Raw genomic sequence first — 54,986 nt, 5'->3', positions numbered from 1 at the left:
GGCGTCCCCGAGACGAATAGGGCCGCCACGCCGTGCCTTGGCGCACGGCGGGAAGCAGGCTTGCCCTACTTGTCCAAGCCCGCCATCAGCACATATTTGACCTCGACGTATTCTTCGATCCCGTAATAGCTGCCCTCGCGGCCGTAGCCTGAGTGCTTGATGCCGCCAAACGGAATCGATGCGGTGCCGACGGAGCCGGAGTTCAGGATCACCATCCCGGCCTCGATGTTCCTGGATAACCGGAAGGACCGCGCCAGATCACGCGTGAAGACGTACGCCACCAATCCATATTCGGAATGGTTCGCGCGCGTGACGACCTCGTCTTCGGTGTGGAACCGATACACCGCAAACACCGGCCCGAAGATCTCGGTGTGCGCCATGCGCATGTCGTCGGTCAGGCCGGCCAGTACCGTGGGCTCGTAGAACAGCCCGCCCTTCGCATGGGGTTTACCTCCCAGCACCACCTGCGCGCCGGCGCGTTTGGCGTCATCGACCAATTCGGCCACCTTGTCGATGCCCGCCTGGTTGATCAGCGGCCCCACTACGAACGCTTCCTGCATGCCTTGGTCCACCCGGATCCGGGCGACTTTCTCGGCTACCGCCGCCACAAAGCGGTCGTGGATCGCATCCTGCACGTAGATGCGGTTGGGCGAAATGCACACTTGGCCCGAATTGCGCAGCTTCGCGGCAACCAGGCTTGTGGCCGCATCGTCGATGCTGGCGTCGTCGAAGACGATGAATGGCGCATTGCCGCCCAGTTCCAGCGTCATCTTCTTCAGATCGTTGCCGCAGGCGGCAGCCAGCATTTTGCCGACAGCCGTGGAGCCGGTGAACGAGATCTTGCGGATGCGCGAGTCGCCGGTAAACAGTTCCCCGATCTCTTTCGGATTGCCGGTCACCATCTCGAACACGCCTTCCGGGATGCCGGCCTTGCGGGCGTACTCAAGCATCTTGTACGCGGTCAAGGGGGTCAGTTCGGACGGCTTGATGATCATGGTGCACCCCGCCGCCAACGCGGTGGCGATCTTGCGGGCGATCATCATGAACGGGAAGTTCCACGGCGTGATGGCTGCGGTGGGGCCGGCAGGCTCCTTGAACACCAGGATTTCGGCGCCGGCGGCGTGCGACGGAATGGTGTCGCCATAAACGCGCTTGGCTTCTTCGGCATACCACTCGATGAAACCCAGTCCGTAATCGATTTCGCCCAAGGCTTCGGACAGGCATTTGCCGTTTTCCTTGACCATGATCTCGGCGAACACGCGCTTGTCCGCGCGAATCAGTTCAAACCAGCGGCGCAGCAGGTCACCGCGCTCCTTGGCGAGTTTGCGGGACCACTGCGGGAAGGCGCTGCAGGTTCGATCGATGGCGGCCTGGATGTCGGATGCGCCCAGTTCGGGCGCTTCGCCGACGATCGAGCCGTCGGCGGGATTGAATACGTTGATCATGATGGTGTTCCTGTCGGGTTGAGGAATGCCTGAGGCACGGATGTAATGCTAGGATTTCCCACACGATCGTTCTATGGCCCACGGTCTTTGTTTATTGCCTAAAACTATTGAGCTGGATATTTTTGGCACTTCCATGGCAAGCTGTTAACCCACCACCCGATCCTGTCCCGAACCATGCCCGGCAACCCCCAACCCGACGACTTGCTGGCCCCCGTGCGCCAGCGGATGGCCCGTCTGCTAGACGTGCTGGCGCCCACCGAGGGCTACAACCTGACGGTCCTGGAAGACGTGCGGCTACTGCGTTCCAACCGCCCGCTGAAGTCCGTTCCCGTGCTGTACGACCCCGGCATCGTGATCGTGTGCCAGGGCAAGAAGCGAGGCTTTTTCGGTGGGCAGACCTACTTGTACGACGCGCATCAATGCCTGGTCGTCTCGGTGCCGGTGCCCTTCACGATGGAGACGGACGCCAGCGAAGCCGAGCCCTTGCTGGCCCTCTACATGCATCTGGACTTCAAGCTGGCGGCCGACCTGATGTTGCAGATCGACCAGTTGGGCGGTTTTGTGGCGGCCGAGCCGAAAGGCATGATGTCCAGCCCCATGGATCCGCCGCTGACGGATTCCGTGCTGCGTCTGCTGCAAGCGCTGGGCGACCCCATGGAGGCGCAGGTCCTGGGGCCGGCGCTTGTGCGCGAAATCTACTTCCGCATCCTGACCGGTGCGCAGGGGCCGGCCATGCGGGCGGCACTAGCCATGCAGGGCCAGTTCGGCAAAGTCGTCCGGGCATTGCGCAGGATCCACGCCGCTTTCAAGGACGACCTGACCGTAGACCAACTGGCGCGGGAGGCGGGCATGAGCGTGCCGGCGTTCCACGTGCATTTCAAGGCGGTGACCAGCACCTCGCCGATGCAGTACCTGAAATCCACGCGCCTGCACCACGCGCGGCTGCTGATGGTGCGCAATTCCATCACGGCGGCCGCCGCCAGCGCCGCAGTCGGCTATGAAAGCCCGTCGCAGTTCAGCCGGGAGTTCAAGCGCCTGTTCGGACGCAGCCCGGTCGAAGAGGTGAACCGGATGCGGGCGGATTTTGCCGTGCCGCCGGCCTTTGCCGCGTCGGCTTACGTCTCGTCCCATTGAAGGGGCAAGGGAATCCAGGGCGCGATAGGCTACAGTGCGAAGGGTCGAGCGACATTTCGCGCTCCCAAGCAGCGCCCTGCCCGCTGAATGATTGCATCGGCCTGATGGGCCATCGCAACAGTCGAGGTCAGCCGCAGCGCCGCGCGCACACGAATCCAGGAGAAGTACAGCAGTGAACGACACCCGCACAACGGATACTGATACATCGGAAGACCGCAAGGAACAAGAACCCCGGCTTTGGCGTGATGACGGCTGGACCGCCCGGATCATCAAGAACGAGGACGACGACGGCTGGGCCGTTGAGATGACCCTGGACGGCCAGGCCGAGCCGGCCCTGGTAGGCCCGTGGACCATGGGCCGCGACAAGAAGAACCCCAAACCGCTCGACTCCCCCGCCTTCTTCACCCTGGTCAAGACGGCCAACGAAGTCCTGCGCCGTCACGAACAGCAATTGCATGCGACGCTGCACAAGAGCGTGAAGATCGATGCCGCCGCCGGCCGCCTGACCGTCAAGCTGGACATCGTTCCCGACGAAGATGAACCCTACGCCGTCCTGAGCGCCTACGACGAACTGGGCGAACAACTGGCCCAGGTCAACGTTGCGCCGACGTACAAGCTGAACGTGCAACGCGCATCAGAGTGGGTCAGCAACGGCTTTCCCAAGCACGGCTGACCCCGCCCGCGGTCATTGCGCCAGCGGCCCCACCGCAATCGCGATTTTTCCTTGAACGCCGTGGTTGGGGCTTTCAAGCCGGGCATGCGCCAGCGGAATATCGGCAAGCGAATAAACAGCGCCTACGTGTGGCCGCAGCTGACCGCGCGTGACCAAGGCGCTCAGCTCGTCAAGCTTGCCGCGGTGCTGTCTGGTGAACACGAAGTGGTAGCTCGCGTTCTTGCCCCAGGCCTGAACCAGGTTTTGGGGCTGTGCAATATCCACGATCGTCACCACGCGGCCAAGTTGCGCAAGCGCGTCGGGGCTGCGCGACAACGTGTTGCCGCCAATGGTGTCGAACACGACATCGACGCCGCGCCCGCCCGTTTCCCGCATGATGGCGTCGACGTAGTCTTCCTTTTCATAGTCGATCACCACATCGGCGCCCATACGCCGGGCGAACTCGAAGCTTGTTTCACGCACGGTCGTGAACACCCGCGCACCGATCGCTTTTGCCAGCTGGATCGCCACGTGCCCCACGCCCCCTGCTCCGCCGTGCACCAGAATGCTCTCGCCCACCCTGAGCCCCGCACGCACGGTCAGCGCTTCCCATGCCGTCCCGCCCACCAAGGTCAGGCTTGCCGCCTCAAGATGGCTTAGCGACGCCGGCTTCTTTCCGACGATGCTTTCCGCGGCAACGTGGTATTCGGCATAACTTCCCGGCCCGTCAAATATTTGCGGGGTGTACCAGACTTCGTCCCCGGGCGAGAACGCCGTCACACCTGGCCCGACGGCTTCGACAACGCCTGATACGTCGTGGCCGGTGATGGCCGGCAACGGCACCAGGTCGGGATAGTCGCCACGCCGAACCTGGTAATCCAGGGGATTGATCGAGGTCGCCTGTACTCGAACCAGGACCTGCCCCGTGTGCGGCACGGGCGTGGGCAGGTCGCGAAGTTCGAAAGCGTCCGGGCCGCCAAAAGAGTTGAGTGTTATCGCTTTCATTGCAATCCTTCGTTTCGGTAAAAAGGGATATCGGGAATTATCGATATCATGGAGTAAAAAATTACAGCTCTTTCCCGATCACCTGGGCCAGAGCACGGATGGTTGCTTCGTTTCGCTTGTAATAGGTCCACTGCCCGATGCGCCTGGCTTCGACCAGGCCAGCACGTTGCAGCGTCGCAAGATAATCAGACACGGTGGATTGCGACAGCCCAACGCCTTCTTGAATACTGCTGACGCAGACGCCGACCGTATGCACGTCACCTTCATCCTGCGGAGGAAAGTTCTTGGCCGGATCCTTCAGCCCTTTCACGATGTCCAGGCGGGTGCGGTTCGAGAGCGCTTTGAATATTTCGAGCAAATCCATAACCGGATTGTATCGGTATTTCCCGATATGTCAATATGATAGTCAAAGCAGGCGCAACTCATCGGCTTTTTGCAATCACGCCACTCATGTACTGATTCAGATCGCGGAAATCCTGCACCGTCCAGGAGTGCGACGCCAGCTTCACGCCGTTCTCCCGCAAGGTGCGGGGAATCAGGTCTCCATTGGGCCGAAGAATTACCGACGAAACGATGACGCCCGGATAATCATGGAGTCGTTTCTTGAAAGCGGCGGTAGTCAGATCAGGGGTGGGAGGATTGCTTTTCTTGGCCAAAGGCCCGGTCCCCTTGATATCCGCGCCATGGCACATGGCGCATCTCTGGGTAAAGAGATTCTTTCCATTGACATTTTGCGCGAAGGACACTGATGCTTGAGTCAGCAGCACAGCCCCTAGCGAAGCAATGCAGAATGCGCGTACTTTCATTTGGCCTTGTTGTATAAACCTGAGCACTATCAAGAGCAAACTCCGGGGTGTACATTCCGGAGTGCCTGGCACGGCCGGCGGGCCGTGGCTCATTGTCGGCCGCCGCGCGGGCCGCATTATCGCAGACGGCAGCAGCGTACACGAACAAAATAGGCATACCCCGCCTATTGCCCTTCTATGCGCTGACTTCGCGATGGCTCCCCTATCAACATGACACCCCCGGCCAGCACAAACTGCCTGCTGCCGGCGAGCAGACTCCGCATGCAACGACATTTTTCAAGTGCCCTGTTCTTTGCCCTCATTGCCAGCGTCGGTGTTTTTAGTCCTCCGACGCACGCCCAGCCCCCATCGACACCAAAGGTACAAGCCGGCGAGGGGCGCCCATACGAAATCGCGGACAGCGAGGTCTGGGACGTGCCCGACCCGGTATCGGGGCGCGGCTACCAGGTCTTCGTTGCCTTGCCGCCGTCCTATGCAAAGCAGCCGCAGCGGCGCTACCCGGTGCTGTATGTGACCGACGCCGATTACGCTTTTCCGATCATCCGGCAATTGGGACGCCGCCTGAACGTCGAAGGGCCCAAGATAGAGGAATTCATCCTGGTCGGCTTGTCTTATGGCAAGGGGGAAGATGGCGGGCCGAGCCGCCAACGTGACTACACGCCGACGCCCAATGGCCCAAGCTCCGCCCCCGCCAACGCCGTCCATGGACAATCGCGCGCCTATCAAGCGTATCTGCGCGATCAGGTCAAACCATTCATCGCGGCTCGCTATCGGGCCGACACTGCCCGCGCAATCTTTCTGGGGCACTCCTACGGCGCCCTGCTTGGGACGCAGATCCTTTTCACCGAGCCCAGCCTGTTCAGCGGCTATATCCTGGGCAGCCCGTCTCTCTGGTATGACAAGCGGTATGCCTTCACGCTCGAAGCGCAATACGCCAAGCGGAATCAGGACCTCGCGGCAAATGTCTATCTGTATGTCGGCGCCTTTGAGGCCCTGCGCAAAGGGGATCGGCGCTACAACCAGACGGTGGACATGGTCGCCGACAACCGGGCGCTGGAAACGGCCTTGCAGGGCCGCAAGTACCCGGGCTTGAAACTGAAATCAGCGGTCCTGAACGACGAAGACCATCTCAGCGTCGCCCCGCGTGGATTCACGCAGGGCCTGAAATATCTGTTGCCTATCCGCTGACCCGCTACAAAGATGGGTACGTCTCAGTGGGCGCTGCCTTCGGTCCGCGGGACGATGACTGCATCAAGCGCGATGCAACCCCTGCCCTCAGGAAGAACAACAAGGGGATTCACATCGACGGACAGCAGGCAGTCCCGATTCGCGCTGGCAAATTCCGACAACGCGGCGATTGCGCGGCAAAGCGCCGGGACGTCGGACGGCTCCGTTCCGCGCACCCCGGCCAGGAGCGCCGCCCCTCGGATTTCGGCCACCATGCTGCGCGCCTCGTCCTCATCTATCGGCGCCAGGCGGAAGCTGACATCCTTCAGGACCTCGACGAATACGCCTCCCAGGCCGAACATCACTACCGGGCCGAACACCGGATCGATGTGGGCGCCCAGAATGCACTCCACGCCGCCGCGCACCATCGGCGCCACCAGGACGCCATCCAATTGCGCCGCTGGCGTATTGGCGGCCACGGTGGCCATGATCTCGCCAAATGCCGACTGGACGCTCGCGTCGTCGGCGATGGCGAGCCGGACTCCACCCACATCGGTCTTGTGCACAATGTCTGCCGACGCGATTTTCATGACTACGGGATAACCTGCCCGCCGCGCGGCCGCGACGGCCTCATCGGCGTTTGTGCAAACTGTCGCGGATACCGTCGGTAAGCCGGCAGCTTCCAGCAACGCCAACGAGGCCGCTTCGCCCAAATTCTCCGGTAGTACAACGGCTGCGGTGGCCGCTTGGCCCCGCAAATTGCGCGGGGGTTTGCCGTCGCGGCGGAAACATAAGGCGCGAACCATGTGGATGGCGGTGCTGGGGTCGGAAAACACAAGGCACCCCAAGGACTCCAGTTCCTGTTTGTTGGCCGGCGCGATCGCGCAACTGAGCACAAGCGGCGTGTCGGGATAAGCACCTCGGATATCGCGGACAAACTCGCGAACGTGAGGCCAAAGTGCCGGAGAGGCGGCCACTGCGCCCACGAAGACCACCAGCGATCCATATCCCCCTTCATCCAGCATCAGCCGCGCCGTATACGACAACAGGTCCATCTCGGACGTGGCCTGCCCGGTGATATCCACGGGATTATTCACACCCGCGAACGGCACTCGTCGCAAGATCGGCTGCCGGGCAGCGTCGGGCAATGGCGACATGGTCAGGCCTGCGATGTGCGCATCGTCGGCCATCAGCGCGCCAACACCGCCCGACATTGTCAGCAATCCGATGTCCCGATTCGACGGCAACGCGTCCGCGACGGAAAAGGCATAGCCCAGATTGAAAAATTCTTCGACTGTGAAGGCGCGAACGACCCCATATTGCTTGAACAACGCGGAATAGACGGCGTCATCGCCCGCCAAGGCTGCCGTATGCGATGCGGCCGCCTGGGCCCCGGACGACGTCCGCCCGACTTTGCAGGCCACGACGGGCTTGCCGGCAGCATATGCCTTGGCCAGCGCATCCTTGAGCTTCGCGCCGTTTGAGCAACCCTCCATATAGACCATGATGACTCGCGTTTGCGGGTCGCTGGCCAGCCAGGCGATGCAGTCGGCGACATCAATACTGCACTGGTTGCCGGTGGTGATCCAATGCGACAGGCCCAGACCGCGCTCGCGCGCCAGGGTGTAGGCGTAGCCCGCGAACGCCCCGCTTTGCGAAACGATCGCCACATTACCCGGCTGCACCAGCCCTCCCGCCGGCCCGGTGCAGAACGTGGCGAAAACCCGCTCCCGTATGTTCATAAAGCCCAGGCAGTTCGGCCCAAGAATGTTGGCCCCATGGGTCTGCGCCAACTCGGTCAACCGCTCTTGCTGGTGCCGCCCTGCTTCGCCGGCTTCGGCAAAGCCCGACGAAAACAGCACAAAGTTCTTCGTGCCCAGCTCCAGCGCCTCATGCAGCACGGGCAACACCTGCGCGGCCGGTACCGAAATAATCGCCAGATCGACCGGCGCCTTCACCGCACTCAGCGACTTGAACGCAGGTATCCCCTGCACGTGCTCGACAGTCGGATTGACGGGATAGAGCTTGCCGCCGTACCCGTGTTGCGCCAGCAACGATACGGGTACCGCGCCGATCTTGGCCGGCGACGAGGACGCGCCCACGATGGCGACGCTTTCGGGATAGAACAGCCGGGTCAGCAAAGGGGTATCAGTCACGTCGTCATTCCCCCCGCTTTGGCGCCAAGCGCAAAGTTTTCGATCATCGAATTTATCCGTTCAGGCATTTCGTGCACAATCCAGTGCGACGCATCGTCATAGGTATGCAGTTGCATCTGCGGCGCTAATTGCGCCAGTCCATCCAGGCAGCCCGCAAGCAAATAGCTGTCTTGCATCCCCCAGAGCACGAGCGTCGGCATCCGCAAGACGAATGCGTCGACGTTGGCGTCTGCAACCTCGGCCAACTGAGCCTCGTTGCCCGGGTACAGCGTGGTCGCCTTGTAATAGTTGAGGCCCGACGCCACGGCGCCCGCACGCGACCATGCTGCGCGATACTCCGCCAGCGCCGTGTCGTCCAGCCAATCCGGCCTGCGGCCATCCGTCGAGAACATCGCCGTCAGGTAGGCGAAATCGTCGCGCTGTACCGTGTCCGCAAAATTCTCGCTGCGAAAATCCAGCATGTACTGGCTGGCAGCCTGCTGCGCGGGATTACGCAGCAGTTGGCGCGCAAACAAGACCGGGTGCACCGCATTGATCAGAACAAGCCGACGCACCCGATGCGGGGCCCCCAGTGCCACCGCGCAGGCAATCGCACCGCCCCAGTCGTGCCCCACCAGGATGCAGTCGTCATGGCCAAGCGCCTCGATCAAGGCGACGATGTCCTTGACCAAAGGCTTGATGCGATAGGCTGCGACCTCGCCCGGCTTGTCGGACTCGTTGATGCCCCGGGTGTCGACGGCAACCACGTGATAGCGGTCACTGAAATAGCCCATCTGCGCGCGCCATGCGAACCAAGCCTCTGGGAAGCCGTGGATGAACAGCATCAGCGGGCGCGTCGGATCCCCGCATTCCGCGTAATGCAGGGATACCCCATTGACGACCCTGCGCCCATGACGGATTTCCTGATGGTCAGGTTTCTTTTCCATCACCTAGTTCCAAGAGAATTCGAAGGCAGGGTCGTCGGCTCGCCGCGCCCCGATGGGCAGGCCAAGCACGTCCTCTGCGCTGCTGAGCAGGATGTTGCGCGATACGATCGAAGCCATTTGCGTAGCGCGTTCCACGCACAGTTCCGCCTTGAGTTCGCGAGCCTGCACAGTTTGCGGATCGTCGTCCCGACTCGATGCCACCAGGTCCACAACGTGCAAAGCCAGTTGCGTTTTCCCCTGGCGCTGCAAGGTGCGCGCATGGTCCAGCACCGACTGGACATCGCCCAATGCCGCGCGTAGGGCCGTGGCAACGGCCTGTGGATGGGCCGGATGCAGCGACGTCGGGTTGCGGTCCCACCAGCCGTTTTCCGAACGCCAGATATCCCGCACGATGTACTCCGGGCACCCGTAGATCGGCCGCAGGAACGGATGGCCGAAGATCTCGTCCGGATAGGACATATCCGCGAGGATGTCCCGCTCGTCCATGCCTTGGTTCATCCGTGCCACGACCTCTGCGCGCAAGTAGCGCAATGCCCGCACAGTGACCGAAAACGCGGCCTGTATCTCGTCGGGGCGCGTCACGGGATCACCGAACTCCGGCATCAGGACGGCAGGGTCAAGCGCCTGAAGGCGCTCCAGCGATTCCGCCCAACGCATCGGGTCCCGGAAAGTGCGCAGCGGCGTGCCGGCGTTCGGGATGCTGCGGATGAAAGCCGGCCCCGAGTACAGGAATCGATCCTCGGGGAGCCATACGGCGATACTGTCATCGGTTTCCGATGGCGCATGGATCAACTCCACGCGACGGTCTTCGCAGTCCAGCGAAAGAAAGTCCTGGAATTGAACGTCGGGCGGCGGGAAGGCCTCAGCCGCGTACGGTTTGAACTCCCTGCGGAACTGCCGGCTGTTCAGCCATTGCTGCAAGCCGGCAGTCTCCACGTAGCGGGTGTAGCGCCGCGCGACGCCACAGTGTCCGATCAACACGGGTCCGGCTTCCCCGCGCGACTCGGCATGCCCGCGCCAGGCCGAAACGCCCGAGTTGTAACCGTTGTGCCCATGGCTGTAAACGATGGCATGGACGGGCGCTTGGGTGATGGCGCGCAGATTCGCAATCATCGCCGCGGTGATCTTTCCACCCGGGCCGGCGTCCACCACCACGACACCACGCGCTGTCTCGACCGCCAGTGAATTCCCCTGCCCGCCTATCGTGTGCACACCTTTGACGATATCCCTGCGGACCGGGTTGTCGAACAGCACGACGCCTTCCGTCCCCTTCCTGACTGCGTTAGCTCCTTGCATCTCGCTCCTCCTCAATCCAGCTTGATATTGTTTTCTTTCATGACGTCGCCCCACTTGCGGACCTCGTCGTTCACAAACTGCTTGAACTGTTCCGGCGTTTGGGGCGCAATTTCCACACCGGTGGACAACAGCCGTTCCCTGAAGGCCGCATCCGACGCCAATTCGTTGATTCGCTGATTCACCAGTTGCACCACGGCGGTTGGCGTCTCCTTCGGCGCCAGCAGGCCAAACCAGCCGAACCCGACCACGTCGGGATAGCCGGCTTCCTTGAACGTGGGCGCGTCCGGATAGATCCTGGAGCGCTCCGGTGACGCGACAGCCAGCACACGTAAACGCCCTTCCTGGATGAACGGCAAGGCGCTGGTCAGAGAGGTCAACGTTGCGTCCACACGCCCAGCCAACAGTTCGATGTAGGAAGCGGAGTCGCCCTTCATCTGAATCGGCAGCAACTTGAACCCAGCCTTCATCGAGAAAAGTTCGGCAGTCAGGTGCGGTGACGCCCCATAACCGGAGTTCGCAAACGTGACGCCGTCCGCGCGGCTGCGTGCGGCGCTGACAAAATCGGCAACGCTGCGATAGGGGCTGTCCGCCTTGACCACCAGGAACAGCGGCGTGACGACAACCGGGCCAATGAACGCGAAGTCCTTCTGGAGGTCGTAATTCGTCTTCACTTTGGCGGCCGCGAAATTCGCGATCGGCGCCGCCGCGTACAGCCAGGTATGGCCGTCAGGCTTGGCCCGCGCCACGTACTGGTTGGCGATGCGGGTCGTAGCCCCGGGCTTGTTTTCGACCACGTAGTCTCCGCCAAACTTGGCAGCCATCCCCTGCAGGATGACGCGCAGCGACGTGTCGTTCGGTCCGCCGGCGGTGAACGGGGATACCGCCGCCACAGCGTGCGTCGGGAAGGTGCCCTGGGCCCATGCTGGCGAGCAAGCCACCGCCATCAAGCCCAGCCTTGCCAGGTGCTTCGCAAATATGAACATGCTTGTCTCCGTGGATTTCTCGTTATGTCGCACCCTGCCCGGCGGCTATGCCCAGGTGTCGATGCGTGGAGAAAATTCTAGGGACTTCGGCACCTGCCGCGCAGATTGTTCCAAAGAGTGGAACGTTGATCGCCGTCCGCAAAACGATCCCTAGAATTTCCCCGGATACGCGACGAATACCGTCCATCTCAAAGGAGACAACAACCATGACACGCACCGACGTTCTGATGCGCAGCCACGGGCTGATCCAACATGCCCCCCATGTGTATACGCTGGGCGGCCAGGGGAATTCCCTGGTCGTCGATCTGGGCGACGGCCTGTTGTTGGTGGACAGCGGACCTGGCGGCGACATCACCCAGCGCATGATTCAAGAGATCCGCCAGCGCCTGGGCAAGCCCGTCGCCTACATTGTCTATAGCCACGGCCATATGGGCTACAACAACGGCGTCGACGCCTGGCGGCAGGCGGCCGAAGCAGATGGGTATGCGCCGCCGCAGTTGATCGCCCATGAGAACGTCGCGCGCCGGTTCCGCCGCTATCGGGAAACCGCCGGCTTGCAAAGCCATACCAATACCCGCCAGTTCCGTACGGCCTACCCGGAAGACCCTCCCCCACACTGGTTCACTCCGGCCGATACGACATACCGGCACACCATGCTTGTCCATGGCACCGACCGGTGCGTGCAACTGCTACACGCACCGGGCGAAACCGACGATGGCACCGCCGTCTGGATCCCCGAATCCAAAGTGCTCTATGGTTCGAACGCATTTATCAAGACGTGCCCCAATAGCGGCTCCCCTTACCGCATCTTGCGCGACCCCTGCGTATGGGCCGATACCCTGGAACGCTTTCTTGCCCTGGACCCGGACGTATTGATCCCCGAGTTCGGCAAACCCTTGACCGCGAAGGAGGAAATCGCCGAAGCCCTATCCGTTCCTGCGCAAGCGCTCCGGCATCTGCGGCACGAGGTGGTGCGCCACATGAATGCCGGCATGACGGTCGAAGAGATCATCCACACCGTGGACCTGCCGGCCGAACTGTTCGGAAATTCGTACATGAAGCCTTCCTACGGCTGCGCGGAATTCGTGATCCGCGATGTCTGGCGTTCCGAGAACGGATGGTGGAATCGCAACCCCACTGACCTGCATCCCAGTCCGGTGCGGGAGGCGGCCAGCGCGGTCTTGGCCGCCGTCAAGCGTCCGGAACACGTGCTGCAGCAGGCCCTGTCCTTGCAGAAAGCAGGTGAAACGCAGCTAGCGCTGCATGTCGTCGACCTGTTGGCGCTGGCGGATTCGGACACGCCTGCCGTCTTGCAGGCCCGACGCCTGAAGGCGGAACTGTGTGAGCAACGTGCGCAGGAGCTGCCCTCATTTGTTTCGCGCAGCTTGCTGCTCAGCGCAGCCGACAGCCTGCGCGGCCAGCCGATCGGGCAGACGCAAGGTCAGAAGGTCGGGTTCGAATGGGTATGACCGCAACGGACGCCCCCCACAGGACGGAATCGATATGCCCCACTTGACTGACAACACCCTCGCTGCCTACGGCGTCGCGACTGGTTGGCGATTCGGACTGGAATTCGACGTGCGCTGGAGCGAACTGGATGCGTTCCGGCACGTGAACCACCGGACACACCTTGGCTGGTTCGAGGAAGTTCGAAACGCGATGTTCCTGGAATTGGACTATCCGCCGTTCACGCTGGAGGGCGCCGGTCCGGTCATCCGGGAATTGACCGTCGGGTATGACAAGCCTATCGGCATCGCGACCCGAGTCTTGACCACTGGAAAATTCGCCTGGTTGAAGAACTCCAGCTTCCGCATGGAGTTCGCGGTATGGCATCAAGGTCAAGCGGCGTCCAGCCATGCGATCTGCGTATGGCTGTGCAATGCTTCCGGGGAGAAGGTCGTCTTGCCGGACGGCCTGCGCGACCGCATCCATCACCTGTACGCGGCAGAGGATTTACGCTGACTGCCTGTCCGATGCACGGGAACGTGCGGGCTTCCTGAGTTCGTCGTTGACGGTTTCCGCCACACTGGCCAACAGTCTGGGCACGGCGCTCATGGCATCGCGCCCGGCCGGGGTGCGCGTGGAGATCGCACACGACAGAATCAACAGGTCTTCGCCTGGCCGGCGGTACAGGCTCTTGGCGAAAACCGCCGTGTCCTGGTGCACGCGGTTTTCCGTCATCACATAGCCTTCCCGCCGGTGGAAGGCCGCCGCAGTGCGGTACAGGTCCAGGTACTGGGCGACAGCTTCTTCACCCGCGGCATAGTGCAGCTCCCGTATCGCCCTTCCCCGTTCGTCTTCGGTTGCGCCGATCAGCCAGGCCAGGCCGGCGGTGCTTCCACAGAACGGCAAAGACAGCCCGACCCCGGGCCGGCGACGGAGCACATCGTTGGCACTTTCCGATTGAAGCGACACGATGCGCAAGTGGTCTCGCATGCTGATCGTGGCGGTCCCGTCGATCTGTTGTGCAAGGCGCGTCAGGTGCTGGGACGTGGAGGGACTCAGGAAGTTTCCTGACATCAACGGGTAGCCCAGACACAGCACACCAATGCCCAGGATGAACTGCCCATTGTCCGGGCTGACCTTCAGGTACCCCAGTTGAACCAGGGTATGCGTCAGTCGCGAGACCGTAGCCTTGGGAAGCCCGGTTCGCTTGGTTATCTCGCCGTTGCTGAGCACGGCGTCGCGGCTGTCGAAACACTGCAGCACACGCAGCCCTCGCTCAAGCGTTGTCGTCAGGCGGCCCGCTTGTCCGGGGTTCTTTTTCGGGAGTGCGGGGCTCATGCGGATAACGGGCGATTGTGAACAGCTGGGTATTGTCCTCTGCACTTGCCCGGCCGTAAACGGATAGAACCCCTAATGGATCGCCCCAATCCATATCCCGCCCGCGGCCAGTATGAATACCTGAACTCGATATACGGGCTTACATGCTATAAAAAACCTTGGCCGTGCGAGGTGTTACCCGTCGGCCACTACCCCTCTTATCGAGAGTCGGCTCTTCAACGATTGTGTGCAAGGCAGAGGCATATGATTGCAAGATTCCGTGGGCATCACAGAGGATTGGCCGTCTCGGCGCTGTTCCTCGCATTTCAGGCGTTTCCCCTACTCAGTTCCGCGGCTGACACCGCTTCAGCCAAGTCGCTATTGCCCACCCCTCCTGTGGCACTACCCCTAGCGGAACCGCGCTTTACCGGGGATGTGGGACGCACCTTTCAAGAGTCCGACCCGCCCCAGTTCCCGCAACCGGCTCGACCCGGAAAAAATGCGCCGAACGTGGTGATTATTTTGTTGGACGATGCCGGCTTCGGGCAGTTCAGTACCTTCGGCGGGGGTACCCCCAGCCCCACCATGGACAAACTGGCGAACGACGGGGTGCGATACAACCGATTTCACACCACGGCGCTTTGTTCACCCACGCGCGCAGCCTTGCTAACCGGGCGCAACCATCATTCTTCCGGATTTGGCGTCATTAGCGAACTTTCCGCAGGCTACGATGGCTATACCGGCATCATCCCGAAAAGCACTGCGACGGTCGCTGAAATACTGCGCCAGCATGGTTATGCGACGGCGTGGATGGGGAAAAACCACAATACGCCGCCGTGGGAACAAAACCCCTCCGGGCCGTTTGACCATTGGCCAACCTCGCTGGGCTTTGAACATTTTTATGGCTTTCATGGCGGCAACGCGAGCCAATGGGAACCTGTGCTTTACGAGAACACCACGCCCGTTCCCCGATCCACCGATCCGAACTACCACTTGACTGTCGACCTGGCCAATCATTCCATCAACTGGGTAAAGCAGGTCAAGTCCATAGACCCCCAAAGGCCATTTTTCCTGTATCTGGCGCCCGGCGCCACCCACTCCCCCCATCACGCGCCGCCGGACTGGATTGCCAAATTCAAGGGCAAGTTCGACATGGGCTGGGATGTCTACCGGGAACAGACATTGGAGCGCCAGAAGAAATTGGGCGTGGTCCCGCAGAATACTGAACTCACGCCACGGCCGGCTGGCATTCCAGCATGGTCGTCATTGAAGCCCGAGCAGCAAAAACTCTATGCCCACATGATGGAGGTGTTCGCCGCCTATGGCGCGCATGTGGACTACGAGATGGGCCGAGTCGTGGACGCCGTGCGCAACATGCCTGGCGGGGACAACACACTGATTTTCTATATTGCCGGGGATAACGGCGCTTCCGCCGAAGGCGGCCTCGAAGGCACCTTGAACGAAATCGCGGCTTACAGCAGAGTTCCACAGACGTGGGAATACATGGCGCAGCACATCGACGAGATCGGTTCGCGCAAGTTCGACAATCACATCCCGGTGGGCTGGGCTCATGCCGTCAATACGCCGTTCCAATGGACCAAACAGGTGGCCTCGCACTTCGGCGGTACGCGCAATCCGCTGATCGTCTCCTGGCCCGCGCGCGTGACCGACAAGGGCGACTTGCACGGCCAATTCCATCACATCATCGACATCGCGCCCACCATACTCGAAGCGGCCGGCGTTCAGGAACCGCAAGCCGTCAATGGCGTGGCGCAAAAGCCGATGGAAGGCGTCAGCATGGCTTACAGCTTCAACGACGCCAAGGCAAAGGATCAGCGCCGCACGCAGTATTTCGAAATGCAGGGCTACCGGGGCATCTACCACGATGGCTGGATGGCGTCATCGATCACGTTCGAACCGTGGAATCTGGTGCGTCCAGAATTCGACATCGACAAGGCGAAATGGGAACTCTACGACCTGACCAACGATTTCTCACAAGCCCATGACCTGGCCGGCCAGCATCCCGACAAGGTCAAGATGATGGAAGCCCTGTTTTGGACCGAGGCAGCACGCTACAACGTCCTGCCGTTGGATTGGCGTTCGCTGGAACGTGTATCCGACATAGCGATGGGCCGACCAAATCCGACATTGGGTCGTTCGCACTTCGAATACCCCGGCCTCCTGACGAACTTGGCGCTGGGAAGCGCGCCCGTGCTGGGCAACCGGTCCTTCAGCGTCTGCGCTGATGTCGATATTCCGGAGGGCGGCGCTGATGGAATGCTATTCACACAGGGTGGATTCACTGCAGGCTGGGGCTTCTACGTGCAGGACAAGAAGTTGGTGGCGGTGCATAACTTCCTGGGCATGCAGCGCTATCGCATTGTCTCCGCCGCCCCCGTCCCAACGGGCAAGAGCACCCTGAAAATCGACTTCCTCTATGACGGCAACGGGCTGGGCAAAGGCGGAACGATCAAACTGTCCGCCAACGACAAGCCGCTGGGTGAAGGCCGGGTCGATCGTACCGTGCAGGGCCAGTATTCAGCATTTGAGGGGCAGGATATTGGAATGGATACAGGTTCGCCGGTGGACGACAGCTACGTCCCGCCCTATCGGTTCAAAGGAACCATAGACAGAGTCGTCGTGGAGTTGAAGTAAATCCCCAGACTGTGCAAGGGGCCCCGCGAGCGTAGATCCAGCTCGCGGGAAACTCCCCGTTCAATTCAGCGAGGGTTTATGGCTACAGCGTGGAAGCACCCTCAGGTGCACGCCGTCAAGCCGTGCGTGGCCGACGGTAATTCGCTGGCCACGATCAAGGCCGGTAGGGGCAGGTCCGATCAAACCAATGCCGTCCCCAGGTGGCTATCAGCGCCGGGACCCGCCCCCCCCAACATGAATGTTTCCTGCCGCATAGCGATGTTTCTGATACATTGACGCCCAAAATCAATACAAGCGCGGCCATTTTGCGGCCCCGCTTGCGCCGGGCATGACGGCGGCGCGCAGAAGGTCTTTTCCCAGGCATGCCGCGCTGAAGGGCTCAACTCTCAACAGTAGAACTTTGGGGTAACGGTCAAAATGAGAAAATTGGCACTGCTTGTTGTCTTGCCATCGCTGCTTGTGGGGTGCACTCCAGGCCAGATGAACATGCTGAATGGCACGCGCTATAAAACCTATAACGACGTCAATTCAATCTGGGTCGGCAGTACAGAAGAACAACTGATCTCGAAGTGGGGTCCCCCAAAAAAGAGCTATACGCTTGAAAGCGGTGCAAAAATCGTTTCATACGAAGAAATCTGGGGCCCTATGTCCGCGTATCACGTATGCATCGAAAAGTTCATGATCGACAAAGGCGTGGTGACCAAGTGGGGAATTTCGGATTGCCCATCGCGCATTTCGGGCACCCTGCCGAAAGACAGCCCTATTCCGCAACCTACCATGTAGGAAAAAGCTTCCTTGCGCGACACGCGCAAGGATTAGCCGGGTTGCGTCAGGCCTGCAAATAGATTCACACCCCTGCCCACCCTTGGGCTGTTTGCTGCGCCCGCCGCGCCTGTTTGTCCGCATACATAAGCCGGTCAGCTTCCTTGAGCGCGGCTTGTAGCGAACTGACAGCGGGATCCACGCTGACAATGCCAAAGCTTGCGCCTCGATAGTCGAAACTGCACTCATCTGAGGTATAGGTACCGATCAGCGGCAACGCCAGCCGGCTGCGCATCTCGTCGACGACCCTTTGCGGATCGTCGGACGCGGACTGGGTCACGAGTCCAACCACAACGAACTCGTCGCCACCCCAGCGCCCCAGCATATCGCTTGCCCGCAGAGCGGCCGACATGCGCCGGCCAACTTCGATCAAGAATCTGTCGCCGGCCTCATGCCCATAGGTGTCGTTGATGGGTTTGAATCCATCCAGATCGATAAAGGCCACCAGCACCCATTGCTGCGTGCGCTTCGCCAGAGCGAACAACCGCTCCAACTCGGCCAATACTGCGCGTCGATTCGGCAGGCCGGTCAGCGCGTCATAGTTGGCCGCATACCGTTCATCCTGTCGGCGCATCACGATTTGGCGGGCCACATGGCCAGATAGCAGGATCACGATCAAGCCAAACACCGCAACCAGCCCCGCCATCCAGACATGCTGTCTGCGCATGGGAGCAAGATGCTCCAAACTCGCCAACGTGAGCAACTGATATTGGGTACCCGACAACGGCTGTTGCCGCAGCAGATAGGGCCTGCCATCGATGAGCCACTGGTCGGCACTGTCTGACCCGTCTGCCGCGCGCACATCCATGAGCTCGCCTGGCTCTTCTTCGCCATCCGGCGGAAGAACCGTGCCTGGCGGGAGAAGCGCCGCGACGTTGCGTAGCATGAACGGCTCCGACGAAGCCGTGATCACGCGCCCCTGGCGATTCACGATCAGCGCAACATGGCGCCCTGTCAGATAAAGCGCCACCTCTGGCGCGTCGAACTTGACCGTGACTGAGCCCAACGGCACGTCGTTCGAGTCCTCGATGCGACTGGCCACGAAATAGGATGGCGATTTATTCAGACGAGCAATACCGAACGAATGGCCATTGCCGGTGCGCAACGCATCAATGAGGTAGGGCCGGCCCGAGTAGATCATGCCCACGATGCTGTCCGGTTCGGCCCAATTGCTGGCCGTCACCGTATCGTCCGACATATTGTTCATGTAAATGCGCGCGTAACGCAGATCACTGGCCAGTGCGTTCATGACGTCGCCCACCCTGCGCACCAAGGGGTCTCGCGCAAACTGAGCAGCGCGCTCCTGCCGGCTCAGCTCGGCGACGCCTGGCGGGTCTGTGCGATAGCGAATTGCGAGCTCAATCACCAGACTCTGCCGCGCCACCATATTGGCCACGCTCACCATCTCGGTAAACAAGCGGTCCATCACGCGCACGGTCGTCTTAGACTCGTACTCGGCGCTAGCTGCCAGTCTAGCCAGCTGCGCAGTCACGATTCTCTGCGAAACCCACCACCCCAGGCCCGCTACCAGCGCTAACCAGACGACGGCCAACCACAGTGTGACCCGGCGCACGGTGGGCCGCATCTGTTGTTCACGCCTGCCTTGCTGCAGCAACACGTCGTTCCCCTCACGAAACAAGCGTCCAAAACAACTTTCTGTATCGTTCGTGGCCCTCTTGCTCCTGGCTGGAGTATAAGCGTCGACTCTCTGGCGATCCTATGAAAATCCACTATTCAATCGCCCAATATCCCCCTGGCCTTAATAATCTTCACGTGGCAGCTATGCCTGGCAACACAATATCGTGAGAAAAGCTCTCCGGCCTTATTGTTGACAATCCTTGACGGTGAATTCCGGCGATACACGCCACACACGGTCCCCTGGGGATGATCGGGGGGTAAACGCCTATAAAGTTGAGCACCCCACGTGCCGTATTAACTGCGTGGTTTGCATCTACTGACAGAGGAATGGTCGTGTCCAACAAGAATAGCAATCGGCCGGGATGGTCAAAATGGATAATCCTGGCCGCATCCGCGGCCAACTTCACGAACCCGACGTACGCGCAGTCAGTCGTCGGTACCGGCGAGGTATTGCCCGGCCCGGTCCAGACGCCGGATTGGGCTGTCGGAGGTGACCTGACTGTTGGCGATTCCCTCACCGGGACGTTGACCATCACCGATGGCGGTTCCGTAACCAATGACGGTGCGTACATTGGAAACCTGAACGGCGCCGTGGGAGCGCTGACGGTGTCGGGCCGCAACGCCGGTGGCACGGCGTCCACCTGGACCAGCCTCGGCTCCGTGCTCATCGGGGTGGAAGCTGGCAGCAGCGGCACACTGACGATCCTGGACGCAGGCATGGCCCAAAGCGACTCGGGCACCATCGGCAGCAATAACGGCAGCGTCGGGAGCGTTCTCGTTTCCGGGCCGGGGTCAACGTGGAATCTCTCGGCGAGCAGAGGATTCATGATCGGCGAAAGCGGCCGGGGCACGCTGCGGATCGACGACGGCGGCGCCGTGCACAGCGGCCAGGGCATTATCGGCTGGCTCGCCGGCAGCGATGGCAGCGCTATCGTGTCGGGCCGGACAACAGTCTGGGATCCCTTCAACAATATCTACGTAGGCTTCGAGGGTCTTGGCGACCTGCGCGTCCTGGAAGGCGCCACCGTGCGCACGGTCGGATCATCCGCGCCGGGCGCCGCCGCAACGATCTACATCGGCAACCAGGCGGGCGGCGTGGGCACGGTGACCGTTTCGAGCACAACGGCCGATATCTCTACGCTTGCCGCGAGCGACCGAATCGAAATCGGCTCGGCCGGCACGGGAATATTGACTATCGACAAGGGCGGGCTGGCGGTCGCCGGTAGCGATACGTGGCTGACCGACGTCGGCACCGCCACCGGTACGCTGAACCTCATCGGCGACGCCAGCGGCCGCGGCGTGCTGGAGACCGGCTCGGTCGTCAAGGGCGCCGGCAACGCCACTTTCAACCTGAATGGGGGTGTCCTGCGCGCCAACCGTGACGAGGCTGACTTCTTGAATCGCTTCTCGACGCAGGCGATTGGAAGCGAAGGTGCTTGGTTCGATACCAACGGCTACGAGGTGGGAGTATTGACCGCGTTCTCGGGAACCTCCAACCTCAACAAGCTGGGCGCCGGCAGGCTGACCTTGTCGGGCAACAGCGCCGCGTTTACGGGAACCACTGATATTCAGGCCGGCACATTGCAGGTCGATGGCGTCCTCGGCGGCCCGGTGAACGTTTTATCGGGAGCACGGCTGACCGGCACGGGACGCGTCGGTGCGACGGCCAACCGAGGCACCATCGCCCCGGGGCCGCGCAGTGGCTTCGGCACCCTGACGGTCGCCGGTGACTACACGGCACAGGGCGGCAATCTGGAAATCCGCACCCAGCTTGGCGGGGATAACTCGCCAACCGATAAGTTGGTCGTCACGGGCGACACCGCGGGCGCGACACCGGTCACCGTGACGAACATGGCAGGCGCTGGCGGGTTGACCCAACGGGGCATACAGATCGTGCAGGTCAACGGGGTCTCGGCGGGACAGTTCGACCTGGCCAACGGCGACTACGTCATCGCGGGGCGTCCAGCCCTGGTGGCCGGCGCCTACGGCTATGTCCTGCAGCAGGACTCCGCAGACGGCGGCTGGTATCTGCGATCGTCCCTAACCGATCCCGGCACACCGCCAACCTATCCAGGCACGCCCCCAATCGGCCCCGGCACACCTCCGACCGGTGGCGTTTCGCCGGGCGTCGAACCGCCCTTGCTGTATCAGCCCGGTGTGCCGGTCTATGAAGCCTACGCCAACACGCTCCTTAACTTGAGCCGGCTACCCACCCTGCGCCAGCGCGTCGGCAACCGCCTATATGACTCGGCGGACGTCGGTCGCAACGGCGTATGGAGCCGGATGGAGGGCACGACAAGCCGGCTCGAACCTTCCACGTCCACCACGGGCGCACGCCAGGACATCGACAGCTGGAAGGCGCAATTTGGTGTTGACCGTATCCTGGCGGGTCAAGAACAAGGGTCCCGCTTAGTGGGCGGCATAGCCTTCCAGTACGGCAAGGCCGACACGCACGTGTTTTCGGCGTATGGCAACGGCACGATCGACACTACCGCCTATGGCCTGACACCGACGCTGACCTGGTACGGCAAGAATGGGCTCTATATCGACACCCAGGCCCAAGCAACCTGGTTCGAGAGCGACCTGAATTCCCGGCTGGCCGGCAAGTTGAAGGGCGGCAGCCGAGCTAACAGCTACGGGCTGGGTATCGAAGCGGGCAAGGCGTTCGGGTTGAGCGAGCGACTGGCGCTGATCCCGCAGGCGCAGTTGACCTACGCATCGACCCGCTTCGACAGCTTCAATGACAAATTCGGCGCGCACGTTGAAAGCGACAAGGGGGACAGCCTGCTGGCCCGCGTCGGTATTGCGCTGGACTACAAAAGCAATTGGCAAACGGGTGGCGTGAGTCGGGAATCCAGCGTCTATGGCGTCGTCAACGTGAAACATGAATTCCTGGACGGAACCCGTGTGCGCGTGGCCGACGTGCCGGCGGCCACGCGCATGGCGCGAACCTGGGGCAGCGTGGGCGCGGGAGCAAACTACGGTTGGGCGGAACGTTATGCGATCTATGGCCAGGTCGACGCCGATGTGGACTTCTCCGGCAGCTATATCGTCACCGCTACGGCGGGCTTCAGAATGACGTTTTAGTGAGTTGCCCACCGCAGGTGTCCGCCGTGGCAAAAACCGCTATACCGCTGCTATGCTGGGGTCACTGGCCGCCCCGCCGCAGCGCCGGGCCATGGCGTCAGCCTAACCGCAACCCAGGAGCATCGACATGAAGCTATCCAAACGCGCGTTATTGGCAGGGCTGGCGCTATCCGCGCTGTCGGCAGTGGCCCCCGCGGCCATGGCGCATCACGGGTGGTCGTGGGCGGAATCCGAACAGATGACCTTGCAAGGCACGGTTGAGCAGGTTCAGGTCGCGCCGCCTCATCCCACGTTGAGGGTGCGAGCCAACGACGGTGTCTGGGTGGTCGAACTCGGCAATCCCGCCCAAACGAAGGAAGCAGGATTCGTCGAGGGGTCGGCCAAGCCGGGCGACCCCATCACCGCTATCGGCAACCGCGACCAGGACGCCGGCAACAAGCGCATGAAGGCCGTTCAGGTCATGGTGGGCGGCAAGACCTACGACATCTATCCCAGCCGCATCAAGAAACCCTGAGCCCCACGGCCTTCAGCCATGCCCGAACTGCTTCGGTTGGCGCTGGAACAGCTTACGGCCCTGCCGCCGGCGCTGTGGCTGCGACGGTCCGCAACGCTCTACCTTTTGGTCAACGCCGCTCATATCGGCGCCATCGGCCTGTTGATCGGTTCGATCGTTCCGCTGGACTTGCGCCTGCTCGGCGTCCTCAAGCCCACCTCCTTGGCGCTCCTGGCGCCCGTGCTGGCCAGCACAGCCTCGCTCGGCCTTGCTCTTGCCGTACTGACCGGCGCCACGCTGTTCACCGTGCGGCCGCAGGAATATCTGCAGAATCCGGCATTCGTGGTGAAGATGGGCTTGCTGGGCGCGGGCGCGATCAACGCCTGGCTCGTGCGCCGGGGCGGAGCATGGGGGCAGGTTTTACAGGGAGGCCGCCCATCCAGCGCGCTGCGCTGCCAGGCCGCCGTCTCGCTGCTGCTATGGACTGGCTGCCTGGTCGCGGGCAGATGGATCGGGTTCCTGTAGCCTGCTGTTCGCCTGAAGCCAGCGACCCAATGCAGGGGGTGATGCGTGCACGCTCTCTGCAACAGACATCGTTGGCTTGAACACGTTGCCGCTTCAGGCGATTCGCAGCGCATTCTTGAAGGGGCATGCCCTTGTATGGCACTGCCCGTTCATGGTCAGCCCAGATGTGCAGCAAGCAGGTCCCTGACGTCCGACACAAAGGGGGGCTCGCCAGCGCGTGAAGGTGCAAGGCTGAACTCGACGTCTGGCAGAGCAGGCAAGCCAGCGTGTCCTTCAAGAGGCGCTGCCGTTGGGGGAATCGCCGACGCATTCAGGCAGGCAATCCCCTGGCCAGCGGCCAGTGCCAGATGCAAACTGCCAATATCTGACGCGGTCTGCTCAACGCTGTAAGCGACACCATGCGCGTCGAGCGTATGAAGGGCAAATCGCTGCAGCGAACATGTATCCGGCAATACGACCAGAGGAAGCCTCCCTGTGGCCGCCTCCAGGACAAATGAATTGTCAGCAACCCAATGCAGGGGCTCGCGCCGCAATCGGATTCGCCCGGAACCTGCATCGTTCGGCGGATGAGCAGTGTGCAGTATTGTCATCGACACGCCGATATCGAAGCTTCCAGCATTCGCTTCATGCTCGATCCATGCGCTCTTGCGGACACAGACGTGCAGGCGCAATTGCGGAAACTGTTCACGGATGCGCCTGATGATGATCGGCAACGCATGCGGACGAAAATAATCCGTGATGGCCAGGCGCAAGTCCCCGGTCAGTTGGGCTCCCTGCATGTCCCGCCAGGCAGCGTCACTTAGAGACAGCAACTTTTGCGCGTGGCCCACCAGCCGTTCCCCCGCCGGGGTCAGACTGACGCCCGCCTTCCCCCGGACCAGCAGCGATACTCCGCAAGCTTGTTCAAGCTTGCGTACCTGTTCGCTGATCGCCGATTGTGATCGATACAAGCGCGGCGCTGCGGCAGACAGGCTACCCGCATTGGAGACGACCACCAGCGTGTTCAGCAACTCCAGATCCAGAATGCGCGACATCCATCCACCTGTTTTTCAAATAGATATCATCTTATCTTCCTGCTTTTCACGTATCAAGCGGCGCCGGATACTGGCGGCTCAGGAAACCGCTAGGAGAAAAGCATGCCTGGTATCGATATCACTATTTCCGGCCAACCCGACTCGGCCTTAACCCACCAGCTAGCCGCGCAACTGACCGAACTCACGTGCCGGATACTGAAAAAAGAACCGTCGCGGACGCGGGTGATCGTCCGGTTTGTGCCCCTAGATCAATGGTTCATCGCGGGAAGCTCCCTGGCCGAGCAGGGCAAAAGATCTTTCCAACTTGAAGTCACCGTCACCGGCGAAACCAATACCCGCAACGAGAAGGCCGACTATCACAAGGCGGCTTACGAACTCCTCGGCGGGCTTATCGGCAATGTGCACCCCCACTCGAGCATTCATGTCGTCGACTGCCAAGCCACTTCGTATGGCTATGGAGGGGTCACCCAAGAATGGCGCTACCAGCATGCGTGAGCACTGAAGGCCCGGATCAACGCAGTCGAGCGGCAGAGTTGCCGGACTACCTGGCATCGATGGGGGAATTCAAGTCACTCATCGACGCCTACGTGGGCCATGAGGTAGGCGATCCTCAGCGCATTGCAGCGCTAGTCGTGGCGCTCGCCTCGCGCACTGAGATTCCCGCTCGTCTCGTGCTCGGCTCGGATGCCTGGCAAGTCGTTGAAGCAGAGGAACAAGGACGCCATCAGATCATGCAAAGATGGAAATCAGTCACTCTTGCGGCAGATTTTGGCTCGGCGTCGCCCGAGTGGCCTGCGGAGTGATGTCACCCCCGAACGCCGCTCACGATGGGAAGCGTCCAGCAGGCAGTTCCCCTTGGAGTCAGAGGCAAGCGCCCCCCCAACCTCGGGGCGCTTGCATCGCATTCAAACAGCTACACCGAGCAAGAGCGCGAGTCCCTGATGATGCTGCTGCGCAAGGGGGTGCGACACTTCAGCAGAATGCTTTGACGGGTCTCGATCGAGAATATCCCCAAGCCGTTCAAAGCCGCAGTGGCGGTGCCCGGACTACAGGCAATCAAGCTTCAACCGTGATGCCAGAAAATCGACGAAAGCCCGCACCTTGGCGGGTGGGAGCCTGTTCTCTTGCCAAAGCGCATGGATCGGCACCGGTTTGGGCTCGAAATCCTCAAGTATGGTTTCCACCTGTCCCGTGTCCAGCAGGTGCCTGATCTGCCACATTGGCGAATAGCCGATGCCGAGTCCGGCGCTTGCTGCGGAATAGATCGCCGCCATCGTATTCGTGCGGAATGGCCCGCGGACCCCGACGTTGCGCGGCTTTCCAGCAATCTGAAAGGCCCACTGCCCTGGCCGCTGGTCAACGGTCCTGACGATACAGGCGTGCTGGCGCAATTCCGAAGGATGCGCGGGACGGCCGTGCGCTTCGAAATACGAGGGCGCGCCAAATACGACTCTGCGCAACGCCCCTAGCCGCTTGCCTTGCAGGCCGGAATCGGGCAGGTCCGCGATACGCACAACCAGGTCGAGGCCAGCGCCCGAAAGATCGACAAAAGAATCCGTCAATTGCAGATCGACTTCGACCTGCGGATACGCCCGCATGTATTCCGCGATGATCGGAACCAGGAAGTCGGGGCCGAACAGTATCGGCGCCCCCACACGCAATGTGCCGGAGGGCGCCTTCCGGCGATCAGCGACTTCCAGCCGAGCCTCCCCTATTTCCTCTAACGCCGGCTTTACCCGGCGAAAGAAAGTCTCGCCCGCTTCGCTCAGCGCCGAATGCCGCGTCGTGCGGTGGACGAGCTGAACGCCGACGTCCTCTTCCAGCGTCGCCAGGGAGCGGCTGACGGCCTGCAACGTGCGATTCAGGCGGCGAGCCGCCTTGGTGAGGCTTCCCGCTTCGGCAATATGAATGAATGCTTCAAGGTCTTCGAGGCGGCTCATTTTTCTCTCGGATATCGTGATTCTCTTTCAATACTGGAGCGTATTGTTCCACCAAACTTGAGAAAATACACTGGCTTCACTCATTCATCGATACCGAGGAGAAGCCCAGTGGAAAGCAATCAACCCGTCGTTCTGGTCGTGGGAGCCACCGGCAAATTCGCACGCATGGTCGTTCCTGAATTGGCACGGCGCAACGTTGCGGTCCGCGCGCTCGTCCGCGACGAGGAACGCGCGGCTGTCGCCCGCTCGATGGGCGCAACAGAGATCGCCATCGGAGACCTGCGCGATGCTGGCAGCCTTGCCAGCGCTGTCCGGGGCGTCGATGGCATATTCCATATTGGCCCCGCCTTTGCTTCCGACGAAGCGGCAATGGGTATCGCCCTAGTCGAAGCCGCGCAGCAAAGCACGGTAAGAAAGTTCGTATTCTCGTCGGTGATTCAGCCGACAAACACGCGTCTGGCAAATCACGCCAGCAAGATACCGGTCGAGGACGCGCTCTACTCGTCCGGGCTGGAATATACGATCCTGCATCCCGCCAACTTCATGCAGAACATTGGGTTGGCGTGGCCGTCGATCCGCGACCATTCCTGCTTCGGAGAACCCTTTCCCAAGGACACTCGGATCGCTCGTGTGGACTACCGGGATGTGGCCGAGATAGCCGCCATCGCATTGACCGAGGACAGGCTGGCGTTCGCCACGTTGGAGCTATGTGCCGGCATGTACAGCCGCATGGACATCGTGGCGGCCCTGTCCGAAACGCTGGGGTATCCGGTCGCCGCCCTGCAGCCCGGATTCAGCGAATGGGCAGCGAATGCGCGTCTTCCTTATAGCGAGGACCAACTGCTTCTGCTGTCAAAGGTCCTCGACCACTATCAAGCCTATGGACTGGGCGGAAACAGCCTTGCGCTGCGGGCTGCTCTGGGACGGGAACCGCGTTCGCTAAATGCATACATCAACGACCTGATCGCCGATAAAAAACCGGCCATTGGGAATAAGGAGCGTTGATATGCGAACACATCCGCCCAGATCAATCCTGCGGAAACTCCCGCCGGGCTACACCCGCTTCTTGATGCCACTGATTCTTTCAGTTTTCATGTCGGCCATCGTTTCGGCGGTGGCCACCGCCACAAGCGTGGGTTTTGGCCCCGGCTTCATCACCAATTGGCCCAACGCCTGGGCCGCCTCCTGGATCGTGGCGTTTCCCAGCCTCTTGCTTTTACTACCGCTCGTGCGCCGGATTGTCGCTTGGATGGTTGTGCAGCCGTAGCGACGTGAAGTGCCTTGTGGCGCATGGCCAGGGCTTTCCCATACTACGAAGGCGCTGGCACTCAGAAAACTTCCTTACTCGACGGCTCCGGGCTAAAGTGGCCCGTTGCTATGGACCGAGGAAGGATCGGTATGCCCAACGTAAGCCCGGATTTGAACGACAACGCGTTGTACAGAACCTTGCTGGAGTCAACCAAGGCGATTCCTTGGAAGATCGATTGGGCGACGATGAAATTCGCCTATATCGGCCCTCAGATCGAGGCGTTGCTGGGTTGGAGCGCTGAAAGTTGGGCAAGCGTGGAAGACTGGGCCATGCGCATGCACCCCGAAGATCGCGAATACGTAGTGAATTTCTGCGTCACCCAATCCCAGGCCGGCGCAGACCACGAGGCGGACTACCGCGCGCTGACCAAGGACAATGGCTACGTGTGGATTCGCGACGTTGTGCACGTCGTGCGCAACGATAAGGGCGAAACCGAAGCGCTGATCGGCTTCATGTTTGACATCACCGAACGCAAGAAGACGGAAGAGAATCTACTGAGCCTGCAAAAGGAGCTGGAGGTCCTGTCCTTCAAGGATGGCTTGACGAACATTGCCAACCGGCGCCGCTTTGACAGCAGTTTCGAATTGGAATGGGAGCGGGCGCGCAGCGAACGCCGGCCGCTGTCCGTGTTGCTGCTCGACGTGGACTTTTTCAAGCAATACAACGACTTATATGGCCATACGCAGGGTGACAAGTGCTTAGTGGATATCGCCCAGACGCTGAGTTTGGCTCTGGATGGCCCTCGCGATCTGGTTGCGCGCTACGGTGGCGAAGAGTTTGTCGTGTTGCTGCCCGACGCCGATGCCGGGGTGGCGTTGAAGGTCGCTGAAAGGTGCCAAAGATTGCTTCAGAAGAAGAATATCCTGCATGCACTGTCGCCGCACGGCAGGCAGGTCACTGTCAGCATAGGAGCGGGCACGGTGGTGCCAGAGGGAGAAGCGGAGCGCGCTGGCTTCATCAAAACCGTGGATCAACAGCTATATACGGCCAAGAACAACGGGCGGCACCGCATTGAGCATGTGCAGTGCGAGGCTTAGGCGGGTCAGCCTTCGAATTAACCAATGCCTGCGGCCTGAATGGGCACCGCCCCTAACGGGCAACATCCAGCTCTGCGTACACCTGAGCCGCAGTCGTGACTTGCCGGAAATGATGCTTCCACAAATCGGTGCCAAGCCGCCCTGTCCTATCCAATGACGAGCCGACCGTCAGGTCTGTCAGCAAGGTGGGCGTGAGCCCGGCATCGAACAATGCAAAGCCCGCAGCAAGCACGCAGGTTTCGGTTTGGATGCCGCACACCAACACCCGGTCGACCTGAAGGCGCTTGATGTAGTCGATGGTTTCGGGCGTCTGCGCATAGCCATGCTTGACGAAAACCCTCTCCGCATCCACCAGGCTCTGGTCTTCGATCGCCGGGTGCCAACCCAGTTGCCGTTCAAAGGGAGTGACCTGCTCGTCGTGAAGTTCGATCGAAGCGATCGTCGGCACCCTCGCGGCAAGCGCGCGAATATCGTCTAACAGCCACTGCGGAGGATTGAAGGTGGATTGGACGTCGACGACAAGCAATATCTGTCGCATGGGGGCTCCCTGCCTGATACCAAGGGGGAACTATACCGCCCGAAGACGGCTAGATCCGTGAGCAAAGAAGCGTTGTGCCAGCCGGGCCGCCGGCAGTGACGACCCCGGCATCGCACACGACATCAAAGCCTGTACGTCTAGTTCGACCTTTCCCCCGCGACAACCTCCGCGGCAAGATCAGACAGCGATTTCGCGCCCAAGTGGTGCAGCAAGGCGTGCTCCCCCGCGCGCAGGGAATCCGCCACCAGTTGGTTCGCCGCCCGTTCGACGGGGCACGCCGGATTGTCGTCAGCGGGCCCGATGGTGAAGACGGTGCCAGGGGCAATGGCTTCGTGGACATCGCGCGCGGTGATGGTCTCCAGCCCCCGGGCCAATACCCATCCGCCGTTGCGCCCGCCGGTCGACGTCACCATGCCGGCGCTGCGCAGTGCTGCCATAGTTCGGCGCACCACAACCTCGTTCGTATGCAGCATCTGGGCCAGCGTCCCAGACGTTGTCGTGCCACCGCGCAAATGCATGTGGATCAAGACATGCAGCAATCGGGCAAGGCGAGTGTCATTGGCCATGTAATTGAATTACCGTAACTTTAACTGTTACGGTATTATAGCTGCACCGGATACTTCCCTGTGAGCTTCCCAGATGATCGACCTTGAAACGCGCGATGTCACCGTCAACGGCATCACGCTCCATGTCGCCACCCAGGGCGAAGGCCCTCTCGTCCTGCTGTGCCACGGCTTTCCCGAGACCTCCTATGCCTGGCGCCATCAACTCCCTGCCCTGGCCCAGGCAGGGTTCCGCGCGGTAGCCCCGGATTTGCGCGGTTACGGCGCCAGCGATAGCCCGGCGGATGTGGCGGCGTTCACGACGCTGGATGTCATCGGCGACCTGATCGCGCTTATCGACAACGAGGGGGCCGATAGCGCCGTAATCGTTGGAGGCGATTGGGGCGCCAATATTGCGTGGCAGGCGGCCCAACTGCGGCCGGACCGTTTTCGGGCCGTCGTCGCCCTGGGCGTTCCGATGATGCGCAGAGCGCCGATCGCGCCCAGCCGCCTGTTCCCGAAAACCGAGTCCGCCGCGTTCTACACGCACTACTTCAACGAGCCGGGCATCGCCGAACAGGAATTCGAGCGCGACGTCGGCGCGACATTGCGCGCCATCTACTTCGCGGCTTCAGGCGACGCCGGACCGCGTGACGACCCCGGCACACCCAATCCTTTTGGCATGGTGGCCAAGGGGCAAGGCCTGCTGGATGCGCTGCCCGCTCCCCGGACGTTGCCGGCCTGGCTCACACCGTCGGACCTGGATGTCTTTGTCCGAAGTTTCACAACCAGCGGCTTTCGTGGCGGACTCAACTATTACCGGAATCTGGACCGCAATTGGGCGCTGCAAGCGGCTCTGGACGGAAAGCAAGTAGAAGTGCCCGCCCTTTATCTCGTCGGGGAACGGGACACCGGCCTGGCGATTCCCGGCATGGATCAGATCATCAAAGCCATGCCCGCCCTGGTTCCGCAATTGCGCGCCGCCGAAGTCATTCCCGGAGCGGGGCATTGGCTGCAACAAGAGGCGCCCGAGGCCGTCAACCGCGCGCTCGTCGATTTCCTGAAGAGCCTGCAACATGGACAGCCGCTGGCGCATGGACTGTAATCGTGGCTAATCCTTGACTCCTCCAGGAGGTTCCAATGATTGACCACACCGGTATCGGCGTGGCCGATGTCGCGCGCTCCGCCGTGTTTTACGACTCGGTATTGGGAGCCCTTGGCCTTCGGCGCGTCATGCAGATTCCCAGCGACGACGGAAGCGATGCCATCGGCTATGGCATCGAGTATCCAGTTTTCTGGATCGACAAGTTTCATCCTCATAGCGTGCGCCAGCACACTGCCTTCGCGGCGAAGAACCGCGCCGACGTCGACGCTTTCCATGCAGCCGCCCTGAAAGCGGACGGAACCGATAACGGTGCGCCCGGGCTGCGCGACATATCCGACGGCTATCCGCCAGGCTACTATGCCGCGTTTGTACTGGATCCCGACGGCAACAACATGGAAGCGGTCTTCCGTGGCGGCTGAAGCCGCTCGGCTGCAAGCTGCAAGTTGCAGCCGATAGCCCACGCACTTGGACATTCGACGCTGCGTTCAGGAGAAAAAGACCAATGGGAATGGAATACAAGATCAAGTTCACCGTCCCGGCCAACTACGATCCCTCGCTGTTTGCCAAGAAGCTGCCAAGCCCGATCGACCTGCCGTCAAGCGCGGAAATCTACAGTTATTCGCTTGAGCAGGACGGGTTCTACTTCGTGGACCACCTCGTGGACCGGCCGATTGCCTCAATGGCGCTTCGGATAGTCATTGATGAAGCGCTGAGCCACGCTGCGCATATTGAAGTCTTCGAACCCGGAGAACTCCCGCGCCAGTTGTTCGCCGAAGACCGTCTCGACGCCTGGTTCGACGGTTCCGCCATATGTGTCGTTGCAACGGGCACGCACGGCGACCCGCTGGATTTGGGCGAAGCCGAGGTCCGGGCGCTTATCGCCAAGCTTCAGCGCTGCCTCGCCCAATCCCAAGCAGCGGATCAATAAATCGTGGATCGCGCAGTCGCGACTTGCCCCGCAGCAAACCTGCGCGCAGTCGGCGGCATGCCACTTGCTGCTGGACAGAGCGGCGCGTGAGGTCCCAGTGCGCCGCGGGTCATCTCCAAGGGGCCATCAACCAGGAGCAACCATGGCGACACTTAAAGATCTGAACGTGGCGATTCTTGCAACCGACGGCTTCGAACAGGTGGAGTTGACCGGTCCGCGCCACAGCCTTCAGGCGGAAGGCGCGCGCACAGTGCTGATTTCGGCGCGTACCGATCCCATATTGGGGATGCACCACGACAAGCCGGGCGATCGCTTCCCGGTGGATCTGACGTTTCTGCAAGCGGCAACAGAGCCGAACGTATTCGACGCGCTGCTGCTGCCGGGCGGCGTGGTCAATGCGGACGAGATCCGCATGCAGCCCAAGGCGCAGGAGTTCGTGCGGGCGATGTTCGATGCCGGCAAGCCCGTGGCCGTCATCTGCCACGGCGCGTGGCTACTGATCTCAGCCGGCGTGGTGAAGGGGCGAAAGATGACTAGCTGGCCTTCACTGCAGGACGACCTGCGCAACGCCGGCGCGGAATGGGTCGACGAGGAGGTCGTCGTTGACGGCAAGCTGGTCTCCAGTCGAAAACCGGACGATATTCCCGCCTTCAATCGGGCATTCATCGAAGTTCTGCAGGCAGCGCGTCGCTGACGCCTGCCTGGTGTTGGACGGTGCGGGCAAGTCCCGGGCCGTCCCTACCCGGACGCGACCATTTCCGACAGGGGCGCCGGGCGGTAGGGAATTCCCCCTTACTCGCGGTGCCGTTCCCCCGTCCGCTCCGAGAAACGGATGAGGTAGCCATCGGGGTCCTGCACCAAAAACTCGCGGACCCCGATTTCCACGTCGCCGCTTCGATACCATTTCTGTTCGGGCTCCTGGAACAAGGGCCTGCCCGCTGCGGCTAAATCCGCCAGCAGCGAATCGCTTGATGACACTTTTATTTCGAAATTCACGCCCCGGCCCAGCGGCGGGTTCAGCGGGCCCGTTATCCAGTAACCCTCTCCCCGTACTTCAACCAGCATCACCTGCGCGCCGTCCAGGTCCAGATAATAGAACCCCTCTTCCTCGCGGCTATACATAATCGAAAACCCACAAATCCCGACCCAGAATTTCAGACTGACCGAAATGTCGGTAACAAGCAGCTCAGGGACGAGTTGCGCGCGTTGATGTTCCACGGGCCGATCTCCATATCATTATTAGAATCGCGGGAAATCATACACAGGGTGAGCGATCATCGTGAGGGCGGTGGGATGGGGCCTCAACCGCCCCCCGCAACGCCCCTTCCCCCCGGGACCGGCCCCGTATACGAACGGCGCTACAATTCTCGGCGGTTTTTGCCCTTGGGCCTCCGCTCAGGAGAGACACCGCAGCCCGCGTCGCGCCTGCCCTGCCTCCCTCTGATTCTTCATGGCAGTAATCCGGCCAGGCCGGATGCATTCCGCTTTTCGCGATCGAGGATTTCATGTCTCGGCAGTTGTTGGCTCTTGTCCTGGGGCCGCTTCTTGGCTTGTTCGTTGTCTGCATCGGCAACGCCTTCATTTCTTCCCTGACCACCCTTCGACTGGATGCCGCCGGCGAGTCCGCCACCGTCATCGGCTGGATTTCGTCGTCGTATTTCATTGGCCTGACGCTGGGCGCGATCTTCAACGACCGGCTGATCGTGCGCATCGGCCATATCCGTGCCTACAGCAGTTTTGCGTCGCTGATCGCGGTGACGGTGCTGCTGCAGGGCCTGATCTTCGGCGCCGGGCCGTGGTTCGTGTTGCGGCTGATCAACGGCTGGGCAAGCGTCGGCGTCTTCCTGGTGGTGGAAAGCTGGCTGCTGCTGGCCGGCGATCCGAAAATGCGCGGGCGCCTGCTGGCGTTCTACATGATCTCTCTGTACGGCTCCGGCATGCTAGGCCAGGTCCAGCTTGGCGCCCTCACCCAGCTGGGCGACATGGCGCCCTTCATGGTGGCGGGGCTGCTGGCCTCCCTGTCGGTCATGCCGATGGTGATCATTCCGCGCATCTCGCCCCTGGTGGAACGCGTCGAACCATTGATGCCGCAGCATCTGATCCGCATGACGCCCACCGGAGTCATGGGCTGCTTCGGGTCGGGGGTGGCCATTGCGGCGGTCTACACCTTGCTGCCGCTGTACCTGCAGCGCATCGGCCTGGACGTGGCCGAAGTGGGCAAAATGATGGGCGCCGTGATCCTGGGCGCCATGGTGCTGCAGTATCCCGTTGGCCGCTGGTCCGACCTGCGCGACCGCCAGGTGGTGCTGATTGCCCTGGCGGTTTTCTGCACGGTGTTGAGCCTGTTGATCCTCCTGCTGCCCGCCGGTTCGCCGCTGCTGATCGTCTTGCTGTTCCTGTTGGGCGGCGGCGTGTTCGCCATCTATCCGGTGGCGGTCAGCCACGCCGCGGACCGTGCGCCCGCGGATGCCCTGGTGCGGATGATCCAGGGCTTGTTGCTGATCAATTCGCTGGGGTCGGCGCTCAGCCCGCTGGCGATTTCGCAGGTGATGGCGAAGTACGGCGCAGCCGGGCTGTTCTGGTGTTTCGCCGTGCTGAACGTGAGCCTGATGGCGTTCTTCATGTGGCGCCGCCGCGAACGCCCTGCCCCGTCACCCGTCGCGCCCTTTGCCGCGGCCGCCCAGATGTCGCCGGCCGGCGTCGAGCTGCGCGTCACCGAGGATCTGGTCCAGGGCGCCCTGGACCATGAGATGACCGAAGACCTGACCAATGTGGTTCCCGGCATGGATGCGGCGGAACCCGTGCTGTCGGCGGCGCAGGAAACGCCGCCCGTATCGGGCGGCGGTTGACCCGTCCATCCGGCGGGGACGCCGATCCCCGCCGTAGCCTTACGCGATTTCTGGCGGATCCAGATAGATCGGCTGGGCGGACGCCAGGCTGCCCTTCACTTGACGCGTGAAATCATCGACCAGCACTTCTTCCTGGCCGGCTTCGATTCCCGCCAGGGCCGCCTCGGCCACCACGGCGGGGCCGGTCTTTTTCATGTCGAAGCCGTGCGTCATGTCGGTATCCATGAAACTGACATGCAGCCCCAACACGGCGGTTTGCTGGCTGCGCAGTTCAATGCGCAGCGCATTGGTAAAGCTCCATGCGGCGGATTTCGATGCCGAATACGCGGCAAGCATCGGCCGCGCAAACCAGGTGGCATCGGACAGCACATTGATGATCGCGCCGCCGCCGTGGCGGGCCAGCACCGGGGCGAAGGCCTGGCTGACCAGGATCGTTCCGTAATAGTTGGTGTCGAAGATCTCGCGGCTAAGGTCCACCATCGACGCGTCCAGCACGCTGCTGTTCAGGCGGGCGATGCCGGCGTTGTTCACCAGCAGCGTCGTGTCGCCACATTGCGCTGCCGCTTGCGCGATCGATGCCGGGTCGGTCACATCCAGCTTGACCTGAACGATGCCCGGTGTCTGGCTCTTGCCCGGCGCCCTGACGCCGGCATACACCTTTCGGGCGCCGCGTTTGAGTGCCGCCTGCGCAAACGCCAGGCCCAGACCGCGATTCGCGCCGGTGACGAATACCACCGAATCCTTGATGTCCATGCTCAGGCCCCCTGATAGCGCGTGGCGGCGGTCTGCTTGGACAGGTTCGGAATGAGCTTCTGGCGCGCCGCCTCGTAGGCATCCCAATCCGCCACGTCCGGCAGCGCAGGAATGGTGACCAGTTCGCCTTGGTCGAAGCCGGCCAAGGCCGCATCCACCATGTCTTCGGCCCGCATCACGATGCCGGCGGGCAGGTGCTCCAGGGGCACGCCCGCGGTCTCCCAGAATTCGGTGGCGGTGGCGCCCGGGGCGACGGCCTGGATGCGGATGTTTTTGTCCGCCAATTCATGCTTGAGTGATTGGCTGAACGCCAGCACGAATGCCTTGCTGCCCCCGTACACGCCGTTGAGCACTTCCGGGTTGATCGCGACGATGGACGCGATGTTGATGACCGCGCCGCCGCCGCGCGCCACCATGCCGGGCACCGCGGCATACGTCAGCCGCGTCAACGCCGTCACGTTCAGGTGGATCATGTCGGTCATCTTGCCGACGTCTGCTGTCAACAGCGGGGCGCTGGCGCCAAGCCCCGCGTTGTTTACCAGCAGGGTGATGCTGGCGTCGGTTCGCAGTACCTCTTCTACCCGCGCCAGGTCCGCCCAGTCGCTCAGGTCGGCAGCGACGACTTCGATGCTGCGGCCGGTCTCATCGGCCAGACGGCTTGCCAATGCATCCAGGCGCTGGCGGTTGCGCGCCACCAGGATCAGGTTGTAACCACGACGGGCAAGACGCTGTGCATAGACGGCGCCGATGCCGGAAGACGCGCCCGTGACCAATGCGGTGCCGGGGGAAGATTGGAGGGACATGGTTTGCTCCTTGGGACTCTTGAAACGCCGGAAGTGGCGTCGATGCAGGAAGAATAGGGAATTCCTGCTTTGTCCTAAAGGTCATATATGCCACTTTTTAGGACAGCGCTATGATGGCGGGAGTCCATTTGCGCGGAGACTGCCATGCAACGCATTGGTTTTGTCGTATTCCCCGATTTCCAGGTAATGGGCTTTGCCGCCCTGACCGCCTTCGAGATCGCCAACGTGATTTCGGGCCAAGCCTATTACCGCATTCAACTGCTGTCCGAGCACGGCGGCCCCATCCGGGCGTCGGCCGGCTTTACCGTCGAGACGACCGCCATCGGCAGGAAGTCCTTCGACACCGTGGTCATCGGCGCCGGCATGGAGCCCTATCCGGCCTCAACGGGCATCCTGGATTTCGTGCGCCGCTCCGTGCGCACGGCCCGCCGTGTGGCCGCGCCCTGTATCGGCGCCTTCACGCTGGCCGAGGCCGGCGTGCTGGATGGCCGCCGGGCCACCACGCACTGGGCCTTTGCGCGAGAGCTGCAAGCCCGCTTTCCCCAGCTGAAGGTCGAAGAAGATCGCATCTTCATCATCGATGGCCCCGTGTGGACGTCGGCCGGGATGAGCGCCGGCATTGATCTGGCGCTGGCCATGGTGGAGAAAGACCTGGGTCCGGAGATCGCGCGCGACACGGCGCGCAAGCTGGTCGTTTATCACCGCCGCGCAGGCGGCCAGTCGCAGTTTTCCGCTTTGCTGGAACTGGAACCGAAATCAGACCGCATTCAAAAGGCGCTGGACTTCGCCAAGCAGAATCTGCGCCGCGACCTGACCGTGGAAGACATGGCCCGCGCCGCCAATCTCAGTGCCCGCCAATTCAGCCGCGCCTTCCGCGCCGAAACCGGGCAGTCTCCCGCCAAAGCCGTCGAGAACCTGCGTGTGGAAGCGGCTCGGGTATTGATGGAGCAAGGCCGCCTGTCGATGGATACGATCGCCGACGAAACCGGATTTGCGGATCGCGAACGCATGCGTCGCGCCTTTCTGCGTTCGTTCGGCCAGCCGCCTCAAGCCATGCGACGCCAGGCGAGGATGACGGGCTGATTAACCGCAGATGTAACAGGGTAGAAATACCTGCAATATCGTGAAGCCTGGACAATAAACAGGCCTCGTATACTCGCCTCCGCACCGAATATCTTGCCGGCCTTCAACGTCAGTTAATGGCGGCCTGCGCCAGAAGATCGATCGTTCTATACAGAAATAAACAATCAAAACGCTTTTATAGAAATTCGACAGGACGTTTCCTAACTCATGAGAACCCTTCTGAAGGTCAGCCCGAGTATGCGCCAATGGTGCGTCCGCACCGCCATGGCCGGTCTGCTTGCCTCCACCTTCGCGGTATTCGCCGCGCCTGCGCTGGCCGCCGACGACAGCGCGCCCGTCATACCGCGATCCACGGCTGCCGCCGTGACGCCTCCCGACGCGGCCACGGTGATGTACTTCATCTACCAGATCGACGGCAAGGGCGAGACGACGTATGAAGTGGCGAACGGCAGCATCGCCACCTACTGGTTTGGCCATGCCTTCGAATCCGAAGGCAAGCACTACTACACCGGGTTTGTTTGGGAAACGGCGGAACGTTACGGCAAGCCGGGTGAAGACCAGGTCGGCCCCGAGACTCGGGTCAATCTTGCGGAATCCACCTTCGTATTGAACGATCCGGCCTCGGAACGCCCCTGGAAATTCCGCGGCTTGGAGCACACCATTGGCGAATTCGGCGCGTATGAAAGAGCGCCGGACGTCGACACCCGGCGCAAGCCGATCGAGCACCGCACGCCCGCAGGCAAGCTGTTGCTGGCCGTGCCGGACACCAGCTTCGAAAACGGCATCACGAGCGACGGCTATTCCCTTCTGGTATTCGACCCCGAACGGTTGAAGCAAGACTCCGACAACAAGGTCTGGACTTACGTGGGCAACGTCCTGACAGGCGAAGACAACAGCGCCGCCTGCGCGGACGGCGAAGTCATGCCGTGTACCAGCAGCACCGGCGAATTGGTGTTCTCCGCGGACGGCACCAACGACATGCCGCGCGTGACCGTCAAACCCAGTGGCACCACCATCTCGGGGCCGAACAAGACCCGCCAGTTGGGCGCCGCCGACGTCACGAATTACTCGTACGACGCCAAGACCAAACAGTACGTCAGCCGCTGACGCACAGCCGTAACACACCGTCGCTACGCACGTAGTGGCCTTCACTGCCCCCACGCCATGAACCAGTTCCTGCTTGCCTTGATCGTGCTGCTTGCGGCGGCAAGCGTCGTCTATCGATACGTACGCCGCCACCCTCACGACACAGGCCGCGCCATTGCCCGGGATGTGCTTGCCGGCGTCGCGGTCTATGGGCTGATCGGCCCGCTGATCGGCTTGCTGGTCGTGACGTTCACGATTTCGCTGCCGGCCACCCTGTTCAGCCTGGACGGCGTGCGTACGGCCTATCTATTCGGCGCGATGCCCGCCGTGCTGTGCGGCGTGACGGCCGGCGCTTTCAAAGCGGCGCGCACGTCGTGGCGCACGCCGGCATGGATATGCGCCGCCGGCGCGTTGTACGGGTTTCTTTTCATCCTGTCGGTCTTCGGCGCGCATCGCCTGGGCTACGTCATCGACGCCGCGAAGGCGGGCGCCCTGCCCGGTCTGGCTGCGGCAATCGTGTGCACGCTACTGTTCTACGGCAGGCCGCGGCAGGCGATCGGACCTGCCGCGCAAGGACAATGACAATCCGCTGAAACCTCGCTGGGACAGCGCTTTCGCGCCGTCCGCTTAAAGGTGTTATTAAGCCTGCATGACTACAATTTCCGAATCGCATTCCCGATTCACCCGTCATGCCGTTGCAGCAGTTTTCATCGATACATCCCGACCGCGGCGGCATCCGTATCGCACCGCCCGATCCGCGCCAAGCCCCCTTGGCGTTGCAAGCCATCCAGCGCTTTCTGTCGGAACTGGGGCTTGGCGATACGGCAAACTGTTCGGGCGTAGCCGGCGCCGCGCCGGGCGCGCAAGCGTGGCTTAATGCCGCCTTCGCCGCGGCCTGCATGCCGGAGCACGACACCACGCGCGTCGCGCACGCATTGAACCTGTGCACGCACGCAAGCGACATCGACCTGGACCGCGAGATCGTGTTGGCGATGCTGGCCAGCCCGGTGGCGTTCTCGTTTCCCACCATCGCGGAACTGGAATCGGCGGTACGCATCCGCCGCTATATCGTCCAGGCCGCTCGCAAGACCGCATTGGCCTTCGATACCGAACACGCCGAACGGCCGTCCGACTACTGGACCTATGATGAGGCGCGCGGCTTTACCGTGTTGCCGGGAAAGTCGCTGATCGAAGGCCTGCGCAAGGCCACGCAGCCCGAGGCCTCGGGCCAGTTGTATGCCTTCTCGTGCTACCGGGCCACGGAATATGTGACGGTGCTTGGCATTGCGCAGGAACTGCAGCAGGCCAATCCCGAACTGGGCCGTCGCCTGCAACGCCAATGGGAAGCCCGCGCCGTCATGTCCGGCCGCTTTCACGAAGCCTTCCTGCACGAATACGGTTCGCTTGCCGATCCCCTGCCCCATCGCTTTTACGTGCCGGGCGACCGGCTGTGGTTCCGCAACCCAGATGCCGCCTCGTCGGACGTCGAGGGGTACGAGGGGTCATGGGTGTTCTATCTGGGGAATGGCGAGTTCAATAATTTCTGGGAACGCGGCAACCCGTTCACGCTGACCACCAAATGCGTGGAGATCTTCCATTGGCGTCATGGGTTGAGCACGGACGCGGCCGGCAAGCTCTGCATCGACGAAGGCATCGTCAAGGAACGCGCCAGGCAGACCCTGGCGGATCCCGAAGCCACGGCAGACGTCCTGGCGCGCATGACGCGGATCCGCGATCCGCAAGGCGTCTATGAACAAGGCGGCTGCATCGACGCGACGCGCGAACGGGTACGCTGGGTGCGCCCGGGCCATGCCGACATCGCACTGCCCGAGTACCCGACGCCGCTGCCCTTGTGGTCGATCGCGGCCTGATCCCGCCCGGCCCCTTCAGGCACCGGGGCAATAGGCGACCCAGCCCTTGAACGTGAAGCCGGCGTAGAACAGTTCTACGGATTCGAAGCCGGCTTCGTGCAGCAACGCGACGTCTTCTTCAGGCGTCAACAGGGGGAGCCGGGTGCTGATGGCTTCACTGGCGTTCCTGGCGTTGGCCGCCGGAATACCCGAGGCCGCCCCGAACGCCGCATACCGGTCCAGCCAGCGCTTTTTCTCGCGCGCCGTCTGCGGAAAGCTATGGTGCGCCACCACCAGCGGCGCCCCCGGTTTCAAGCGGCGGCGCAATTCCTTGAGCGTGTGCAGCCGTTCGTCCGCGGCCAGGAAATGCAGCGTCAACAGGCACGTCGCGGCATCGAACGGGCCCGTGGGCGCCGCATCGACATATCCCTCAAGCAGATCGACACGCCCGGCCTGCGGTCCCAACGTCGCCTGCGCCAGCGCCAGCATCTGCGCGGAAGGATCCACGCCGACGAAACGCCATCCCGCGTGGGCGTCAGCGAATACTTTCAGCTCCAAGCCGCCTCCGGCGCCCAGCACCAGGACGCGGCCATCATCCGGGACGGCTTCTGCCAGCAGCAGCGCCGCCATCTGCTGAAGCGCAAGAAAGCCCGGGACCTGCTTGACGGGGCCTTCGGCGTAACGGGCGACCGCCTGGGGATCGGAGAATGAGGTCATCGACGCGGCTATCCGGAAGCGAAACCGTCGATGCTATCGCATACGGATGGATGGCAGGATGAATTCGAATTTCAGGCGGCGGGTGGCAAGCATTACCGCCGCAAGCACGGCAATGCCGGAAAGAATGCCCGACAGCCGTAGCAGCGCGGGCATCGGATCGTTTGCCCACTGGTGGTCCTGCACGAACACCATGATGAACGCGATGGTGAACTGGCGGCCGACATAGCTGGCGCCCTGCGGGCCAGACTGCACATGGCATCCTGTCCAGACGCCCAACGACAGCACCAGCATGGACAGTACGGCCTGCCCCTGCGTCACCGGCAGCAACGCCATTCCCAGGGCACCGGCCAACAAGCAGCCGATCACGCGTTGCACCATTTTTTCGATGATGGGCTGGCGCGTCCCATCCACCAGTTTGCCGGCCGGCAGCATCAGCACGGCAATCGCCGTCACCAGTGATTGCGCGAAGCCAGGCATGTCCAAAAAGTACGTGGCCGCAGCCAGCAAGACAATGGCCAGGGCGGCCTGCATGCCCAGCACCAGCCGGTTGCGCCGCAACGATTCGGCCGACGGCGCCGGGATTGCCGCGGGCGGCGTCGCGCCCTCGCCCCCGCCGAATGCCGTTGCCGATGCGGCGGGCGGACGGATCCGCCGATACCAGCGCGGCCCGAAATGGAACACGCAGGCCACCACCACGCAAGCCAGCGTGCCGATCACGACTTCGGCCGCCCGCAAGGCGGCGAACACGGCCGTCGCTTCCAGAGAATTCAGCACGTGCGCTTCGTAGGTCACCATCAGCGCCGTCACCCCGCCCAGCATCCAGGCGTAAGGTGCCTTGGACCCGTTGGCGTGGTACGCCGCCACGCCGCCGATCACGCCGAGCGCCGGCACGAACAGCCAGGGGCGATCACCGATCAACGGACCCGCGATGGCGCCCAGCGCCGCGCCCATCAAAGTGCCGATCACGCGATGCGCGGCGCGCTCCACCGACCCCGCGAAACTGGTCTGCATCACGGCAAAGCCGCTGATGGCGGCCCACCAGGTATAGGAAAGATGCAAGGCGTTCGCCAAGGCGACGGCAAGCGCGACCGACAGCACCGCTTCGGCGCTGAAAATCGCGCGGTCCCGTGACGGCTTCCAGGCGGCCAGTTCACGCATCAACGCGGAAACGGCCGCCCGGCAGGTGCGTAGCAGCGTGCTGGCCAGGTTCATCGTATTCATCCTAGCGCCCGGCCATCCCCCCGGGCAAGCACGGCGTCAATCGGCCAACCCGGCCACCCTGACCTTCAGGCGCGGGACGGCAAAATCCAGGAAGGCGCGAAGTTTCAGCGGCAGGATGCCTTGGCCGGTATGCACGAGGTTGATGGGCCACGGCGTCGGCTCGAACGGGACAAGCACGATCCGCAGCGAGCCCGCACGCAACGCGTCGGCCATCTGATAGGACACCACGCGCGTGATCCCCACGCCCGCGACCGCCGCATCGACGGCCGCCTCAGCGGTACTGACGGCGAGCCTCGACCGCACGGGCACCGCAAGCTCGGACTTGCCGGACGCGAAGTGCCAAACTTGCCGCGATGCCATCTGTTCAAACGTGATGCAGGCGTGGTTTACCAGTTCGCGCGGGTGCGACGGCGTACCGTGTTCGGCCAGATAGGCGGGGCTTGCGCACACCACACGTCGCACCCAGCCGAGCGGCGCCGCGATGAAACTGCTGTCTGGCAAGTCGGCGATACGCAATGCCGCATCGACGTGTTCTTCAATCAACGCCACCACGCGGTCGGTCAGCATCATGCGCACATCGATATCGGGATATGTCATGAGGAAATCCGCGACCACGGGCAACAGATGCAGGCGGCCGAACACGATCGGCGCGGTCAGGACAAGCTCGCCTTTGGGCGCGGCGTACTCGCCCGAGGCCGCGCGCTCGGCTTCCCCCACGGCTTCCAGGATCTGCCGGCAGGCAGCGACATAGGCCTGGCCCGCTTCGGTCAGAGATAGTTGCCGGGTGGAACGATGCAGCAAGCGCGTGCTCAGGTGCGCCTCCAGGTCCGCAACCTTTCGGCTGACGGTTGCCAGCGGCATCTTAAGGTGGCGCGCCGCCGCCGAGAAGCTGCCTGCTTGCACGACCGTCACCAGAATGGACATGGATTCAAGACGATCCGCCATATTCTCAATTTCTGAAAATAATATTCCCAATAATATTGGATTATCTATTTGAATGAAAACCCATAAGCTCTGCCTCTTCAAGAAGCCGGAGTACCCGTCGTGTCCACGCTGTCAAACTCGAACCCGCAATCTTTGCCAGGCCCTGCGTCCATCAGGAACCTGCCCGTCAATTTGTTCGCTTCGGTAATGGGCCTCGCTGGCCTGTCCCTCGCATGGCGCCAGGCCAGCCAGGAATTCGGCGTGAGCGTGGCAATATCGGAAGCCGCGGGCGTTGTCGCGCTGGCCGTCTTCGCCGTCCTTGCCGCGGGCTATCTTGCCAAGGCCATCCTGCACCCGGACGCGGTCCTGGGCGAATACCGCCACCCTGTAGCCGGTAATTTCTTCGGCACGATCACCATCGCCATCCTGTTGCTATCGTCGGTTATCGCACCGTTCAGTGCGCCATTGTCCCAAGCGGTCTGGACGCTGGGCTCGGCCTTGACCGCCGCACTCAGTTTCGTGATCGCCGCCCGGCTGTTGAAGGGCAAGATAGACGCCGCGCATGCCGTCCCCGCTTGGTTCATCCCGGGCGTGGCCACTCTGGACATCGCCGTCACAGGCGGCACGATGCCGATGCCATGGGCGCACGAAATCAACGTGTTCGCCCTCGCGGTTGGCACGATGATCGCCCTGCTGTTCTTCACCATGATCATGTCCCGCATGATTCACCATGAACCGCTGCCTGCCGGCATGGTCCCGTCGCTGTTGATCCTGATGGCGCCGTTCGCGGTCGGCTTTCTTGCCTACACCAGCTTTACGCAGCGCGTCGACGCGTTCGCCGGACTGCTGTTCTATTTCGGGCTGTTCATCTTCCTGGCCCTGGCGCCGAAGGTGTTCCGCCGCGGCATGCCGTTCGCCTCCGGCTGGTGGGCGATCAGTTTCCCCATTGCGGCGTTGGCCTGCGCGGCGCTGAAATACGCGGCATACGTACAGGCCTGGCCCATCAAGGCCATCGCCCTCCTGTTGCTGGCCTTGCTGAGTCTCGCAATCGTGGTGCTGTTCATCAAGACGCTGCACATTCTTTTCAACGGCCGGCTGCTGGCCGCCTGAAGCGAGTCCCGATGCCTACCTGCGCCCCCGGCCAAGCCCCGCCCCCGTCTCTGCCAGACCTGTTGTCGGCAAACCTGGCAGTCGTCTTTTGCGGCATCAATCCGGGCTTGCGCGCCGCTGCAACGGGCCATCATTTCGACGGGACCGGCAACCGCTTCTGGCGAGTCCTGCATCTGGCCGGGTTCACCGCCGCGCAAATCCATCCGGCCGACGATCGGGACCTGCTCGCCTACGGCTGCGGGCTGACGACGGCGGTTGGCCGGCCCACGGCGCGGGCCGACCATTTATCGCGGCAAGAGCTGATCGATTCGGCCTTGGCGCTGCGGCAAAAGATCGAACACTATCGCCCCGCCCACGTCGCGTTCCTGGGCAAAGCCGCTTACGCGGCCATTACCGAACAGCGCGACGTCCTGTGGGGCCGTCAGGTCGAGCGGTTTGGTGGCGCCCGCGCCTGGGTGTTGCCAAACCCCAGTGGCTTGAACCGGTCGTTCAGCGTGGACGATCTGGTTCTGGCTTACCGGGAACTGTTCGACGCTATGTAGCCAACCCGGCAGCCAACGCCAATGCGTGCTGCAGGAACGCAGACTGGTCATCCTTGCGGTAGCTGACGATGACTGGCGACACGAAGGCGTCGCCTTCGATCCGCACGTGGGCCACATCCTGCCGTTGCAAGCGCTGCACCGAAGCCGGCACCACCGACACGCCCAGACCCGCCGCCACCAGCCCGATCGCGGTCTGCAATTCGTTGGCCTCCTGGACGACCTGCAACGCGTAGCCCGCGGCGCGGAACAGCCCCAGCACATGGTCCGCGAAGTTCGGCCGTGGCCGCGCGGGGTACAGCACGAACGGCTCTTGCGCCAAGCGCTCCACCGATACGCTGCCCATCGCCGCCAACGGATGATGCAGCGGCACGGCGGCCATCAGCGGTTCAGTCATCAACACACGGCGTTCGATCGCCGGATCATCCAGCAGGATCCGGCCGATGCCCAGATCAATGCGCCCTGCTTTCAACGCTTCCAGTTGCGGCAGCGTCGTCATCTCCGTCAGGCCCACTTCCACTTGGGGATCGGCGCTGCGCAGTTGGCGGATCAGTTCCGGCACGAAGCCATACAGGGTCGACGGCACAAAGCCGATGCCAAACCAGCGCCGCTGCGTTTGGCCCAGGCGGCGCGTACCTTCCAGTACTTCCTCCAGGCGGGCGGTCAACAGCCGCGATTGCTCCAGCAGGAAGCGCCCGGCTTCGGTCAGCCGCAAGGCACGGGTGGTGCGTTCGAACAGCTGCACGCCCAATTCTTCCTCGAACTGGCGGATCTGACGGCTTAGCGGCGGCTGGGCGATGTGCAGCCGGGCGGCGGCACGCGTGAAGCTGCCCTCTTCCGCCACGGCCTGGAAGTAGCGCAGGTGTCTGAGCTGCATGGCTATTTAGACTACATAGGTATGAATAGAAACCCATATAGTCTTGGACTCAAGGTGAAAGCGCAAGCCATACTGGTGCCATCGCTTAATTTCTGGCAATAAAAGTATGAATCCGGCAAGCATTCTCTCGGTTGAAGCCATTCTGGTGGATCTGCCCACCATCCGCGCCCATCAACTGGCCATGGCGGTCATGCAGCGGCAAACGCTCGTGATCGTGCGCCTGACGTGCAGCGACGGCATCGAAGGCATCGGCGAAGCCACCACCATTGGCGGCCTGTCTTACGGCGAAGAAAGCCCCGAGGGCATCAAGCTGGCAATCGATACCTATCTGGCCCCGGCTTTGGCCGGCCTGGACGCCACCAACATCCACGCGGCCATGCAGCGCCTGGAAAAAGTGGCCCGCGGCAACCGCTTCGCCAAGTCCGCGCTGGAAACCGCGCTGTTGGACGCCCAGGGCAAGCGGCTGAACGTGCCGGTGTCGACTTTATTGGGCGGCGCCGTGCGCACCCGCATGCCGGTGCTGTGGACCCTGGCCAGCGGCGACACCGCCCGCGATATCGAGGAAGCCGAATCGCTGCTGCAAAGCCGCCGCCACAACACGTTCAAGCTGAAAGTGGGCCGCCGCGCCGTGTCGGAAGACGTGGCGCACGTGTCGCGCATCAAGCAGGCGCTGGGCGACCGCGCCCGTGTGACGGTGGACGTGAACCAGGCCTGGAACGAGGCCGATGCCGCCGGCGCCATCGCGCGTCTGGAAGCGGCCGGCGTGGACCTGATCGAACAGCCCATTCCGCGTGCCAACCTGGCGGGCATGGCCCGGCTGGCCGCCCGCTTCGTCGTGCCGATCATGGCGGACGAAGCCGTGAATGGCCCCGAAGACGCGCTGGACATCGCGCGCCAAGGCGCGGCCGACGTGCTGGCGCTGAAGATCGCCAAGTCGGGGGGCCTGTATGAGATGCTGCGCACCGCCGCGGTGGGCGATGCCGCCGGCATGTCGCTGTATGGCGGCACGATGCTGGAAGGCTCGGTGGGGTCGATCGCGTCGGCGCACGGCTTTGCCTGCCTGCCGCGCCTGTCGTGGGGCACCGAGCTATTCGGCCCGCTGCTGCTGAAGGACGACATCGTCGCCAACCCACCGCGCTATGCCGATTTTGAACTGGAACTACCCGCCGGCCCCGGCCTGGGGCTGACGCTGGACGAAGACAAACTGAATTTCTACCGGCGGGACCGCTGACGGCCCGCAGGGACGCAAACCACGACACCCGGCCGCGCCCGCCTTGAAGGGCGCACCCACAATAATTCAAGCATCACGGAGACAACCATGCGCATGCGCCATGTATTCAAACCCTTTGCCCGCGCCATGCTGGCCCTGTCGCTCTTGGGCGGCGCATCCGCCGCGCTGGCCGACAGCTACCCTGACCGCCCGGTCAAATGGGTCGTGCCCTTCCCGCCCGGAGGCGCCATGGACAGCATCGCCCGCACGTTGGGCGAATCCATGGGCAAGCAGCTGAACACGTCCTTCATCGTCGAGAACCGCGCTGGCGCGGGTGGCAACATCGGCGCGGCCACCGTCGCACGCTCCAAACCCGACGGCTACACGATCCTGATCGTGGCCAACGGCATGGCCGTCAACCCCGCGCTGTACGCCGACCTGAACTACGACCCCATCAAGGACTTCACGCCGATCTCGCTGCTGGCCGTTGTGCCCAATGTGCTCGTCACCAATCCGGCCCGCACCGGCGCGACCAGCGTGCAAGACGTGATCGCCAAGGCAAAAGCACAGCCCAACCACTACACCTACGCCTCGGCCGGCGTGGGCACGTCGATCCACCTGGCGGGCGAACTCTTCGTATCAATGACGGGCGTCGACATGCTGCACGTGCCCTACAAGGGCAGCGGCCCGGCCGTGGCCGACCTGCTGGGCGGCCAGGTGGACTACATGTTCGACAGCATCACGTCGGCCAAGCCGCATGTGGCCAGCGGCAAGCTGCGCGCGCTGGCCGTCACCACCACCAAGCGCTCCGCCGCCCTGCCTGACGTGCCCACCCTGCAGGAAGCCGGCGTGCCGGGCTATGAGTTGATGCCCTGGTTCGCGGCGTTCGCCCCCGCCGGCACGTCGCCGGAAGTGGTTGCCAAGCTGAACGAAGCCATGCGCAATGCGCTGGCTGAACCGAAGGTGAAGGCAACGCTGGATTCGATCGGCGCCGAGTCGATCGGAAGCAGCCCGGACGCGCTGCGCGACCATCTGGCCAAAGAAACCCAACAGTGGAAGACCTTGGTCAAGGAACGCAACATCAAGATCAACTGAGGCACCGGGGCGGGCAAGTCCGCCCCGACTCCTCAGGCCGGCGCAAGCGTTGCCGACGCATCCAGCAGATGATCGACAATGGCCAGTATCTGTTCGGCCGCTTGCCCGATATGCCGCTCGAGCGCGGCCTCGGCCTTTTCCGCCTGGCCTTGGCGGCTTAGCGCGATCAATTCCTTGTGCTCGTCGTGGGCCTGCTGGCGGATGGGCGCATTGACGATCTGGAAGCGGAAGTAGCGTTCGGATTTCTCGTGCAGCGCGCGGACCATGCCTAGCGCCGCCGGCCGTTGCGCGGAACGGTACAGCAGTTCGTGCAGCTGCCAGTTCAGGCGCCCCCACTGCTCGGGCGCCGCTGAATCCATCTGCGTCACCACTTGCTCGGCGCGGTCCAGATCGCTGTCGTCATGCTGATGCACGGCCAGGCGGAACAACCAGGGTTCCAGCCGCATGCGGATATCGAAAAACTCCTGGACTTCCGTGCGCGACAGCATCGATACATAGGCCCCGCGGTGCGGAATCATGTCGATCAGCCCTTCGGCGCTGAGCTGGCGGATGGCCTCGCGCACCGGCAGCCGGCTCACGCCCAGCTCTTCCGCGAACAGCTCCTGGCGCAGCGCCGAACCGGGCGGGATGAGGCCGGAGAGGATGCGGTCGCGCAATTCATCCACGACCAGATCGACGGCGGTCTTGCGGACAAGCCGGCCGGCGGGTCCAGTCTGGGGACGGGGCGAAGAAACGGAAAGCGGCGAATTCTGAGACACGTAAAACCTGCCTGGTTGGGCCGCTCGACAGACGCCGAGCGGCATGGAAATACCGGCACCGGGCCCGTTGTGCCCAGGAAAACCCCGAGAGACAGCCGGTACCCGCAGCCCTTTTAATACGAGTATATTGGATCCATGATCCAGTTGGTACCGCCCGTCCCCGGGCGTGGCGGTTCGAGGCCAGTCGCCTCGTTTTTTTGGCCTTTTCTTTTTGGATCCAATATCCAATAACCAATATCCGCCTGAGCACCGACAGGCGGCCACGTATCAGGAGCCGCAGCATGAGCATTCAATGGAAAGGCGTTTTTCCCGCCGTCACCACCAAACTGAACCCCGATTTCTCGTTGGACCTGGACGCGTTGCGCCAAGGCCTGGAGCGGCTGATCGCCAATGGCGTGGGCGGGGTCGTCATGATGGGCATGGTGGGTGAGAACGCCCAGTTGTCGCCGGACGAGAAACTGACGGTCTTGCGTACGGCCGTGGAAACCGTGCGCGGACGCGTGCCGGTCATCTCGGGCGTGGCCGAAACCGGCACGGCGCGTGCCGCGGCGTTCGCCCAGGAAGCCGCGAAGATCGGCGTGAATGGCTTGATGGTGTTCCCCGGCCTGACCTACAAGTCGGACAACCGCGAAACGGTCGCCTTCTACCGCACGGTGGCAGAGGCCACTGCCCTGCCCATCCTGCTGTACAACAACCCGCGCGGCTACGGCGTCGACCTGACGCCGGACGTGGTGGCCGAATTGCTGGAAGCGCCGACCATCGTCGCCATCAAGGAAGAGTCCTACGACACGACCCGCGTAACCGATCTGATCACCCGTTTCGGCGATCGCCTGGCGGTAGTGTGCGGAGTGGACGACCTGATTCTGGAAAGCGCTGCGCTGGGCGTGACCGCCTGGGTGTCGGGCATGGCCAACGCCGTTCCCAAGGCCTCGGTCGATTTGCTGCGCCTGGCGGCCGAGGGCGATTTTGTGCGCGCCCGCAAGCTGTACGCGGCGCTGACCCCGCTGTTCCACCTGGATACGGTGGTCAAGCTGGTGCAGCACATCAAGCTGGCCGAGCACCTGATTACCGGCAGCGCCGAAACCGTCAAGCCGCCGCGCCTGGACCTGGCCGGCGCTGAACGCGAACGCACCATTGCCATCACCAAACAGACGCTTGCGGACCTGTCCGCCCTGGGTTACTGATCACTGATTCCGGAACCGCCACCATGCGACTCATCCGCCTGCCCGCGCTGGTCATCAGCGCCCTGATTGCCCAGTCTGCCGCCCACGCCGCGGACTATCCAACCCGCTCCATGGAACTGGTGGTCGCCTACCAGCCTGGCGGCGGTAGCGACAACACCGCCCGCGCCATCGCCGAAGCGGTGCGCCCCCCGCTGCTGGCGCAGCCCACGGTGGTGATCAACAAGCCCGGCGCAAGCGGCTCCATCGGCTGGGCGTACGTGGCCAACGCGCAGCCCGACGGCTACAAGCTGGTCCTGATGACCCCGGAAATGCTGGTGGTTCCGCTGATGGGCATCGGCAAAACGACGGTCAACGACTTCCAGCCGATCGCGCGCTTCACCGACGACCCGTCTTCGGTGACGGTGCGCGCCGATGCGCCGTGGAAGACGGTGGAAGAGTTCCTGGAATACGCGAAGAAGAATCCGGAGCGGGTGGCGGTGTCCAACGCCGGGATCGGCACCGTTCCGCACATGGCGGCCGCCGCGCTGGGCGAACAGACCGGCGTGAAGTTCGTGCACGTGCCCTATCAAGGGTCGGCGCCCGCCATCATGGGCCTGCTGTCGGGCGACGTGCAGGCCACCACGGTCGCCTACGCCGAATTGCAGCAGCACGTCGACACTGGCAAGCTGCGCACGCTTGCCGTGATGGCGCCGCAACGGCTGGAAAACCTGCCCGCCGTGCCCACCATGAAGGAACGCGGCGCCGACCTGCAATTCAGCGTATGGCGCGGCATTGGCCTGCCCAAGTCCGCCCCGGCGGACGCGGTGGCGAAATGGCGCGCCGCCGCCAGCCAGGTGGCGCAATCCAAGGAGTTCCAGACGCTGATGCGCAAGCAGAACCTGACGCCCTCCTATGCCGACCAGCCGCAGTTCGCCGCCGATGTGGCGCGCCAGGAGCAGGCCTTCAATACGCTGGTGCCCAAGTTGAACCTGAAACCGTAAGTCCAGCCGAGCCCCAAGCGCGTCACTCCACCGTTGCGCCGGATGTCTTCACGACTTCGGCCCAACGGGGGATCTCGGTGGCCATCAAGGCGCGCAACTCGTCCGGCGTGCTGCCCACGAGTTCCATGCCCATGGTCTTGCCCAGCTTCTCCTGCACGTCGGGTTCCTTCAGGATGACCGCGATTTCCTGCGCCAGCTTGTCCAGGATCGGCTTGGGCGTGCCCTTGGGCGCGTAGACGGCCTGCCAGGACGCCATCTGGAAGCCCGGCACGCCGGCCTCCTGCATGGTCGGAACCTCGGGCGCCAGCGAAATGCGATCCTTGGTGGTGACGGCCAACAGCTTGAGCTTGCCCGTCTGCAGCAGCGGCAAGGCGGCCGTCATCTGATCGAACATGAACGTCACGGCGCCAGACGACACGTCCACCATCGCCGGCGGCGTGCCCTTGTACGGCACGTGCGTCAGCGGCACGCCGATCATGCTGGAAAAAAGTTCACCCGCCAGGTGCGTCGAGGTGCCCGCGCCCGAGGACGCAAACGTACGCTTGTTCGGGTCGCGCTTGAGCAAGGCGATCAGATCGGCAACCGAGTTCACGCCCAGGTTGGGATCCACCAGCAGCACGTTGGGCAGGTAGGCGATCAGCGACACTGGCTCAAAGTCCTTCACCGGGTCGTACTTCAGGTTCTTGTACAGGCTGGCATTGATGGCGTGCGTGCTGATGGTGCCGCCGAACAGCGTGTAGCCGTCGGGCGGCGCCTTGGCCACATAGGTCGCGCCGATGCCGCCGGCCGCGCCAGGCTTGTTTTCGACGATGACGTTCTGGTGCAGGCGGTCGCCCAGCTTCTGGGCCAGCACGCGCCCCACCACGTCGGTCGAACCGCCGACCGTGAACGGCACCACATAGGAAATCGGCTTCTGGGCGGGCCAGTCGGCGGCGCTGGCCGACATGGCCAGCGTGCTTAGGACGGCGCCAGCCAGCAGCGCGCCCAACGCGCTGCGTCGTTGAGATTTCATGTTGTCTCCTGCCTTGATTTATAGGTATGGCTCGCCGGCCGGGCGGCCGGCGGCAAGGCTCAGCGGCCCTGTTCTTTGCGCCAGGCGGCGAATTTGTCTTTGGTGCCCGGGTCGGTGGGCGGATACAGGCCCAGGATCGACGCCCCTTCTCGCACCTGGCTGGTCACGAAGTCTTCGAACGCGGTCATCTCCACGGCCTCGATCGAGATCTCGTCGGCCAGGTGCGCGGGGATCACCACGACGCCCTCGCGGTCGCCCACCACGATATCGCCAGGCCACACCGCCACGTCGCCGCAGCCGATGGGCGCGTTGATGTCCAGCGCCTGGTGCAGCGTCAGGTTGGTCGGCGCCGAGGGCCGCTGGTGATAGGCGGCAAAACCCAGTTCAGCGATTTCGGGCGAATCGCGAAAGCCACCATCGGTGACCACACCCGCCACGCCGCGCTTCATCAGGCGCGTGACCAGGATGGAACCCGCGGACGCGGCACGCGCGTCCTTGCGGCTGTCCATGACCAGCACCGCGCCTTCCGGGCAGGTCTCGACGGCGACGCGCTGCGGGTGCGAGCGGTCTTCGAACACCTTGATGGTGTTCAGGTCTTCACGCGCGGGGATGTAGCGCAGGGTGAACGCCGGGCCGACCATATTGGGCAGATTGGCGTTCAGCGGGCGCACGTCCTGGATGAACTGGTTGCGCAGGCCGCGCTTGAACAGGGCCGTGCACAGCGTGGCCGTGCTGATGCCGGCCAGGCGGGCGCGGGTTTCGGGATTCATTTGGGACACGATGACTCCGGGGTCGATAGACGATGAATAAGGGGGGCACGCGGCGGGCACAGCCCGCCTGGCGTCTTCAGAAGATTTCGGGTTCCGGCACGGGCGCGCCGAATTCGGTTTCCAGGAAGTCGAAATCGCAACCGTCGTTGGCTTGCAGGATGTGCTTCGAATACATCCAGCCGTAGCCGCGTTCATAGCGCTTGGGCGGCGGCGTCCAGGCGGCGCGGCGCGCGGCCAGCTCTTCGTCGCTGATGTTCAGGTGAATGCTGCGGGCGGGCACGTCCACCGTGATCGTGTCACCCGTCTTGACCAGCGCCAGCGGGCCGCCGATGTAGGCTTCAGGCGCCGCATGCAGGATGCAGGCGCCGTAGCTGGTGCCGCTCATGCGCGCGTCGGACAGGCGCAGCATGTCGCGCACGCCCTGCTTCACCAGCTTGGTCGGGATCGGCAGCATGCCCCACTCCGGCATGCCGGGGCCGCCTTGCGGGCCGGCGTTGCGCAGGATCATGATGTGCTCAGGCGTGACGTCCAGGTTCTCGTCATCCACCGCGGCCTTCATGCTGGGGTAGTCGTCGAACACCAGCGCCGGGCCGGTGTGCTGCAGGAACTGCGGCGCGCAGGCGCTGGGCTTGATCACGCAGCCGTCGGGCGCGATATTGCCGCGCAGCACGGCCAGCGCGCCTTCGTCGTAGATGGCCGTGTCCAGCTTGCGGATCACGTCGTCGTTGTAGACCTCGGCGCCGGCGATGTTCTCGCCCAGCGATTTACCCGTGACCGTCATGGCCGACAGGTCCAGGTGGTCGTGCAGGCGCGACATGAGCGCGGGCAAACCGCCCGCGTAATAGAAGTCTTCCATCAGGTAGGTGTCGCCGCTGGGCCGGATGTTGGCGATGACCGGCACCTTGCGGCTGGCGGCGTCGAAGTCGTCCAGACTGACCGCATGGCCGGCGCGGCGCGACATGGCGACCAGGTGCACGATGGCATTGGTGGAACAGCCCATCGCCATGGCGACGTTGATGGCGTTCTTGAACGACGCCAGGCTCAGGATGCGATTGGGCGTCAGGTCGTCCCACACCATGTCGACCACGCGGCGGCCGCATTCTGCAGACATGCGCATGTGGTTGACGTCCGCCGCCGGGATCGACGAGGCGCCCGGCAGGGTCATGCCGATGGCTTCGGCGATGGCCGTCATGGTGCTGGCCGTGCCCATCGTCATGCAGGTGCCGTAGCTGCGGGCGATGCCCCCTTCCACTTCGGTCCATTGTTCTTGCGTGATCTTGCCCGCGCGGCGCTCGTCCCACAGCTTCCAGGCATCCGAGCCCGAGCCCAGGATCTTGCCCTTCCAGTTGCCGCGCAGCATCGGGCCCGCCGGCACGTACACGCACGGCAGCCCGGCGCTGATGGCGCCCATGAGCAGCCCCGGCGTCGTCTTGTCGCACCCGCCCATCAATACGGCGCCGTCGACCGGGTGGCTGCGCAGCAGCTCTTCGGTTTCCATGGCCAGGAAGTTGCGATACAGCATGGTCGTCGGCTTGACGAAGGATTCCGACACCGAAATCGCCGGCAATTCCACCGGAAAGCCGCCCGCCTGGAACACGCCGCGCTTGACGTCTTCGACGCGCTGCTTGAAATGGCTGTGACAGGGGTTCAGGTCCGACCACGTGTTGATGATGGCGATGATGGGCCGGCCGACCCAGTCGTCAGGGGCATAGCCCATCTGCATCATGCGGGAACGGTGGCCGAACGAACGCAGGTCATCCTTGGCCATCCAGGCGGCGCTGCGCAGACTTTCGTAGGTACGTTTCATAGGGGAATGGGAGTGAGGCGTGGTGGGTATGGGATCATTTAAACACTAATACATTAGTGCGTCAGCTAGGTAAAAACCCGCTACACTGCGGGCTTCGACCACCGTACTCCCGACACGCCTTCGGATGCAAAGCCAAAAGCTCAGACTGGACCGGTCGCGCCACGCCGCACCCCAGGTCTTTGAACACCTACGCGAACAAATCGTGTCGCTGGAACTCGCCCCGGGCACCGCGTTATCGCGCGTCACGCTGGCGGAAACCTACGGACTGAGCCAGACGCCCATCCGCGACGCCCTCATGCGCCTGGCCGAAGAAGCGCTAGTCGAGATCTATCCGCAGCACACCACCGTCGTCAGCCGCATCGATATCCCCGC

General features: G+C 62.7%; 57 protein-coding genes (2 of these 57 cut by a window edge). 32 read left to right on the top strand and 25 right to left on the bottom strand.

What is annotated here, in order from left to right; all coding sequences use genetic code 11:
* Window positions 1-20: the final stretch of an AraC family ligand binding domain-containing protein gene (locus tag AC27VE_RS05820; RefSeq protein WP_006223156.1), read on the top strand. It extends 340 nt beyond the left edge of the window; the window shows 20 of its 360 coding nt (coding positions 341-360); its start codon lies beyond the left edge, outside the window; the stop codon is at window positions 18-20.
* A 45-nt stretch (window positions 21-65) separates the two neighbouring features.
* Here the strand turns inward: AC27VE_RS05820 and AC27VE_RS05815 are convergent, their stop codons facing one another.
* Window positions 66-1,445 carry an NAD-dependent succinate-semialdehyde dehydrogenase gene (locus AC27VE_RS05815; RefSeq protein WP_488703289.1) on the bottom strand — a complete coding sequence of 460 codons (1,380 nt, stop codon included), beginning with the start codon at window positions 1,443-1,445 and terminating at the stop codon, window positions 66-68.
* Between the two features lie 174 nt (window positions 1,446-1,619).
* On the opposite strand from AC27VE_RS05815, the gene AC27VE_RS05810 reads away from it, so the two are divergent.
* Both AC27VE_RS05810 and AC27VE_RS05805 read left to right on the top strand, forming a co-directional pair.
* Window positions 1,620-2,579, top strand: a complete 960-nt coding sequence (locus AC27VE_RS05810; RefSeq protein ID WP_488703288.1) for an AraC family transcriptional regulator — start codon at window positions 1,620-1,622, stop codon at window positions 2,577-2,579.
* A gap of 172 nt (window positions 2,580-2,751) precedes the next feature.
* Window positions 2,752-3,252, top strand: coding sequence for a hypothetical protein (locus AC27VE_RS05805; protein WP_088588146.1), 501 nt, complete (start codon window positions 2,752-2,754; stop codon window positions 3,250-3,252).
* Between the two features lie 12 nt (window positions 3,253-3,264).
* Here AC27VE_RS05805 and AC27VE_RS05800 read toward each other — a convergent pair whose 3' ends face one another.
* The 3 genes from AC27VE_RS05800 to AC27VE_RS05790 form a co-directional block, all read right to left on the bottom strand.
* A complete protein-coding gene (locus tag AC27VE_RS05800; RefSeq protein WP_088588147.1) occupies window positions 3,265-4,236 on the bottom strand; it encodes a zinc-dependent alcohol dehydrogenase family protein in 972 nt (323 codons plus the stop codon).
* Window positions 4,237-4,297: 61 nt separating this feature from the next.
* Window positions 4,298-4,600, bottom strand: coding sequence for an ArsR/SmtB family transcription factor (locus AC27VE_RS05795; protein WP_088588148.1), 303 nt, complete (start codon window positions 4,598-4,600; stop codon window positions 4,298-4,300).
* Window positions 4,601-4,658: 58 nt separating this feature from the next.
* Entirely contained in the window at window positions 4,659-5,042 is a 384-nt protein-coding gene (locus AC27VE_RS05790) for a c-type cytochrome (protein WP_488703287.1), read from the bottom strand.
* A 261-nt stretch (window positions 5,043-5,303) separates the two neighbouring features.
* Between AC27VE_RS05790 and AC27VE_RS05785 the strand changes: the two genes are divergently transcribed.
* On the top strand, window positions 5,304-6,230 hold the full coding sequence (locus AC27VE_RS05785) for an alpha/beta hydrolase (RefSeq protein WP_488703286.1): 927 nt from the start codon (window positions 5,304-5,306) through the stop codon (window positions 6,228-6,230).
* A gap of 23 nt (window positions 6,231-6,253) precedes the next feature.
* Here the strand turns inward: AC27VE_RS05785 and AC27VE_RS05780 are convergent, their stop codons facing one another.
* Genes AC27VE_RS05780 through AC27VE_RS05765 form a run of 4 tightly spaced genes read right to left on the bottom strand, consistent with a single transcriptional unit; the run spans window position 6,254 to window position 11,570 of the window.
* Window positions 6,254-8,365 (bottom strand): acetate--CoA ligase family protein, encoded by a 2,112-nt coding sequence (locus tag AC27VE_RS05780; protein WP_488703285.1) that lies wholly within the window; start codon window positions 8,363-8,365, stop codon window positions 6,254-6,256.
* Window positions 8,362-9,291: an alpha/beta fold hydrolase gene (locus AC27VE_RS05775; protein WP_488703284.1), complete on the bottom strand. Its 930-nt coding sequence runs from the start codon at window positions 9,289-9,291 to the stop codon at window positions 8,362-8,364. The genes AC27VE_RS05780 and AC27VE_RS05775 overlap by 4 nt, the downstream gene beginning before the upstream one ends.
* A 3-nt stretch (window positions 9,292-9,294) precedes the next feature.
* On the bottom strand, window positions 9,295-10,545 hold the full coding sequence (locus tag AC27VE_RS05770; protein ID WP_488703283.1) for an alkyl sulfatase dimerization domain-containing protein: 1,251 nt from the start codon (window positions 10,543-10,545) through the stop codon (window positions 9,295-9,297).
* A gap of 53 nt (window positions 10,546-10,598) precedes the next feature.
* Entirely contained in the window at window positions 10,599-11,570 is a 972-nt protein-coding gene (locus AC27VE_RS05765) for a Bug family tripartite tricarboxylate transporter substrate binding protein (RefSeq protein WP_488703282.1), read from the bottom strand.
* A gap of 206 nt (window positions 11,571-11,776) precedes the next feature.
* Between AC27VE_RS05765 and AC27VE_RS05760 the strand changes: the two genes are divergently transcribed.
* Together AC27VE_RS05760 and AC27VE_RS05755 are read left to right on the top strand one after the other, a co-directional pair.
* Complete coding sequence (locus tag AC27VE_RS05760) at window positions 11,777-13,039, top strand: alkyl sulfatase dimerization domain-containing protein (RefSeq protein ID WP_488703281.1); 1,263 nt, start codon at window positions 11,777-11,779, stop codon at window positions 13,037-13,039.
* A 34-nt stretch (window positions 13,040-13,073) separates the two neighbouring features.
* Window positions 13,074-13,532 carry an acyl-CoA thioesterase gene (locus AC27VE_RS05755; protein ID WP_488703280.1) on the top strand — a complete coding sequence of 153 codons (459 nt, stop codon included), beginning with the start codon at window positions 13,074-13,076 and terminating at the stop codon, window positions 13,530-13,532.
* Here AC27VE_RS05755 and AC27VE_RS05750 read toward each other — a convergent pair.
* Window positions 13,524-14,354 carry an IclR family transcriptional regulator gene (locus AC27VE_RS05750; protein WP_488703279.1) on the bottom strand — a complete coding sequence of 277 codons (831 nt, stop codon included), beginning with the start codon at window positions 14,352-14,354 and terminating at the stop codon, window positions 13,524-13,526. The two genes, AC27VE_RS05755 and AC27VE_RS05750, sit on opposite strands and share 9 nt — an antisense overlap.
* 243 nt (window positions 14,355-14,597) lie before the next feature.
* On the opposite strand from AC27VE_RS05750, the gene AC27VE_RS05745 reads away from it, so the two are divergent.
* Complete coding sequence (locus AC27VE_RS05745; protein ID WP_488703278.1) at window positions 14,598-16,988, top strand: arylsulfatase; 2,391 nt, start codon at window positions 14,598-14,600, stop codon at window positions 16,986-16,988.
* A 426-nt stretch (window positions 16,989-17,414) separates the two neighbouring features.
* The gene (locus tag AC27VE_RS05740; protein ID WP_488703277.1) at window positions 17,415-17,771 is read left to right on the top strand and encodes a hypothetical protein; all 357 of its coding nucleotides are present in this window, start codon (window positions 17,415-17,417) and stop codon (window positions 17,769-17,771) included.
* Between the two features lie 64 nt (window positions 17,772-17,835).
* On the opposite strand, the gene AC27VE_RS05735 is transcribed toward AC27VE_RS05740, so the two are convergent.
* The gene (locus AC27VE_RS05735) at window positions 17,836-19,395 is read right to left on the bottom strand and encodes a sensor domain-containing diguanylate cyclase (RefSeq protein ID WP_488703341.1); all 1,560 of its coding nucleotides are present in this window, start codon (window positions 19,393-19,395) and stop codon (window positions 17,836-17,838) included.
* A 380-nt stretch (window positions 19,396-19,775) separates the two neighbouring features.
* On the opposite strand from AC27VE_RS05735, the gene AC27VE_RS05730 reads away from it, so the two are divergent.
* From AC27VE_RS05730 to AC27VE_RS05720, 3 genes are all read left to right on the top strand, one after another.
* Entirely contained in the window at window positions 19,776-22,535 is a 2,760-nt protein-coding gene (locus AC27VE_RS05730; protein ID WP_488703276.1) for an autotransporter family protein, read from the top strand.
* Between the two features lie 127 nt (window positions 22,536-22,662).
* Entirely contained in the window at window positions 22,663-23,049 is a 387-nt protein-coding gene (locus AC27VE_RS05725) for a DUF6152 family protein (protein WP_454676843.1), read from the top strand.
* Between the two features lie 18 nt (window positions 23,050-23,067).
* Window positions 23,068-23,553: a DUF6644 family protein gene (locus tag AC27VE_RS05720; RefSeq protein ID WP_488703275.1), complete on the top strand. Its 486-nt coding sequence runs from the start codon at window positions 23,068-23,070 to the stop codon at window positions 23,551-23,553.
* Window positions 23,554-23,708: 155 nt separating this feature from the next.
* Here AC27VE_RS05720 and AC27VE_RS05715 read toward each other — a convergent pair whose 3' ends face one another.
* A complete protein-coding gene (locus AC27VE_RS05715) occupies window positions 23,709-24,587 on the bottom strand; it encodes a LysR family transcriptional regulator (protein ID WP_488703274.1) in 879 nt (292 codons plus the stop codon).
* A 102-nt stretch (window positions 24,588-24,689) separates the two neighbouring features.
* Between AC27VE_RS05715 and AC27VE_RS05710 the strand changes: the two genes are divergently transcribed.
* Together AC27VE_RS05710 and AC27VE_RS05705 are read left to right on the top strand one after the other, a co-directional pair.
* Complete coding sequence (locus AC27VE_RS05710) at window positions 24,690-25,082, top strand: tautomerase family protein (RefSeq protein ID WP_488703273.1); 393 nt, start codon at window positions 24,690-24,692, stop codon at window positions 25,080-25,082.
* Window positions 25,079-25,390, top strand: coding sequence for a hypothetical protein (locus tag AC27VE_RS05705; RefSeq protein WP_488703272.1), 312 nt, complete (start codon window positions 25,079-25,081; stop codon window positions 25,388-25,390). The genes AC27VE_RS05710 and AC27VE_RS05705 overlap by 4 nt, the downstream gene beginning before the upstream one ends.
* Window positions 25,391-25,633: 243 nt before the next feature.
* Here AC27VE_RS05705 and AC27VE_RS05700 read toward each other — a convergent pair whose 3' ends face one another.
* On the bottom strand, window positions 25,634-26,527 hold the full coding sequence (locus AC27VE_RS05700; RefSeq protein WP_280027542.1) for a LysR family transcriptional regulator: 894 nt from the start codon (window positions 26,525-26,527) through the stop codon (window positions 25,634-25,636).
* A 108-nt stretch (window positions 26,528-26,635) separates the two neighbouring features.
* On the opposite strand from AC27VE_RS05700, the gene AC27VE_RS05695 reads away from it, so the two are divergent.
* The 3 genes from AC27VE_RS05695 (at window position 26,636) to AC27VE_RS05685 (ending at window position 28,873) form a co-directional block, all read left to right on the top strand.
* Complete coding sequence (locus tag AC27VE_RS05695; RefSeq protein ID WP_488703271.1) at window positions 26,636-27,532, top strand: NmrA/HSCARG family protein; 897 nt, start codon at window positions 26,636-26,638, stop codon at window positions 27,530-27,532.
* A gap of 1 nt (window position 27,533) precedes the next feature.
* The gene (locus AC27VE_RS05690; RefSeq protein WP_488703270.1) at window positions 27,534-27,794 is read left to right on the top strand and encodes a DUF2798 domain-containing protein; all 261 of its coding nucleotides are present in this window, start codon (window positions 27,534-27,536) and stop codon (window positions 27,792-27,794) included.
* 131 nt (window positions 27,795-27,925) lie between these two features.
* Window positions 27,926-28,873, top strand: a complete 948-nt coding sequence (locus AC27VE_RS05685) for a sensor domain-containing diguanylate cyclase (protein ID WP_488703269.1) — start codon at window positions 27,926-27,928, stop codon at window positions 28,871-28,873.
* A 52-nt stretch (window positions 28,874-28,925) separates the two neighbouring features.
* Here AC27VE_RS05685 and AC27VE_RS05680 read toward each other — a convergent pair whose 3' ends face one another.
* Window positions 28,926-29,411: an isochorismatase family protein gene (locus AC27VE_RS05680; protein WP_488703268.1), complete on the bottom strand. Its 486-nt coding sequence runs from the start codon at window positions 29,409-29,411 to the stop codon at window positions 28,926-28,928.
* A 137-nt stretch (window positions 29,412-29,548) separates the two neighbouring features.
* Entirely contained in the window at window positions 29,549-29,977 is a 429-nt protein-coding gene (locus AC27VE_RS05675; protein WP_488703267.1) for an RrF2 family transcriptional regulator, read from the bottom strand.
* Between the two features lie 73 nt (window positions 29,978-30,050).
* Between AC27VE_RS05675 and AC27VE_RS05670 the strand changes: the two genes are divergently transcribed.
* The 4 genes from AC27VE_RS05670 to AC27VE_RS05655 all read left to right on the top strand — a co-directional run bounded on the left by AC27VE_RS05670 (window position 30,051) and on the right by AC27VE_RS05655 (window position 32,680).
* The gene (locus AC27VE_RS05670; RefSeq protein ID WP_488703266.1) at window positions 30,051-31,058 is read left to right on the top strand and encodes an alpha/beta fold hydrolase; all 1,008 of its coding nucleotides are present in this window, start codon (window positions 30,051-30,053) and stop codon (window positions 31,056-31,058) included.
* A gap of 35 nt (window positions 31,059-31,093) precedes the next feature.
* On the top strand, window positions 31,094-31,477 hold the full coding sequence (locus tag AC27VE_RS05665; RefSeq protein ID WP_488703265.1) for a VOC family protein: 384 nt from the start codon (window positions 31,094-31,096) through the stop codon (window positions 31,475-31,477).
* Between the two features lie 89 nt (window positions 31,478-31,566).
* Window positions 31,567-31,986 carry a hypothetical protein gene (locus AC27VE_RS05660; RefSeq protein WP_488703264.1) on the top strand — a complete coding sequence of 140 codons (420 nt, stop codon included), beginning with the start codon at window positions 31,567-31,569 and terminating at the stop codon, window positions 31,984-31,986.
* 142 nt (window positions 31,987-32,128) lie between these two features.
* The gene (locus AC27VE_RS05655; RefSeq protein ID WP_427958526.1) at window positions 32,129-32,680 is read left to right on the top strand and encodes a type 1 glutamine amidotransferase domain-containing protein; all 552 of its coding nucleotides are present in this window, start codon (window positions 32,129-32,131) and stop codon (window positions 32,678-32,680) included.
* A gap of 98 nt (window positions 32,681-32,778) precedes the next feature.
* Here the strand turns inward: AC27VE_RS05655 and AC27VE_RS05650 are convergent, their stop codons facing one another.
* Entirely contained in the window at window positions 32,779-33,204 is a 426-nt protein-coding gene (locus AC27VE_RS05650; RefSeq protein ID WP_488703263.1) for a bleomycin resistance protein, read from the bottom strand.
* A gap of 287 nt (window positions 33,205-33,491) precedes the next feature.
* Here AC27VE_RS05650 and AC27VE_RS05645 point away from each other — a divergent pair, with 287 nt between their 5' ends.
* Window positions 33,492-34,835, top strand: coding sequence for an MFS transporter (locus tag AC27VE_RS05645; RefSeq protein WP_035212552.1), 1,344 nt, complete (start codon window positions 33,492-33,494; stop codon window positions 34,833-34,835).
* 39 nt (window positions 34,836-34,874) lie between these two features.
* Here AC27VE_RS05645 and AC27VE_RS05640 read toward each other — a convergent pair whose 3' ends face one another.
* Together AC27VE_RS05640 and AC27VE_RS05635 are read right to left on the bottom strand one after the other, a co-directional pair.
* Window positions 34,875-35,588, bottom strand: coding sequence for an SDR family oxidoreductase (locus tag AC27VE_RS05640; RefSeq protein WP_488703262.1), 714 nt, complete (start codon window positions 35,586-35,588; stop codon window positions 34,875-34,877).
* Between the two features lie 2 nt (window positions 35,589-35,590).
* The gene (locus tag AC27VE_RS05635; protein ID WP_488703261.1) at window positions 35,591-36,391 is read right to left on the bottom strand and encodes an SDR family NAD(P)-dependent oxidoreductase; all 801 of its coding nucleotides are present in this window, start codon (window positions 36,389-36,391) and stop codon (window positions 35,591-35,593) included.
* A 144-nt stretch (window positions 36,392-36,535) separates the two neighbouring features.
* Between AC27VE_RS05635 and AC27VE_RS05630 the strand changes: the two genes are divergently transcribed.
* From AC27VE_RS05630 to AC27VE_RS05615, 4 genes are all read left to right on the top strand, one after another.
* Window positions 36,536-37,474: a GlxA family transcriptional regulator gene (locus tag AC27VE_RS05630; protein ID WP_488703260.1), complete on the top strand. Its 939-nt coding sequence runs from the start codon at window positions 36,536-36,538 to the stop codon at window positions 37,472-37,474.
* Between the two features lie 207 nt (window positions 37,475-37,681).
* Entirely contained in the window at window positions 37,682-38,581 is a 900-nt protein-coding gene (locus AC27VE_RS05625) for a hypothetical protein (RefSeq protein ID WP_488703259.1), read from the top strand.
* Between the two features lie 57 nt (window positions 38,582-38,638).
* Window positions 38,639-39,142: a hypothetical protein gene (locus AC27VE_RS05620; RefSeq protein ID WP_488703258.1), complete on the top strand. Its 504-nt coding sequence runs from the start codon at window positions 38,639-38,641 to the stop codon at window positions 39,140-39,142.
* Window positions 39,143-39,249: 107 nt separating this feature from the next.
* Window positions 39,250-40,431: a hypothetical protein gene (locus tag AC27VE_RS05615; RefSeq protein ID WP_488703257.1), complete on the top strand. Its 1,182-nt coding sequence runs from the start codon at window positions 39,250-39,252 to the stop codon at window positions 40,429-40,431.
* Between the two features lie 15 nt (window positions 40,432-40,446).
* On the opposite strand, the gene AC27VE_RS05610 is transcribed toward AC27VE_RS05615, so the two are convergent.
* From AC27VE_RS05610 to AC27VE_RS05600, 3 genes are read right to left on the bottom strand one after another with little or no spacing between them, the layout of a single operon-like run.
* Window positions 40,447-41,127, bottom strand: coding sequence for a class I SAM-dependent methyltransferase (locus AC27VE_RS05610; protein ID WP_488703256.1), 681 nt, complete (start codon window positions 41,125-41,127; stop codon window positions 40,447-40,449).
* Between the two features lie 33 nt (window positions 41,128-41,160).
* Window positions 41,161-42,348 (bottom strand): FUSC family protein, encoded by a 1,188-nt coding sequence (locus AC27VE_RS05605; protein WP_488703255.1) that lies wholly within the window; start codon window positions 42,346-42,348, stop codon window positions 41,161-41,163.
* A 36-nt stretch (window positions 42,349-42,384) separates the two neighbouring features.
* Complete coding sequence (locus tag AC27VE_RS05600) at window positions 42,385-43,293, bottom strand: LysR family transcriptional regulator (RefSeq protein WP_488703254.1); 909 nt, start codon at window positions 43,291-43,293, stop codon at window positions 42,385-42,387.
* Between the two features lie 99 nt (window positions 43,294-43,392).
* On the opposite strand from AC27VE_RS05600, the gene AC27VE_RS05595 reads away from it, so the two are divergent.
* Together AC27VE_RS05595 and mug are read left to right on the top strand one after the other, a co-directional pair.
* Window positions 43,393-44,382 carry an SLAC1 anion channel family protein gene (locus tag AC27VE_RS05595; RefSeq protein ID WP_488703253.1) on the top strand — a complete coding sequence of 330 codons (990 nt, stop codon included), beginning with the start codon at window positions 43,393-43,395 and terminating at the stop codon, window positions 44,380-44,382.
* Between the two features lie 11 nt (window positions 44,383-44,393).
* Window positions 44,394-44,924, top strand: coding sequence for a G/U mismatch-specific DNA glycosylase (gene mug, locus AC27VE_RS05590; protein ID WP_488703252.1), 531 nt, complete (start codon window positions 44,394-44,396; stop codon window positions 44,922-44,924).
* On the opposite strand, the gene AC27VE_RS05585 is transcribed toward mug, so the two are convergent.
* A complete protein-coding gene (locus AC27VE_RS05585) occupies window positions 44,917-45,798 on the bottom strand; it encodes a LysR family transcriptional regulator (RefSeq protein ID WP_488703251.1) in 882 nt (293 codons plus the stop codon). The genes mug and AC27VE_RS05585 overlap by 8 nt on opposite strands.
* Window positions 45,799-45,904: 106 nt before the next feature.
* Here AC27VE_RS05585 and AC27VE_RS05580 point away from each other — a divergent pair, with 106 nt between their 5' ends.
* Entirely contained in the window at window positions 45,905-47,029 is a 1,125-nt protein-coding gene (locus AC27VE_RS05580) for a muconate/chloromuconate family cycloisomerase (RefSeq protein WP_315130623.1), read from the top strand.
* Between the two features lie 87 nt (window positions 47,030-47,116).
* Complete coding sequence (locus AC27VE_RS05575; protein WP_488703250.1) at window positions 47,117-48,103, top strand: Bug family tripartite tricarboxylate transporter substrate binding protein; 987 nt, start codon at window positions 47,117-47,119, stop codon at window positions 48,101-48,103.
* Window positions 48,104-48,135: 32 nt separating this feature from the next.
* Here the strand turns inward: AC27VE_RS05575 and AC27VE_RS05570 are convergent, their stop codons facing one another.
* On the bottom strand, window positions 48,136-48,861 hold the full coding sequence (locus tag AC27VE_RS05570) for a GntR family transcriptional regulator (protein ID WP_488703249.1): 726 nt from the start codon (window positions 48,859-48,861) through the stop codon (window positions 48,136-48,138).
* 281 nt (window positions 48,862-49,142) lie between these two features.
* On the opposite strand from AC27VE_RS05570, the gene AC27VE_RS05565 reads away from it, so the two are divergent.
* Complete coding sequence (locus tag AC27VE_RS05565; protein ID WP_427960130.1) at window positions 49,143-50,045, top strand: dihydrodipicolinate synthase family protein; 903 nt, start codon at window positions 49,143-49,145, stop codon at window positions 50,043-50,045.
* Between the two features lie 23 nt (window positions 50,046-50,068).
* On the top strand, window positions 50,069-51,025 hold the full coding sequence (locus AC27VE_RS05560) for a Bug family tripartite tricarboxylate transporter substrate binding protein (RefSeq protein WP_427960127.1): 957 nt from the start codon (window positions 50,069-50,071) through the stop codon (window positions 51,023-51,025).
* 22 nt (window positions 51,026-51,047) lie between these two features.
* Here the strand turns inward: AC27VE_RS05560 and AC27VE_RS05555 are convergent, their stop codons facing one another.
* The 3 genes from AC27VE_RS05555 to araD all read right to left on the bottom strand — a co-directional run bounded on the left by AC27VE_RS05555 (window position 51,048) and on the right by araD (window position 54,614).
* A complete protein-coding gene (locus AC27VE_RS05555; protein ID WP_488703248.1) occupies window positions 51,048-52,037 on the bottom strand; it encodes a Bug family tripartite tricarboxylate transporter substrate binding protein in 990 nt (329 codons plus the stop codon).
* Between the two features lie 59 nt (window positions 52,038-52,096).
* Window positions 52,097-52,807: a ribonuclease activity regulator RraA gene (locus AC27VE_RS05550; RefSeq protein WP_006223210.1), complete on the bottom strand. Its 711-nt coding sequence runs from the start codon at window positions 52,805-52,807 to the stop codon at window positions 52,097-52,099.
* A 76-nt stretch (window positions 52,808-52,883) separates the two neighbouring features.
* A complete protein-coding gene (gene araD, locus AC27VE_RS05545) occupies window positions 52,884-54,614 on the bottom strand; it encodes an L-arabinonate dehydratase (protein ID WP_488703247.1) in 1,731 nt (576 codons plus the stop codon).
* A gap of 124 nt (window positions 54,615-54,738) precedes the next feature.
* Here araD and AC27VE_RS05540 point away from each other — a divergent pair, with 124 nt between their 5' ends.
* Window positions 54,739-54,986, top strand: the 5' end (the start) of a protein-coding gene (locus AC27VE_RS05540) for a GntR family transcriptional regulator (protein ID WP_488703246.1). Its footprint extends 442 nt past the window's final position; only the first 248 of its 690 coding nucleotides appear in the window; its start codon is at window positions 54,739-54,741; its stop codon lies beyond the right edge, outside the window.

It is taken from the genome of Achromobacter sp. 18P8.1.1, from assembly GCF_057799415.1.
This window is presented reverse-complemented; position numbering and strand designations above follow the sequence as displayed.

Excerpts from the sequence above, each read along its gene's own strand:
- araD (WP_488703247.1), bottom strand. The coding sequence starts at position 54,614 with ATGAAACGTACCTACGAAAGTCTGCGCAGCGCCGCCTGGATGGCCAAG.
- AC27VE_RS05815 (WP_488703289.1), bottom strand. The coding sequence starts at position 1,445 with ATGATCAACGTATTCAATCCCGCCGACGGCTCGATCGTCGGCGAAGCG.
- AC27VE_RS05635 (WP_488703261.1), bottom strand. The coding sequence starts at position 36,391 with ATGTCCCTCCAATCTTCCCCCGGCACCGCATTGGTCACGGGCGCGTCT.
- AC27VE_RS05550 (WP_006223210.1), bottom strand. The coding sequence starts at position 52,807 with ATGAATCCCGAAACCCGCGCCCGCCTGGCCGGCATCAGCACGGCCACG.
- AC27VE_RS05760 (WP_488703281.1), top strand. The coding sequence starts at position 11,777 with ATGACACGCACCGACGTTCTGATGCGCAGCCACGGGCTGATCCAACAT.
- AC27VE_RS05600 (WP_488703254.1), bottom strand. The coding sequence starts at position 43,293 with ATGGCGGATCGTCTTGAATCCATGTCCATTCTGGTGACGGTCGTGCAA.
- AC27VE_RS05680 (WP_488703268.1), bottom strand. The coding sequence starts at position 29,411 with ATGCGACAGATATTGCTTGTCGTCGACGTCCAATCCACCTTCAATCCT.
- AC27VE_RS05640 (WP_488703262.1), bottom strand. The coding sequence starts at position 35,588 with ATGGACATCAAGGATTCGGTGGTATTCGTCACCGGCGCGAATCGCGGT.
- AC27VE_RS05625 (WP_488703259.1), top strand. The coding sequence starts at position 37,682 with ATGAGAACCCTTCTGAAGGTCAGCCCGAGTATGCGCCAATGGTGCGTC.
- AC27VE_RS05755 (WP_488703280.1), top strand. The coding sequence starts at position 13,074 with ATGCCCCACTTGACTGACAACACCCTCGCTGCCTACGGCGTCGCGACT.
- AC27VE_RS05660 (WP_488703264.1), top strand. The coding sequence starts at position 31,567 with ATGGAATACAAGATCAAGTTCACCGTCCCGGCCAACTACGATCCCTCG.
- AC27VE_RS05575 (WP_488703250.1), top strand. The coding sequence starts at position 47,117 with ATGCGCATGCGCCATGTATTCAAACCCTTTGCCCGCGCCATGCTGGCC.
- AC27VE_RS05670 (WP_488703266.1), top strand. The coding sequence starts at position 30,051 with ATGATCGACCTTGAAACGCGCGATGTCACCGTCAACGGCATCACGCTC.
- AC27VE_RS05665 (WP_488703265.1), top strand. The coding sequence starts at position 31,094 with ATGATTGACCACACCGGTATCGGCGTGGCCGATGTCGCGCGCTCCGCC.
- AC27VE_RS05580 (WP_315130623.1), top strand. The coding sequence starts at position 45,905 with ATGAATCCGGCAAGCATTCTCTCGGTTGAAGCCATTCTGGTGGATCTG.
- AC27VE_RS05710 (WP_488703273.1), top strand. The coding sequence starts at position 24,690 with ATGCCTGGTATCGATATCACTATTTCCGGCCAACCCGACTCGGCCTTA.
- AC27VE_RS05810 (WP_488703288.1), top strand. The coding sequence starts at position 1,620 with ATGCCCGGCAACCCCCAACCCGACGACTTGCTGGCCCCCGTGCGCCAG.
- AC27VE_RS05565 (WP_427960130.1), top strand. The coding sequence starts at position 49,143 with ATGAGCATTCAATGGAAAGGCGTTTTTCCCGCCGTCACCACCAAACTG.
- AC27VE_RS05735 (WP_488703341.1), bottom strand. The coding sequence starts at position 19,395 with ATGCGGCCCACCGTGCGCCGGGTCACACTGTGGTTGGCCGTCGTCTGG.
- AC27VE_RS05715 (WP_488703274.1), bottom strand. The coding sequence starts at position 24,587 with ATGTCGCGCATTCTGGATCTGGAGTTGCTGAACACGCTGGTGGTCGTC.
- AC27VE_RS05685 (WP_488703269.1), top strand. The coding sequence starts at position 27,926 with ATGCCCAACGTAAGCCCGGATTTGAACGACAACGCGTTGTACAGAACC.
- AC27VE_RS05785 (WP_488703286.1), top strand. The coding sequence starts at position 5,304 with ATGCAACGACATTTTTCAAGTGCCCTGTTCTTTGCCCTCATTGCCAGC.
- AC27VE_RS05690 (WP_488703270.1), top strand. The coding sequence starts at position 27,534 with ATGCGAACACATCCGCCCAGATCAATCCTGCGGAAACTCCCGCCGGGC.
- AC27VE_RS05800 (WP_088588147.1), bottom strand. The coding sequence starts at position 4,236 with ATGAAAGCGATAACACTCAACTCTTTTGGCGGCCCGGACGCTTTCGAA.
- AC27VE_RS05620 (WP_488703258.1), top strand. The coding sequence starts at position 38,639 with ATGAACCAGTTCCTGCTTGCCTTGATCGTGCTGCTTGCGGCGGCAAGC.
- AC27VE_RS05730 (WP_488703276.1), top strand. The coding sequence starts at position 19,776 with ATGGTCGTGTCCAACAAGAATAGCAATCGGCCGGGATGGTCAAAATGG.
- AC27VE_RS05675 (WP_488703267.1), bottom strand. The coding sequence starts at position 29,977 with ATGGCCAATGACACTCGCCTTGCCCGATTGCTGCATGTCTTGATCCAC.
- AC27VE_RS05750 (WP_488703279.1), bottom strand. The coding sequence starts at position 14,354 with ATGAGCCCCGCACTCCCGAAAAAGAACCCCGGACAAGCGGGCCGCCTG.
- AC27VE_RS05790 (WP_488703287.1), bottom strand. The coding sequence starts at position 5,042 with ATGAAAGTACGCGCATTCTGCATTGCTTCGCTAGGGGCTGTGCTGCTG.
- AC27VE_RS05645 (WP_035212552.1), top strand. The coding sequence starts at position 33,492 with ATGTCTCGGCAGTTGTTGGCTCTTGTCCTGGGGCCGCTTCTTGGCTTG.
- AC27VE_RS05700 (WP_280027542.1), bottom strand. The coding sequence starts at position 26,527 with ATGAGCCGCCTCGAAGACCTTGAAGCATTCATTCATATTGCCGAAGCG.
- AC27VE_RS05775 (WP_488703284.1), bottom strand. The coding sequence starts at position 9,291 with ATGGAAAAGAAACCTGACCATCAGGAAATCCGTCATGGGCGCAGGGTC.
- AC27VE_RS05610 (WP_488703256.1), bottom strand. The coding sequence starts at position 41,127 with ATGACCTCATTCTCCGATCCCCAGGCGGTCGCCCGTTACGCCGAAGGC.
- AC27VE_RS05615 (WP_488703257.1), top strand. The coding sequence starts at position 39,250 with ATGCCGTTGCAGCAGTTTTCATCGATACATCCCGACCGCGGCGGCATC.
- AC27VE_RS05725 (WP_454676843.1), top strand. The coding sequence starts at position 22,663 with ATGAAGCTATCCAAACGCGCGTTATTGGCAGGGCTGGCGCTATCCGCG.
- AC27VE_RS05655 (WP_427958526.1), top strand. The coding sequence starts at position 32,129 with ATGGCGACACTTAAAGATCTGAACGTGGCGATTCTTGCAACCGACGGC.
- AC27VE_RS05585 (WP_488703251.1), bottom strand. The coding sequence starts at position 45,798 with ATGCAGCTCAGACACCTGCGCTACTTCCAGGCCGTGGCGGAAGAGGGC.
- mug (WP_488703252.1), top strand. The coding sequence starts at position 44,394 with ATGCCTACCTGCGCCCCCGGCCAAGCCCCGCCCCCGTCTCTGCCAGAC.
- AC27VE_RS05630 (WP_488703260.1), top strand. The coding sequence starts at position 36,536 with ATGCAACGCATTGGTTTTGTCGTATTCCCCGATTTCCAGGTAATGGGC.
- AC27VE_RS05745 (WP_488703278.1), top strand. The coding sequence starts at position 14,598 with ATGATTGCAAGATTCCGTGGGCATCACAGAGGATTGGCCGTCTCGGCG.
- AC27VE_RS05555 (WP_488703248.1), bottom strand. The coding sequence starts at position 52,037 with ATGAAATCTCAACGACGCAGCGCGTTGGGCGCGCTGCTGGCTGGCGCC.
- AC27VE_RS05720 (WP_488703275.1), top strand. The coding sequence starts at position 23,068 with ATGCCCGAACTGCTTCGGTTGGCGCTGGAACAGCTTACGGCCCTGCCG.
- AC27VE_RS05560 (WP_427960127.1), top strand. The coding sequence starts at position 50,069 with ATGCGACTCATCCGCCTGCCCGCGCTGGTCATCAGCGCCCTGATTGCC.
- AC27VE_RS05795 (WP_088588148.1), bottom strand. The coding sequence starts at position 4,600 with ATGGATTTGCTCGAAATATTCAAAGCGCTCTCGAACCGCACCCGCCTG.
- AC27VE_RS05765 (WP_488703282.1), bottom strand. The coding sequence starts at position 11,570 with ATGTTCATATTTGCGAAGCACCTGGCAAGGCTGGGCTTGATGGCGGTG.
- AC27VE_RS05605 (WP_488703255.1), bottom strand. The coding sequence starts at position 42,348 with ATGAATACGATGAACCTGGCCAGCACGCTGCTACGCACCTGCCGGGCG.